Source organism: Dehalobacter sp. DCM (assembly GCF_024972775.1).
GTDB lineage: Bacteria > Bacillota > Desulfitobacteriia > Desulfitobacteriales > Syntrophobotulaceae > Dehalobacter.
Window position 1 is genome coordinate 391,808 of record NZ_CP092282.1, and the last position, 57,671, is coordinate 449,478.

Below are 57,671 nucleotides of genomic sequence, written 5' to 3' on the forward strand. Positions count from 1 at the left end.
CAAGCGGTACTGTAATTGTTGACGGCAAAGAAATCTTTTTGCTGAAGGACGAGGAACTGACAATTTTCCGACGGCGGAAAATTGGCTTTGTATTCCAGAACTACAATCTCGTTCCGGTATTAAATGTTTACGAAAATATTGTCCTGCCTGTTCAGCTGGACGGAAATGAACCGGATCAGGAGTATGTTAGTCAGATTATCGAAACCTTAGGTCTGAACAGCAAACTGAACAATCTACCTAACAACCTCTCCGGAGGCCAGCAGCAGCGCGTTGCCATAGCCAGGGCGATGGCTTCAAAACCGGCTATTATCCTGGCCGACGAGCCCACCGGCAATTTAGACAGCAAAACAAGCCAGGATGTGCTCGGGCTCCTCAAAGTGACAAGCGAGAAGTTCAGACAGACCGTTGTAATGATCACGCATAATATTGAGATCGCGCAGCTTGCCGACCGCATCGTCCGCATTGAGGACGGAAAAATCATGGGCGGTGGACGCGTATGATCAGAGTGAAGAATAAAAAAGCGATCCGCAATCTATCGGATAAAAGCTTGAGAGCCAGCCGTCTGAGGAACAGTGTGGCGGTTATTGCCATCATTTTAACTACGGTTCTGTTCACAGCCCTGTTCACGATCGGCGGCAGCATAATGGACACGCTTCAGGAGAATACCATGCGGCAGGTAGGCACCCGCGCCCATGCAGGATTCAAATTTCTGACGCAGCAGCAATACGATAGTGTTTGCAAGGATCCGAAAATCAAGGATATCTCTTATAACATATTGATCGGCTTCGGAGAAAATCCGGAATTGAATAAAATACATACGGAGATCCGCTGGACGGAGGCCAAGGCTGCGGAGTGGTCATATTCTATACCTACCACAGGCAGTTTACCCGAGGAAAGACATGAAGTTGCTGCCAGCACGGATGTGCTGGACGCCCTAGGAGTTCTTCATCAGCTCGGAGCACAGGTACCGTTGGAATTTACGGCAAACGGTGTGTACTACAGCCAAACATTTACCCTTAGCGGTTTCTGGGAGCAGGACAAGGCATTGGCAGCCAATCAGGTATATCTGTCGCGAGAATACTGCGATGCGGTTGCACCGGTCATTACGATACCTGTCTATGAGAATCCCAATGCGGATATGTCCTATTTGGCAGGGTCCATCAACCCCTCGTTTTGGTTCGCCACTTCCTGGGATATTGACGGGCAGGTATCGGCATTGATGGCACGCTGTGGCTTTGATCCGCAGTATGTCAACTCGGGCGTTAACTGGGCGTATGCTTCGGCTACGGTGGATGCCCAAATGATCCTTGCAATTGCAGGTTTTCTCCTGTTAGTATTGCTTTCAGGGTATCTCATTATCTACAATATTTTTACCATTTCCGTTTCTCGTGATATCCGGTTTTATGGGCTATTAAAGACCATAGGGACTACCGGACGACAAATCAAACACATTGTCAGACGGCAGGCATTTTTACTCTGCCTATTGGGTATTCCTTTCGGTCTGATTTTGGGATGGCTTTGCGGCAAAGTGATTATGCCGGCTGTTATGAGAAGCACTAATTTTGGTGATGCCTATGTGATTTCCGTTAACCCGTTAATTTTTGTTGGCGCGGCTCTTTTCTCCCTGTTTACGGTATGGGTGAGCTGCATCAGACCAAGCCGATTGGCAGCAAGGGTTTCACCTGTCGAAGCAATCCGATATACCGGCGTATCGGCAACGTGCAAGAAAAAAACCCGTAAATACCGCAAATCTACAAAGGTCACACCTGTTTCCATGGCTATTGCCGGGCTGCAGCGCGACCGGAAAAAGACGGTGGTTGTGCTGCTTTCCCTTTCCTTGTCCCTGGTGCTTTTGAATGCGGCCTATACCATTGTTAAAGGTTTTGATATGGAGAAATATGTTTCTGAACGCGTCGTCAGCGACTTCATAATCTCCGATGCCTCGATCCGCAACAGTTTCACGCAGACAGAGGTTCTCGACGGAGTGACGCCGCAGGCAACGGATAAGATCAAACACCTTCCCGGGTTGGAGGACATAGGCAGTGTATATATGAAAGAAAGCAGACATGTTCTGGATAAGAATGGTTATAGGAATACGATGAAGGTACTTGATAAATACAGCGATGAACTGCCGATGCCCTATGCAGAGGAAACAGTCCGTATGGCGCGTGAGGAACACACGCTGCCCTCCCATATTTACGGCATGGATACATTCACAGCGGAGAAGCTGACTATCCGTTCTGGAAAGCCGGATATGGAGAAGTTCCGCAGCGGAAATTACGTTATTGTCAGCAGCTTTTACAATACCGGAGAAGGGATCTACTACCAGGTGGGCGACCGGGTAACAATTGATTTCGGCAACGGTGTTAAGAAGGAATACGAGGTGCTGGCCGTCGGGATGCCGCCTTACGCTCTCGGCCCGCAGCACAGTCACTATCTTGATATTTATTTTACGCTCCCGACTGGTGAATATACGAAAATGTTGGGCAAAACCCAACCGCTCTGCACGGCATTCGATGTTAATGATGCGCACATTATGGAGGCTGAAGCGTGGATCGCAGACTACTGTACCAATGTCGAAACGAGTCTCGATTACGAATCCCGTTATAGTTACATCAAACAGTTTGAGGATACACAGACCATGTTTGCCGTTGTAGGAGGAGCGCTAAGCATTATTCTGGGATTGATCGGCGTGTTAAACTTCATGAATGCCGTAGTGACCTCCATTATGAGCCGCAAGCGTGAACTGGCGATGCTGCAAAGTGTGGGAATGACCGGAAAGCAGTTGCAAAAAATGGTGATCTATGAAGGGTTTTCTTACGCCGGAATGACACTCCTGTTTGCGTTGACCGTCGGCAGCGCAGTCTGTTACGGATTGGTCTGGGCCATCACCAATCAGATGTGGTTTTTCACCTATCACTTCACATTGCTTCCGGTGCTTTTATGCGCACCCCTGCTGCTTACCATCGCAGCGCTAATTCCGGTTCTTGCCTACAAGATGATGGCCCGGGAAAGTATTGTTGAGCGCTTACGCGAAACGGAATAAACAGAATAATATTTTTCTTTATTTTGGTTATCCTATCTTCAGGCTATCTTATATCTGAAGGAAGGTAACCTCATGCCGTTGTTTTTACTTCATCCGCTTTATGCCGTTACTTTTGTCCTGTTATTATTCCTGATGGTACCGCGAAAGGAAATTCAGCGGTTATCCTTATTTGGAATTGTTCTGGGCGGGGGTGGCGATAGTATCGTCCATACTTTTGGGTATATTACAGGATTATTTTCTTGGATAAATTACGGCCCATTTGGATTTATTGGCGTTCACATCTTTGCGAATATCTCCTGGACTGCATTTTTTATTATTTATTTTTATTATCTGCCAAGGCAAAAGCCTTTGACCTATCTATTTGTTTTGGCTGGGATTTTTGCATCGTTTCTTTATTACAACGTAATGCTTGACATCCATATTTTCCAGTCTGTAAACAGGCTCATCCTGCCGCTGATCGGATTTACTGTATGGTTTACGATCGCTACCTGGGCTTTTTTGAAATGGAATCACTATATTGAAGGTAAATGCCGGGAAAAGATGTATCCCTATTAGGAGTGTTAGTCTTGGAAAATACGCATAACTTTTACCTGCCCAAAACAAACCTGATTGGTATCGGCGCCATCAAAGACCTACCTACCCAGCTGTTGTCCTGGAAATTAAGCAAAGCCTTGATCGTTACCGATAAAAACATGATCAAGCTGGGTTATGTGGAAAATATTGAAAAAATACTGAAGAGCCTGTTTATTGCCTATGACATATTTGACGGGGTGTTGCACCCTAATCCGACTGTTTCTTTCGTCGAAGACGGCCTGAGTTATTTTCACCATGGTTTAAATGTCCTTAAAAGAGATTATAAGATAATCATTTCCATTGGCGGCGGGACCAATCATGACTGTGCCAAAGCGATTGCTGCCGTTGCCGCGAATGGCGGTTCAATCATTGACTATGAAGGATATAACAAGGTTATGAAACCTGCCCTCCCTTTGATTGCGATCAATACCACAGCAGGTTCTGCTGCGGAACTCACCCACACCGCCATCATTACGGATGAGTCACGCAAAGTAAAAATGGTCATGACCTCTTCCCTGATGCTTCCGTTTATTTCGGTGAATGATCCCATTTTTATGACGACGATGCCCAAAGAAGTTACGGCCAGTTCAGGATTTGATGTTATCTCCCATGGCGTCGAAGCCTTCGTCTCGACCGAAGCATTTCCAGCCACCGATGCTTTAGCCTTGGAAGCGATCAGACTGGCATTTGAATACCTGCCACGGGCTTATGAGAACGGCAACGATCTGGAAGCACGAGAAAAAATGATGCATGCCAATATCATGGCGGGTATGGCTTTTAATAATGCGGGGCTAGGCTATGTCCATGCCCTGGCGCATCAGGTAGGCGGTTTTTACAGTAATACGCATGGTTTTAATAATGCTGCATTATTGCCGCATGTTTTTAAGTTTAATGCCCCGGCTATTCCTGAGCATCGTATTCTCAAACTGTGTGAAGCCATGGGAACGATGACGCATAACAAGGAGCAAGCCGTGAGTATTATCATTGAATCAATCCAAAACTTATGTTCTAAAATCGGTATCAATCCGAAGTTATCCTTAATGGGATTTAAAATGCCGGATATTAAAACACTTTCCCTGAATGCATTAAAGGACATTTGTGTCATGACGAACCCACGCCAAGGAACAGTGGAAGATGTGATAACTATCTATCAGAATGCTTATTAAAAACCGAAAAGAAATTCAGGTTGACCTATTTATAATCAATGTCCTTACTTTCAGGCATTGATTTTTTGCATGCATTTCGTTTTTCTACGGAAGCAGAAAACTCAGAAATAGATGTGAAGGATTGAATTGCAGATACCTATTGACAATAAAATTATACTCAAGTAGAATTTTAGAGTAAGATGTTTATAAAAACTTATAACTTGTACAACGATTATTGACTACGAACAAGAATCATCGACGAAATAAGGTCTGCACTTTTTTACTATCCATGAGAGGTGAGGATACGCTATGAATGTTTTAATCATCGGCGGCTTTCTGGGATCCGGCAAAACGAGTTTTATCCAACAGTTTTCACGCTATGTTGTAAAGAAATACTGCCAAACAAACCCTGATTTAAAAGTCGTTATCATTGAAAACGAAGTTGGTACAGTGGGTATTGACGATAGCTTGCTCCGAACCAGTGGCCTTGAAGTCAAAGAATTGTTTTCGGGATGTGCCTGTTGTACCTTGGCTGGTGATTTAGCCAATACGATGATTGAATTACAAAAGAAGGCCAATCCTGAATGGGTTATCATGGAGGCGACCGGTATCGCCTATCCTAAACAGATCAGACAAGTACTGCAGGACATAGGAATTGATTCACGTATTTGTGTCCTGGTAGACGCTTCGCGCTGGAAAAGAATATTAACCCCTTTGTATCAGTTACTCACAGCGCAGCTGAAGGATGCTGATGTGATCCTGCTCAATAAGACAGACTTAGTGAATGAAGAGCAAAAACGCGATATTATGAGGTCAATCGATGACTTCAATACGACGGCAGAGCGTATAGAAACGGTCGCTATCGAGAATATGGACACCCGTATTTTTGATGTGGTTATGGGAGGGTAAGATATGCACGATCATAAGGATGACCACGTTCACACTCTCTATACTCTTGAAGGCAAGTATGAGCCCAATCCGCAGGAATCTTCGATTCATATCCATAATACGGATGGGGCTATCGCCGCATCTTTTGCGGTGGATATTGTTGCCGGAAACGAGGTGGAGAAAGTCATCAGCGAAGAAATGCAAAAACTGGCACAATGGGTAAATGATCAAGGCGGCATTATCGGACACATAAAAGCCAAAATGACCGTATCTAAGCCAACGGTATTTCTATCTATTACCTCTGACGTCCTGCAGCGAAAGATAGCTGCAGAAAATCATGCTTCTATCGGTTTGGCCGCTATCGTTTTCAATGTCGATCAGAAGGAGCTGCGAAAAAAGATATCCTCTATTTTCCAGCGCTTGACTGAATTCCAGGCGGCTGACAACTAATTGATGAAGAATAAACTATATATAATGGAGGTTACAGCATGTTAAGCCCCAGAGAGAATTATTTGATTGCCGCCAGAGGTGGTAAGCCGGAGTATGTTCCTTCGTTTATTGAAGACAGCGTGGTATTTCATCCCCCATTTTGGCTAGATTCCAATCCGGACTTTTTTAATATTAAATGGGTTGAAAATGAATACGGCCGCATGCCGAGCGAGGACTGGAGGGCCATGACCGATATCTCCCAATGGAGAGAAACCGCGAAATTCCCTGATCTGTCCAAAATGGACTGGGAAGCCATGATCAAGGATAAGGTTCCTAACATTCCCGAGGACAAAGTAAAAATCAGCATGGTCAATACGGAAGGAATTTTCCTGATCCCGGCAAATATGCTGGGCTGGGTCGATGCCTTATGCACGATTCATGAGGAGCCTGAACAGCTCATTGAGTTCATTGAGGCCATCACAGACTTCCTTGTTGAGGAGATCAAATACGAACAAAAATATTTCAAACCGGATATCATGTTCTTCGGTGACGATGTCGCCTCCACCACGGGGCCATTTATCTCCAAGAAAACGTGGGATGAAATGTACAAACCTTATTTTAAGCGCATGTGCGATGCCATTCATGAAAGCGGTGCCCTTGCTGAGTTTCACTGCTGTGGAAACACAGGTTATCTGATTGAGGAATTTCTAAATATTGGCGTGGATATCTGCCAGCTTCCGGAGCCTAACGACGAGTTAATGGCCATGAAAAAACGTTACGGAAACCGCCTGGTAATCACCGGCGGTTGGGATCGACATGGAGCTGGTTCAAAACCAGGAGCATCTGAGGATGTCGTTCGGCAATCCGTACGGACCGCGATTGATGATTACGGCAAAGATGGAGCCCTTATCTTCTGGGATGGCGGCATTATTGGAAACAGCGAAGACGCCAAACAAAAAATGAAGTGGGTCATGGATGAACTACACAACTATGGCAGACAGATCTATCGTTAATGATATCTCCGATTCGATAGGTTCTGTTTGGATCAATTAACGAAGAAGCGTGAAATAAGAAAGGCTAACTCATTTGGTGAAGACCATTTGGTTAGTCTTTCTATCGTATTGCCATAAATAATAGGCTAATAAAGGAATTATTGTATTTATATAGAATCAATTATCATAACAAGACGAATGCGAGTGTTTTCGGAGGGAAAGATATGAAACCAAGAATATCACGAAATATTGCCATTGCCATATGCGCCATCATTTTCTGTCTTGGAATTGTCACTTACTCGTATGCGCAGAATTCCACGTGGGAAGGCTTCAAAATAGGAAAGCAAGAGGCTTATCTCAGCGCATCGGTAAGTGGAGAGGTTTCCAACGGGGCAGTTGTTTTAACATGGGATCCCATCAATCATTCAAAATTTCTGGGTTATAAAGTCGTTGTTTCCAAAGAAAGTCCCAATCCAAAATATCCGGACAACGGCTACTTGTATTATATTACCGACGCCAATATGACCCATGCTGTGGTTGATAACCAAGAGAATTATAAGAATGGTGATTTTGGTGATAAGCTGGTCCCTGGAGAAAAATACTATTTTAGTATAACAACGCTTTATTCCGATAAAACAGTCGCCGGTGATTCCCTGCAGATGACGTATCCGCTCAGTGCAGTCACCTCGGTGCCACAAGCTACGACCGATGCTACGCCGGTGGTAAAAGAGGAACAGATCGAAAATATATCGCGTTCACCGGCCCCGTCGTCTGAAAAATCTCAGTCGGTTGTACAGGTAAAGCCGGTTGTTAAAGCGTTTAACGACGGCGGAAAAATTATTGTTCAATGGGAGCCAATTAGCAGCGAGTTGCTTCAAGGTTACAAAGTCGTCATTTCCAAAAAAGATTCCTCCCCGGCTTATCCGGAAAACGGCTATTTAACCTATATCACGAATAAAAACACGACGCAGTGGATTATTGACAATAGTTCTGAATATCATGGCGGTGATTTCGGTGGTTATCTGACTCCCGGTCAAGCTTATTATATCAGTATAACCGCCCTTTATAAGGATTGTAAAATTGCCGGAAATGCTGTTCGGGTAACCTATCCTGACAATGGCTATACCCCACAGGATGATACGGTCGATACCCAAAGTAATGAACCGGTCGCAATCACTGTGACACCGCGAGGGAACGATCTGGTATTAAGTTGGCCGGCTTCTTCAGCCTCCAATTTTGAAGGATACAAAGTCGTTATCTCAAAGGATAATCCCAATCCCAAATATCCGGATGATGGCTATTTATATTGGATAACTGATCGCAACAAGACATCCGTCACAGTGAATGCCGACACCTATTATCAAGGTGATATTCAAGGCAATCTGGTTCCGGGGGAATCTTATTATTTCAGTATCAGCATTATTTACCAGGGGTGGGTCATCGTTGGCGGTCCAGCCCAATATGTCACGCTGCCGGAATGATAATTTTTAGCATAGGTACTTTTATTTCCCGGCAAAATAATATATATTTATAAAGTACTTTTTTTAACAATTAAATTTGTAGAATGGAAGGATGGTAGAGAGTGCTTTCACTGCTTCTTGCAATACTGCCGATTGCAGTTATCGTTGTTATGCTCATTGTCTTTAAAAAGCCAGCCCACACCAGCGGGATAGTGGGGTGGCTTGCTGTGTCTCTGGTTGCATTTTTCTTTTTTCAAACATCGGGAGAAGTTATTCTGCGCTCGACGGCAGCCGGCTTCATTAAATCTTTTTCTGTGTCGCTGATTGTGGCAACATCTCTGCTGCAGATGGCTTACATGGAGAAAACGGGCGCTCTGAAACGGATTATTATTTTTATTAAGACACTTGCTTGCGACAATAAAGCCGTGCAGATCATGATGATCAATATTGGCTTCGGAACACTGATGGTCGCTGTCGGAGCTACCCCGGTATCACTGCTTCCGCCTATTTTGATTGCCATGGGTTATTCCACGTATGTAGCGATCGCCCTGCCGGCTATTGGCTATGATGCTTTGTGCACATACGCACTGCTGGGGGCGCCCATTGTCGTCTTTGTCGATATCGCCAACAGCTTCTTAGGCCAAGGCAATGAAATTACATTGTCACAGGCAGGCAGTATTTTTTATATGTTTTTACCTGTAGTATCGACATTAATTGGTTTTTGCATGCTATGGATTGTGGGTAAATGGCAAGGCATTAAAGACGGATTTATACCCGTTGTGGTTACGGGTCTTACCATTTCAGTCGTCGCGTATTTTACGAATCATTATGATAATCTGGTTGTACTCACCGGTGTATTGTCTGGTCTGGCTGTCATTGTCGTGATGATTTTATATTTAAAACTGACTGGTAAAAAAATAATCGATAAAAGCAGATTGACACCTGAAGAACGTGCCTACGAAAAGGAATACCCGTTATGGAAGGCGATTATGCCCTGGATGCTTTTAATCGTGCTTATTTTGGCCCTGAATCTTCCCAAGGAATCATTTGATTATTTATATCGGACACTGACGCTCAGCATTCCTGGTTTATCTGCGGATGGGAAGCCGATTGCGACCAGAGCACTGTGGAATGCTTATACGTGGATTGTCGTGAGTGTTCTAATTTCGATCCCGTTTATGCGGCCAACGGCGAAGCAACTCAAAGAGACGGTTGCCGTATGGTGGCGAAGAGCACCTAAACCCTTTTTCTCGGCTGCGATTTTCTTCGCGATTGGCGAAGTAATGAACATGTCTGGATATAATATGGCATCGAACCTTAATGCAGCACTGCCCAAGACACTCGCCCCGAGTATGGTCAAGGTCTTAGCAGATTACTCTTCTCAAGTATTTCACGATGCCTATGGCGCTATTGTTAGTTTCATTGGCTTATTTGGGGGTTTTATTACCGGCAGTGAGGCATCCACCATTGCTATGTTTGCTAAATATACGATGACAACGGCTAAAAATCTGGATTGGGGCATAACCGGGCTTATTATCGTTACCGCAGGCGTTGCGTTTGGCGGTGGCTTAGCCAGCGTTATATCCCCAGCTAAATTGCAGAATGCGGCTGCTTCGATTGATAAACTAGGAGAAGAAAATAAAGTTATCCGGGTAGCCTTTATATTCTCGCTCATCTTATGTGCGGCAACTGCCTTAGTTGTATTAGCTTTACTCAAATGGTTTGTCTAATCGGTTTATTGACCTCTTCATAATCCACAGAAATCGAGGATTCTTCTTATAAAAGAAAGAAGAATTCTCTTTTTTTTGCGTATCGCAAATAATTACCAGCAAATAAATGTACGATTATTTCCTTTGGATTCTTGTGCCTTTAAAAGCCTTGTTGCTATAATACAGTAGAATCGGTTCATTAATTCGTCAATTTACTTGGTGTTTTAAGAAATAAGGAAAAATAGGTTATATAAATGAAAAAAAACACATTATTTCAAACACTATTTTATCTTACACTGGGTATCATCTGTATAGCGATACTCATCGTTGAGACGAGGGTCTATGCAACAAACACCGGAACTGCCGGTGTCGTTACCAAGGGGACGCCCGCCAAGGGTGCGCCTGTTTTATTAAGACTTGAGGATATCAGTCCAGGCGGTGTATATAAGAAGAAAGAAAATATGCAGAAACTCGGTGTGGTTGCAGCCTATCTGCATCAAGAAGGGGTACCTTTTCAAGTATCGCTTACGCCAAGGGATATAGAGCCGGCTAGCGGGTATGATGTTTCAATCACTGACGACACGGAATATGTAAATGAATTTATGGCTGCCATTAATGCCATTGAGGACGCGGGGGGGATCATCGGTATTCATGGCTATACCCACCAGAGCGGCAGCAGCAACAGTGTGGAAGGGTTTGAATTTTACAATATCGTCAAAAACCACGAGACAACAAAAACATATGATTATGGTGCTGAACGAGTTAAAGAGGCGATTGACTTATTTATGCAAAAGGGTATTTATCCTGCTTATTGGGAAACGCCGCACTATGCGGCCTCTGCACAGCAGCATATCGCTTTTGAAGAACAAATCGGATTGTGTTATGAGATGAATTTTCAGCGATTGCATACACTCCTTAATTATAAAGTCATTAATTATAATGAACAGAACTATAGCGGTCTGGCGATTGTACCGACGCCGCTGGGGTATTTCAGAGTTAACAAAAGTGCCGACACCATGCTTAAATGGCTGGATATTGAACACAAAGCGGGTATTCTCGCGTCCTGCTTCTACCATCCGTCCATTGAATTCAAGTATATCTCTATAACGTATGATGCCAAGGGAAACCCTACGGTTATTTATGACCAGAATTCTCCGCTGCACCAGTTGATCAAAGGGATTAAAGCGCGGGGTTATCAGTTTGTTTCCATCTACTCACTTGTTGGATTTGTTCCGGCACAACGGTTTGTGAATATTCCCATTAATAAAGGAGATGCCATCTTTACCGGCAGGTTTGACCCTGATTTTAACGGTGAAGGCATCCTGATATGGAACAAAAAAACCAATGTATGGCATATGGTTAAGAATACGGCGGCGTGGTATGCACCACGGATGAGTAATACCTTTGAAGATCAGGGTATCTGGTTAGAGGGTATATCTTTGGAACAAGATGTTATTCCGCTTATTGGTTATTTTACGCACAGAAATAAGGAAGATGTGCTGCTGATCAGCCAAAAATCCGGCAGAATGACGATAGCTGAAAACAACGGCCAGCGGTTTGTTCCAACCATTCAAAAGTTGGAGTTATTAAAAAATTTGGAATCAGTGCAATTTATGGCAGGCGATTGTGACGGGGATGGACTGAGTGACCTGTGGCTCTTTGATCAGAACAAGTCGATAATCGGAAAAGTGATGAATCAGGGCGGCTGTTTTACGCAAATTGAATGGCAGCCCTGGAAATTGCCAAAAGCAAAGAACGCCAAAGCGCTTGCCGGAGATTTTAATGGTGACGGTAAAAGTGACATTGTTGTTATCGATTCCAGTAAAATGAAATATACCCTACTGATCAACGGGACAGCAAGAGAAGGAATTCTTACCAAGGAGCCGGACGGAAAACGCATTGATCAGGGTAGTGGTGTTCAGCCAAATATTGCGGATCTGAACGGAGATGGTAAGGATGACTTGCTTCTCTACTCTCCGAAAGGCCTTTGGGAACGATTTGAATATGATGGCAATGGATTGCAGTACGATGGTACATTCGGACCATGGGGATCAAAAGATGGGATCCCTACCTCTGGGGATTTAAATGGCGATGCACGGGCGGATCTTATCATTATCGATGAATTTACAAACGGAACTTATAACCTTAATACAGCAATGTCCGTCTTGGGCAGATAATTGAGACCGTGTACATCATGCCGGTGTATTAACTTCCGCTACCCGCTGTTTACTCAACAGGCTCTTCATTTCGATGAATATGAACGAAATGGTCAGCAGGATGGACAAAGCATCCGCGATCGGGGCTGTTCGCCAAACCCCCTCGATACCCCAGAAATTTGGGAGGATCAAAAGCAAAGGAATAAAGATTAGAACTTGACGGGAAAGCGTAAGGATTGTTGATTGCAGGGGTTTCCCTACGGCTTGAAAGTAATTAGCCGCCACGATCTGAAAACCGAGGACTGGCAGTAATGCCAAAAAAGTTAACATAGCGTGAACAGCGATTTCCGTAAGTGCTGCGTCACCATTGCTGAATAACCCGATAATTTGCTCAGGCCATAAACGGATGACAAAAAAACCCGCAGTGGCAAGACAAATACCGATCAGGGCAGCCTTCTTCAGTGTTTCCGTAACCCGGGAAAACTGTTTGGCGCCATAGTTGTACCCGATGATTGGTTGCGCTCCCTGGCTGATACCGACAATAGGCATGAAAAATATTGTCGATAGGCTCATCACAACACCAACTGCTGAAAGCGCCAGATCACCGCCGAAGGTCATAACACTTTTATTCAGCAGCATTTGCTGTACACTACCGGCAATCTGCATAGCAAAAGGTGCAAAGCCTATTGCCAGTATACGCCTGGTGATGAGCGGATCTGGTTTAAAGTTTTTCAAACGCAGTTTTAAGGTACTTCGGGCGAAGAGAAAATATCCTAATACCCAGCACGCGGACACACATTGGCCGATAATCGTACCCAGAGCAGAGCCCTTCATACCCATTCCCAGCTCGAATATAAATACATAATTCAAGATCACGTTAACAAAAGCCCCCAGGAGCTGAGTCATCATGGATATTTTTGGTTTGCCTTCAGCGCGGATAAAGTTATTTAATCCAAAACTGATAGCACCAAAAACAGAGCCCAAAACAATGACGTTGGTATATTCGAGAGCATAAGGCAAGACATCGTCATTGGCACCAAACATAATAAGTATTTGCTCAGGAAAGAATAAATAAATAAGACTGAGTAATAATGGTATAAACACCAAAAGGACCAAAGCATTTCCCGATATCTGCTCGGCTTCCGCCTTTTTTTGTTCCCCCAGGCGGATCGATATCAAGGCGGTTGCGCCGACCCCAATCAACATAGAGACGGCAAAAAAGACCAGCATGATTGGAAAAGCTACAGTTGTTGCTGCGATGGCAAGTGAACCCAAAGCACGACCGACAAAGATCCGGTCGACAATATTATACAACGCATTTACCAGCATACCGATAATGGTTGGCCAGGAGAATTGCCATAATAGCTTCCCGACACTTAAACTCCCCATATCCTTGTTCATAACTATCACCTTCTATAATTTGTTCATAAATATAACGACGTTCCGTAAATCGGTGATAAACTGTTCGACCTCTTTGGCGTCATAGTTATGGAGGATACTGTTTATATTATTTGCATAAAATTGCATCAATGTTCTCATTTCCTCTTTCCCTTTAGCACTAAGGGATATCAACGATTTTCGTCGGTCATTTATATCTTCGGAGCGGGCGACCAAATCCCATGCTTCAAGCTGGTCGATCAATGATGTCAGACTGCCTTTCTCTATATCTAACTTTTTTCCAATACGTGTCGGTGTTAGTTCTTTCGTGTGGCATAATATGTTAAGAATCTTAATATGATTTTTCTTCAGATGCGGCATTCCCGTATACTGTGTCCGCAACCGACTGAGCAATTTCTCGTGAAAGCTACCCAGGAATGAAAAAAGTAGATCATGTACTTCATTGGCTTCTTGGATATTCATTGCGACACCTACATTAAAAATGATTAGAAAATAAATAATTAGAATACCGACTATAAGAAAAGCGACATTCATTATACTAACATGTTGAGTAGGATAGTGCAATGGTTAATTTGTCATATTGTGGAATCGTTTTTGCATTAATTGAAATGTTATGGTAAAATCCTGATTTGTGTGAAAAAAAAATTAAGCATTCTGCCATAAAAATGAAATTGATCGTTAGTCCAGGCAGAGTCCTTAAGGAGGAAAATTAGTGTTGAGTGAAAAAAGGTTTAGCCGAGTCCTGGCGGTACTCCTGTTTGCGGTTTTTATAACTGCCCAGGCTATGACCACAGGAACAGCAGCCTTTGCCGAAGAAAAGGAAATCGTCCGAATCGAAGAATGCAATCCCCTAAGCAGTAAAGAAATAGCAGAAAGTAATCAAGAAAATCAAAAATATAAAAAGGAAACACTTCAACGAATCGCTCAAGAATATCATGTTGATTATGACTATCTCGAGTATATCTCCCATGTTGAAGAAACGTTCCAGCTTGAACCATATGAACTGTTTGCGCTTATTGCTATCGAGTCTAAATTTGTCTCTAGTACCAAAATGGATGGCGGATCATTATCGTTTAATACGACCCAAATGAAATTAGCGACTGCAAAAACAGCCTATATGGCCATTACCGATTATTATCATCAGGACATAACTTTTCCTGATCAAGCCCGTCTAACGGCAGACAGAAACTATGCCGCTTATTTAGCTGGCGGATATCTGCGCTATCTGCATGATGTCTATAAAAATCAAGGTGAATCCTATACCGCTTATCGCATGGGGATAAACGGAAGATTAACCTATTACCAGGCCTATGGTAATTATGAATCGCCATACGCGGTACAAATCAAGACGCTATCCCAGTCATTTAAACAATATTGATCCTATCGATTGCATTCTATTTTTAAAAATCTTCGGCAAAGCAAAAGACTTTCGTCTCATGACGAAAGTCTTTTTTTAAATTTCAATGTATGACGAGGCATGGCGAAAAAGCTTTGTTCATCTCCCCCAGGAGCGGTGATTAACATGAAGACACGAACCACGTTTAAATAATAAAATGACAGGCAACACTATATTTGTATATTTTTGGAAATATCCCACAATGTGAAATTGTGAATTAAAGGACATTGTTTAGGAGGAATCTTTATGATTGCGGTAAAAGAAAACAGGCGGACCGACAGCAGTTCGTCTATGGCTTACATCATCATACTAATGGCAATTGTTATTGTCTGGTTCAGTTCGATTGCATCTGAACCTGTTATCACGGACATTCCCGGCAAAAATGCCGACATTTCGGCGACACTATCAAATGAAAAGATGAACGAGGTAATAGTGGCAGAATCCCCTTCTTCTTCGGCAGATATGAAAGAGCAAACGACCATTTCCGCAAATGACCAGGATGAGGTATTATCCGATATCGCAGTGAAATATGGCGCAGACCCTGATTATCTTGCTTATATTATCGGCGTAGAAAAAACATTTAATTTGCAGCCAGGTGATCTTCTGGCACTCATTGCGCAGGAGACAGGTTTTCATCCTCAAACACATATGGATGGCGGGTCACTTTCATATAATACGACCCAAATGAAATTAGCCAGTGCCAAAACTGCTTATATGGCAATAACCGAGTACTATAAGATGGAAATCGACTACCCCACAGATGAGCTGTTAACACGTGATAAGTATTATGCTGCCTTTTTGGCCGGTGGCTATTTAAAGTATCTGAATGACATTTATGATGATCGGTATGAAGCCTATACAGCCTATAACCTGGGAATAAACGGACGAATGACATACTATGACGCACACGGAAACTTCAATTCACCCTACGCAGTTAAGGTGACTGGTCTCGGAGAATCCTTCCGTGAATATTTAAGCTAATTTTATAAATCCCAAACGGAGCTTGAGGCCATTCCTTCAATTTCCGGGTAAGCGCTTTCCCCATGCTGGGTGATATCTAACCCGGACTCTTGCTCTTCAGAGGTAGCTGCAAGCGGGGTAATAAGACGAATCACTTTCAAAATAAGAAGTGTCATTACGCCACAATAGGCATATGTCACCAGAACAGCCAATGACTGGATCCCGATCTGGCTAAATGATCCGGAGTAAAACAGACCATCGGCACCATGGGGATTCAGTACAGCCGTGCCAAAGATCCCCACGGCTATGGTACCCCAGGTTCCGCCGATACCGTGTATGCCAAAAGCATCCAGTGCGTCGTCATAGCCCAGTTTTTCTTTGAGAAAAGCAACTGCAAGGTAGCATAAACCCGATGAAATAAGCCCGATCAGAATAGCTGCCAGTGGCGTTACATAAGCGCACGCAGGCGTAATTGCACCGAGCCCGGCCACCATGCCCGATACAGCCCCCAGAACCGTCGGTTTACCGCGGTGCAGTTTTTCTACAAGCATCCAACCAAGAAGTCCGGCGCAGGCCGAAATATGTGTCGTCGTTGAGGCAAGTACAGCAATACCATTAGCGGCCAAGGCACTGCCGCCGTTAAATCCAAACCATCCAAACCACAAAAGGCCTCCGCCGAGGATAACATACGGTATATTATGAGGTATTGTTCTTTCTGTGTCTTTGTTATAGCGTTTGCCAATATATAAGGCGGCGATCAGGCCTGAAAAACCTGAGCTGATATGGACAACAATTCCGCCAGCGAAATCCAGGACACCTAAATCAGCGAGCCAGCCGCCGCCCCACACCCAATGGGCAAGAGGTGCATATACCAGAAGACTCCATAGGCTTATTAAGAGCATATATGCTGGAAAACGCAGTCGTTCCGCCGTTGCACCGGTCATGATAGCCGGTGTAATTATTGCAAACATCATTTGGTAAAGCATAAACAGCATCGGCGGTATCGTCGTGCTGTCCGAACCGGCGGATATAGCTACCCCTTTAAGTCCAATATGATCAAGACCTCCAATTAAGCCTCCGACATCAGGGCCAAAAGAAAGCGTATAACCGATAACGATCCAGAGAATGGCTATAATACCAATCGAAGCAATACTTTGCATCATAATGGAAAGGACGTGCCGTCGTTTGACCAGTCCCCCGTAAAAGAAGGCTAGCCCGGGAATCATTAAAAAAACCAATGCTGTGCTGACCAGCATAAATGCGGTATCTGCGTTACTCATCTTCATCTCTCCTCTATATTAATCATAATTAAAAGGATTAGTTGTGCGAATAGCGAAAAAAAAGAAAGCCTTACAGCCAGTTGGAAAACTGGCGATAAGGCTTCTTTGCCCATGTAAAATATAGCGGATATCTCAACCGGCGTAAATAGAGAAGATAAAGAAATATTGAATACAATGCATAATACTGTATACACTTTGCTTATTAATAACATCTGCTTAAATAGAGGCAAGAAACGATGGCAGACCGGTCAATTTGGATTATTTTACAGTATAACGTATGCGGTCATTCGCAGGAATAATTTTTTTGATGTTGATCGCATGGGAAAGCATTTCCTGATAGTCGGCTTCACTAAGCAACGGGTCCTTACCGGAACAGTATGCTTCAAGTGCTTTTTCCACATTCAGTACACGGTAACTACGAAGGCCGGCCCCCGCCGTTTCATCGATCCAAGTAGGGAAATATTCCACGTAGGCGATTGTTGGCTTATCATCGGGATGATTTTCCACAATAATATTAACCGCAATACCCATATTGGCACTATCGGTTTTCTGATCTGAAATAAAATTACCCTGGGCATAGATTACAAGGCCTTCCTTGTCCTTTTGCGTTGAATGGTGAACGACATTAATGAATTCAATGGGTTCCACAGCATGCGCATGATTTCCAGAGATGATATCCACTTCCGTATTTTCAAATACCCATCGTGATAACGCTGTTTGTTCAGCCGAAGGCTTTTCGGCATATTCCGTTCCCCAATGTAAAGAAGCAATGATGATCGCGGCACCCGCATCTCTCGCGTTTTGGGCATCTTGCTTAATTTTATCCCTATCCAAATAATTTACTGCAAAATCTTTGTCATGACTTAGGGTGATACCGTTTGTCCCATAGGTATAACTTAAAAAGGCAATTTTAACACCGGAAACATTTTCAATCAGAATCTTGGTGCTCTCTTCCTGTGTTTTATAAGTCCCTGTATGTTTAAGTCCACAGGCATCAAGAAAATCGATAGTATGACACAATCCGGAGTACATCCGATCCAGAGCATGATTATTGGCAGTGGAGACAACATCAACGCCTAATGTCTTCTTAAGAGCATAGGCCAGTTGCTCAGGCGTATTAAAGGAAGGATAACCACTATAGGTCATTTCTTTACCGGCAAGTGTTGTTTCAAGGTTGGCCAGAGTCAAATCCGCATCAGCAATATCACTTTGGATATCTTCGAAACAGGGAGAAAAATCATAAGCATTATTTATTTTAGCCGCTTCGTATTGCGTGGGGTGACACATGATATCTCCTAATAACGATAGCTTAATTGTCGTTCCATCCGCATATTCAGCACCTGACTCGGAACCGGTAATATTTGATTGGACGTTACTGTTGGTCGGAACACTTACTGCCGAAGGTGTATCATGGGATGGGTCTGAAAGCCAGGGTATTTCATTTTCCCAGGCTGTCAGCCCGATTAAAACCAAAACAGCCAATAGGAGCGGCAACCAACTTTTTCTAAACAGTGCTATCACCTTTTTCTTCACAAATTTGTTACGCTCTGTTCACAGTAATGACACAGAAGATGGATAACATAACATCGGGAGGTATACAAATGAGCAAATACCGGCAGGAAATAAAAATGGCTATCAATATTTTTGATAAAGAAGTTTTAATCCGTCGATTAAATATGGTTTTACCCAAAGACAGTCATACCGGGCCAAAGGGGTATTATACCGTTAGAAGCCTTTACTTTGATGATATTCATGATACGGCATTATTGGAGAAGCTAACAGGGGTAAAATACAGAGAAAAGTATCGGTTAAGAGTTTATGATGAGTCAACAGCGATGATCCGGCTTGAGAAAAAGGTTAAGAATAGTGGCTCGGGGTTCAAAGAAAGCGCGATTTTATCGGTGGCTGAATGCCAAGCATTAATTGATAGAAAATATGATTTTCTCAAAAATCGCCGGGAGCCTGTTTGTAAACAGCTCTATACTAAAATGCGCTCTGGCTTGTATCGGCCAAAAACAATTGTTGAGTACAAGCGGCAGGCATTTTTATGGGAACCGGGCAGGATTCGGATCACAGTCGACAGTGATGTTCGAACCGGATTGTCGTCCATTGACTTCCTCAATTTCAATACACCGTTGACAGGTGTTTTAAATAATGGGACTGCTATCCTGGAAATCAAATATGATTGCTATCTGCCAAGTCACATCGCTGAACTGATCCAGTTGAATAGCCGACATAAAGCAGCAATTTCTAAGTATGTCCTGTGCAGAAAATATGGATAAAGTATAACCCTGTTTCTTTCATATTATAATATTTTATTGGGGGTAATATAATGAATTCTGCGAGTACAGCGAATGATGTGATTACGCAAACGTTTACATTTTCTGATATCTTCAAAAATAGCTTTATGGAGAACGCGACGACTAACTTTTCCATTGTCGATGTTTTTATAACCTTGGTTATTTCCTTCTTCCTCGGTTTATTTATATATACCGTATATAAGAAAACGTTTAACGGTGTCATGTATTCCAGGAATTTTAATGTATCATTAATTGGTATGTCCATGATTACGACATTGATTATCATGGGCGTTACCTCAAATATCGTTTTATCGCTGGGTATGGTCGGCGCTTTAAGCATTGTGCGTTTTAGATCGGCTATTAAAGACCCCATGGACATTGTCTTTATATTTTGGGCTATCGCTGCCGGCATCGTCAGCGGCGCCGGTCAATATTTTTTAGCAGTGATCGGCTCAATCATAATTGGTGTCATGCTGATTTCCTTTACGCGTAAAGCTTCGGGGGAAATCCCCTATATGATTGTCGTTAATTGTAGTGACAGCCAAGCTGAAATGGTGTTGACGAAATCCCTGAGCGGTTATGTTAAACGGATGAAAGTCAAGTCAAAAGCGGTTCGCGGCGGACAAGGAATCGAACTGACCTTTGAAATCCGTTTGCATAAGGATAATACCGATTTTGTGAATGACTTGGCAGAGATTGATGGTGTTAACGATGTTGTACTCGTCAGTTATAATGGGGAACTGGCTGTTTAATAAACGAATAAAAAATTCGAAATCGCTGTCCTTACGGATTCGACCGCACCGAATACGTGTTTAACTGTGAAACAATATCATCGAATCCCGGCATGACATAGCGTGTTTTGATGAGCCCGACACCTTTTTTGTAGTAGAAGTAGCTCGTATTGCCGCTGTCATTATAATCAATTTTGACAACCAAGCAGTTTTCAAAGGTGCCTGCGGGGACAGTTATCGTGGCCATTGTATCAGCGATTTCATAGGTCGCTCCTTCGCTCTCCCAGGAATTGCCGAGGGTTAGAGGGGATTGGAGCAAAACGGCATGATAGTTTTCCGGACTGTTTAAGATATTCTTATCATCATATAACTCTGATTGTCTATACGTGTTGATGAGTGTGCTGTCTGTAACTTCATAGCGGTTGGCAGTCACGGAACCGCCGTTATCGATCATGACCTGATATTTATTGTCCTGCTGATATGTGACCTTCGCCGTGTAGGACGCATATTCATTGCCTATTCCCTCATAAGCCCAATAGTTACCTTCGCTTAACGGCATATAATCCGCTATGCTCTGTTCATTCTGAGTATCTGGCGATGCAGGCTGACGATCAGTGACGGAACACCCGAATAGAACAACAAAAAGAACAGAAAAGATAAGAAAGAATGTTTTTTTACCCATCTTCATGGCAATACCTCCATTTCCAGGCAAAAAAAGTTAGTATTGGTAGCGTGAGTCGGTATCATACAATTAAATTTTTTTGTAGGCCTATTTTTTGTATGTTGTTTTGAATGACTGTTTTTAGTATGACATTAATAATTGAGAATATCCAGAATAACGATAACATCATGACGTTCATATGCATGATCGTGCTGCTTGATTCATTACATCAATAATGACAGAAATAAGAGAAAAAACGATTCATGGATGAAGGACTACCGCAATAGTTTAATTACTTATTTTGACAGCCAATAAATCTCTAATTTAGGTTGACGTCTGGGCATTCAGCGATTATAACCTGAATTCCGAAGCAAATTAGATAAAATAACAGCGCAAACCCTTGGTATATAAAGGATAGCGCTGTTTTTGTTTTATCAAATTCTCATGGTGTAATTTAGCTCTTTTTAGTATCAGCTAAAATATTTTTTATCTCTTTTAGCGTGAGGAACTCTTTTGAAAAATCAACGCCCAAGACATCTTTCAATGCTAAAGATATCTCATCAACATGATCAAAGATGTATAGGTTTTTGTCTACTCGCGTACATTCTATTTTTCGTAAGCTATCAAGAATGTGCGTTGCCGAATACTTTCCATCAAATTGGTGCTGAAGAATCCGAATGATGGCCAGAGCCATAAAACAAATAAGGAAGTGCGATTCTATGCGGTCTTGCTTGGAAAGGTAAATCGGTCTGGTTTTTAGGTCGCTCTTCGTGATTTTAAAAGATTCTTCAATCCGCCAAAGCCCACGGTAGATTTCGATGATTTCCGTATCAGACTTATCCAGTTCACTGGTAACGATGGCATAGTACCCATCAAATTTTTCTTCTTCCCGAAGTTTTGCCTCATCAAATACCGGTCGTTTGTTTGCGGTAATGATCTCGCCGGTTTCTTTATCGTATTCAAGATTTTTAACGTATTTGGCAGCACCGTAGGAAGTGGCCCTATTGTACTTACCAGGGTCTCTTACAAGCTCCATCGCTTTAAGTAAAGCCGGTTCTCTTTCAGCTTTGGCACGTCGATCATAGTCTCTTGAATAAAAAATGATCTGCTTTTCATCAATGCGTTTTTTCACCGGTTTATTGTCGTTTCCGACGACACTGATCTCTCTGGGATAGATTCGTGATTTAATCTTGTAGTCATCGCCGATCCAAGTATAGCCGTCCTCATCAAAGACATAGTCTTTCAGTTCCTTATGAGCCCCTCGAACGGTCTGGCTGTACACATACCCGTCGCCGCGCATGACGTGGTAGTTAATGTTCTTTGCTGTGTTGTTTCCCTTATCGGCGACAATAATAACACGACCTATGTCATACTCTCTTTTCAGCTCAGCCAGCATGGGACGCACCGTTTCGCAGTCATTGGTGTTTCCCGGGAAAAGCTTGTAGGAGATTGGGATACCCATCGTATCCATAAATAAACCCATCTGAATGATTGGATCAGGGCGATGTTCTTTAGAGACACCTTTCTTCTTCATGTCGTCTTGTTCGTCGATCTCGAAATAGTAATTGGTTACATCGTAGTATACCAACTCTGTCGTTCTGCCGCAGAGAGCTTTAACCTTGTTATGGAGATGGACCTGTAAGTCATCTCGGTACTTGGCAATGATACTTAATGCTCCGTACACATTATCCAGCGAGAAATCCATATTTTCAAAGTACCGGTCTTTGTTCTCGAAGGCTTTTTTCTTTGAAGCCGGATCTCTAAGGCGTTCAAAGATCAATAACTTAACAACATTGTTCAGGATATATTCAATATTCAGATTCCGCGCCCTGTTAACAAAAAAAGTATGGAGTTCAAGATCGTGATATATCTTACTTAATGCAGCATAGCCGAAATACTTTCTGTTCATATTACCAATAGTTAGAGTAGCAGCCCTGTTAATCTTAATCTGATCGATGGATTTAGATAGCTTCTCCTCAGCATCCATTTTTTCAACGACTGAAGTGAAGTGTTCAATTGGATCGGGATATATTTTTTCAAGGACATCCACGTAACCAAACGATTCAATGGTTCGCGTTCGCGATTGTTTTCTTACAGGATCATAAAAGTTTGTGGCAGCTGACAAATAGGTTCTGCCTGTCTTAGAGTGAAATGCTTTTTTTAAATACATGAAAACACCTCGCGTTCACTTAGACTATATACTTAATTATATCACAATACGTTACATTACGCCATATAAATATGATTTAATTTGACTAAAAATATATTAAAAAAACCTTGCATTTGCAAGGCTATTGCTCACTTATTATTAAATTATTGCTTCTGAATTAGGGGATGAAGGACTACCGCAATAGTTTAATTACTTATTTTGACAGCCAATAAATCTCTAATTTAGGTTGACGTCTGGGCATTCAGCGATTATAATAACATTTGCGACTTTAATCTAGCGTTCTATTTTTTGATCGATAGGACAACGTGGAGAGATGGCTGAGTTGGTCGAAGGCGCTCGCCTGGAAAGCGGGTACATGGTGATGAACTGTGTCGTGGGTTCGAATCCCACTCTCTCCGCCATAATTACTGAAAATAAGAGTGGATTCGAACGCGAGGAAAAAGAAAACGCGCCCTATGGAAGCGTTTTCCCGAGCTGGCGTGATAGCGAGCCGAATGGCGAGCGGAGCGAATCCCACTCTCCCGCCATAATTACTGAAAATATGAGTGGGATTCAGGCCTCTTTCGAAGGCTTTTTATTTTTCTTTGGAAGGTTTTTCGTTTTCTTTATTTATGGTTTTATGTTATAATTAAGTTTGACCGTGCTAGATGGGGAGGCAGCGGTTCCTTGTAACCCGCAGTCCGCTATAGCGGGGTTTAAGTCCTTTGATGAGGATCACGTTTTCGGAGCAGTCCATGTCTGGGTGTGATGAGTTTCTGGTCTTGCGCAACAGAACGCTTTGAACCGTGTCAGGTCCTGACGGAAGCAGCACTAAGGAGTCAGTTTTGTGTGCCGCGAGGTGACCGGAGATGAGCAGCCATTCAGGGGTAACGTTTGGGGACTTTGATTCGAATCAAGGTGCACGGTCTTTATAAAATAAGGTGGTTTATACGGACCATCTTTTTTAGTATTTTACATAGGTCTATTTGGGAGAAATTCTTCTTCAGGTAATTTTCAATATCATGGTTTATAAAATCTCAGTCTATAAACTATTTCTTTAATATATAGGTGAGAATATGGCATACCGAGCACTTTACCGAGAGTGGCGTCCAAAAAAATTCGATGACATGGTGGGGCAGGAACATGTTCGTGTCATTTTAACGAATGCCATTAAACAAAACAAAATAGCGCATGCTTATATGTTTAGCGGTCCACGGGGTACCGGTAAGACGTCAGCTGCCAAACTCTTGGCCAAAACTCTGAACTGCCGGGACAGAGATGGGGTGGAACCGTGTAATGCATGTTCTTCATGTCTCGAGATCGACCAGGGAACAGCCATCGATGTTTTGGAAATTGATGCCGCATCCAACAGAGGTATCGATGAAATCAGAGATCTGAGAGACAAAGTAAAATTGGCCGCCTCCGGTGGCAGATATAAAGTATATATTATTGACGAAGTTCATATGCTGACTTCCGAGGCATTTAATGCCTTGTTAAAAACCCTTGAAGAACCGCCAGCCAATGTTGTATTCATTCTAGCGACGACAGAGGCGAATAAAGTCCCCCTCACCATATTATCACGGGTGCAGCGTTTTGAATTTCATCGCATATCCGTGGAGGAAATCGTCACGCGGCTGCGTGACGTATGTCAGACCATGGGCCGGGAAATCGAGGACAAAGCGCTTCAGGTGATCGCCGTGAAAGCGGAAGGCGGTCTGAGGGATGCTTTGAGCATTCTTGACCAATGTCTGCTCCATAATGATCCGATTCAATTGGAACATGTCTATCAAATCATCGGTATGGTAGGCGAAACCTACAGCGCTGATTTGACGGATGCGCTTCTGATTGGAGATTACGGTCTTGCTCTAGCCAAGCTTGGCGAAGGGATTTCTTTGGGAAGAGATCCTCGTCAGGTAATCAAGGAACTATTAGAATACTTGCGCCAGCTTTTACTCTATACGGCCGGGGGGCAAGAGCCTTTGCTCGCACCGGATATGGTTCAGAGACTCATTGCCCAAAGCGAACGTATTGGGATGGAAAGACTCTTGACTTGGATCAACGTGCTCCTGAAAGGGGACAGTGACTTGCGGTTTGCTCCCAATGCGCGTTTAGCTGCAGAGATGATTTTGGTCCAGACGATCTTTGAACCCACCCCCAAACACGAGCAAAAGAGCGTTCAGCGTCCGGCGTCGCTGAAAACAGAAGTTAACCCGCGCATTCACACCGCTTTGAAAACGGATTCTTCGCATAATCCGGCACAGGCTGCATCTTCCGTATCTGCTTCCACACACAATCCATCCGGATCAGCCACCGGAGATACTGCAGTTGATTTTGTTTTTGTACAGAATAAGTGGCCTGACGTCTTGGAAGGGGTCAAAAAGAAAAAGAAATCAACCCATGCCTTTTTACTTGAAGGAAGAGCTGCGGAATTACGCGGTGATCAGCTGCTTTTAATCTTTAAAGACGGGTATTCTTTTCACCGGGATAAATTTAATCAAATAGAAAATAAACAGGTTGTTGAGGAAGTCCTGGAGCAAGTCCTTGGGGCGAAGCTCTTACTCAATAATTTGATTGAAAGTGAATACCGGGCGATGCCCGCAGTGACATCCGGGAATACGGCGGATAATAAATCTGTTAACAATATAAACGCGGATGCCGATGCCGATGGTCTTATCCAAAAGGCGCGGGAATTATTTGGTGAACAATGGGTCCAAGTAAAAAAAGATTAGAATAATCAGGCATTGACTTGCCTTACCATATTCTTTCATATATATTTATAGTCATTGGAATGAAAGATTTATTTAATTATCTGGATAATGATAAACGGGTAGTGTGTTATTAAGGAGAGTGTTACACATGGGATTTAAACAAGGCGGCGGCGGAATGGGCAATATGAACCAGATGCTTAAACAAGCGCAAAAGATGCAAGAAAATATGATGAAAGCCAAAGAAGAACTAGAAAGCCAAACAGTTCAGGCTTCTTCTGGCGGGGGTATGGTTGAGGTTGTTGTTAGTGGAAAAATAGAACTATTGGAATTAAAAATTAACCCGGAAGCTGTCGACCCGGATGATGCCGAAATGCTTGAGGATATGATCAAAGCTGCAGTCAACCAGGGTATTAAGAATGCACAGGCCATGGTAGAACAAGGCATGGCCAAAGCAACCGGCGGATTTAACATCCCGGGATTGTTTTAGTATTCAGAAGAAGTTTATGTTATTCATTTTGCATAATCTGATCAGGAAGGGGTAGTCTCGATGGATTACCTGTATTATCCCCAACCACTGACAGATTTGATTGTTGCTTTTTCCCGCTTGCCCGGTGTAGGGCCGAAGACAGCAGGCCGCTTAGCCTTTTATCTGCTCAGGAATCCGGATCAAGCCGGAGAGCTGGCTGAAGCTGTTGTCTGTGCGTTGAAGGATATTAAGCAATGTTCGGTTTGTGGTAATTATACAGATATCGACCCCTGTAAAATTTGTGCGGGAGAACGCCGGGACGAGACAATGCTGTGTCTCGTCGAACAACCTCGGGATGTTGTTGCTTTAGAAAAGACCGGCGAGTATAAGGGACGTTACCACGTTTTACATGGTGTACTGTCGCCCATGGAGGGTATTGGACCGGATCAGCTGAACCTGACCACTCTTTTTCAACGGCTGGAGGGTATCCAGGAGGTTGTTCTTGCCTTAAATCCGACGGTGGAAGGAGAAGCAACCGCACTCTACATCTCGAAGCTGCTTAAACCCTTGGGTATTCGTGTCACTCGCTTGGCACATGGATTACCGGTGGGCGGCGATTTGGAGTATGCTGACGAGGTGACTATTGTTCGGGCCCTTGAAGGCAGACGCCAGCTATAATAAAAATAGATGCACTTCGAACCCGGTTTTTACCGGGTTTGTAACGTTACTGAGTTTATATCGTTTGACTCCGCTTATTTCGGTTCTATCTTGTCCACTCTTTAGCATAGACTAACTGCAGAAGAGTGACTGGAGGGATCAGTATGACCGTCATATTTCTTGGATTATTCATCTTACTTTTAGGGCTTATCGCGTTTGCTTCTTTAAAAAAACCGAATAAGCTCATCAAGCTTTTTATTCATATTCTTGGCGGCGTCGTCGGATTATGGATTGTTGATTTACTTTTGAGTATTTTTGCTATGGAGATACCGATTAACATATTTACAGTCGTTCTTGTCGCCATTCTTGGTTTTCCGGGTGTTATCGTTTTATGTATTCTTCAATTGATAGGAATATAAGTAGGATAGCAATATTATATGATAGAAATATGAACAAATAGCAGCTAAACGAATACTGTATACATGGTCAAAAACCGTCATGATGAGAAAATTAGTACTTGACGAGGGTAAGAATTAAAGGCTATACTAAATTAGCAGGGGACTATCATGAAAATAGTTCCCTGTTTTGTAACCTTGCCCAAGTAGTTTGTCCATGTACTGAATACTACTTGTCAGGAAAAACATTTCAATCAGTAAATGTTATTTTTTTACCTTTTAGTCGGTATAGGGGTATCTACAAAGAACGAATGAAAACTGAACAAAATGATATTGGAGGAGGAAAAACGAATGGCTAAAATGAAAACAATGTCGGGGAATGAAGCTGCAGCGCACGCTTCTTATGCGTTTTCAGAAGTTGCAACCATTTTCCCAATCACCCCTTCATCCGACATGGCAGAATTTGTTGATGAATGGGCAGCCCATGGCCGCAAGAATATATTCGGCCAACCGATGAAAGTCGTGGAAATGCAGTCCGAAGGCGGCGCCGCCGGTGCATTTCATGGCTCACTGCAAGCCGGTGCGTTAACCACGACCTATACCGCATCCCAGGGACTTCTGCTTATGATCCCAAATATGTACAAGGTATCCGGGGAATTGCTCCCGGGAGTCTTTCACGTCAGTGCCCGTGCCATCGCGGCGCATGCGCTTTCTATCTTCGGGGATCATCAGGATGTCATGTCCGTTCGGATGACCGGATATGCCATGCTCAGCTCCGGCAGCGTCCAAGAAGCCATGGACATGGCGTATCTCGCGCATCTTTGCGCCATCAAAGCACGTGTACCTTTCCTTCATTTCTTCGACGGATTCCGGACATCTCACGAGATTTCCAAGATCAGTGTGCCCGACTACGAGGAAGTAGCCACACTCTTGGATCACGACGCCCTGAAGCGATTCAGAGACAATGCCTTGAATCCGGAGCGGCCCTGCCTGAGAGGAACGGCGCAGAACCCGGATATCTACTTCCAGGGCAGAGAAGCGTCCAACCTGTTCTATCAGGCTGTTCCCGCTATCGTCGAAGATTACATGAATCAATATAAAGAACTGACCGGCCGGGAATATAAACTGTTTGAGTATTACGGCGCACCGGATGCCGAGCGGGTCATTATCGTCATGGGCTCCGTCGGTGATACCATCAGTGAAACCATCGATTATCTGGCAGCCAAAGGCGAAAAGGTCGGGGTTTTACGGGTTCGTTTATTCCGTCCGTTCTCCGTGGATCATTTCCTTAAAGCCTTACCGGCCACCGTCAAGAAAATAGCCGTTTTAGAGCGGACCAAAGAACCCGGTTCCATTGGCGAACCCTTGTACCTGGATGTCGTCGATGCCTTCTACGATAAGGCCAATCAACCGGTCATCGTGGGCGGACGGTATGGACTGGGATCCAAAGATACCACACCGTCGCAGATCCTGGCGGTGTATGAAAACTTAAAAGCCGACCAGCCGAAGAACGGATTCACCATCGGCATCGTCGATGACGTCACCTTCACCTCGCTGGAAGAAAAAGAATTCATCGATACCACACCGGAAGGGACGATCAGCTGTCAGTTCTGGGGACTGGGAGCGGACGGGACCGTCGGAGCCAACAAACAGGCGATCAAAATCATCGGCGACCATACCACCATGTACGCCCAAGCCTATTTCTCCTATGACAGCAAAAAATCCGGCGGCACCACCGTATCGCACTTGCGTTTCGGGAAGAACCCGATCAAGGCGTCCTATCTGGTCAATACCGCAGATTATGTGGCCTGCCATAACCAATCCTATGTGGATAAATATAACCTCTTAAAAGGCCTGAAAAAAGGCGGAACCTTTGTCTTAAACTGTCAGTGGAGTGCCGAAGAACTGGATGAGAAACTGCCGGAAGCGCTGAAGCGGGTCATAGCCGACAAAGAAGCCCAATTCTATATCATCGATGCCGTCAAGATCGCCAAAGAGCTGGGACTGGGCAACCGGATCAATATGATCATGCAGTCCGCCTTCTTCAAACTGGCGAAAGTCATCCCCTTAGACGACGCACTGCAATACCTGAAAGATTCCATCGTCAAAACCTACGGCAAAAAAGGCCAGGATATCGTGGATATGAATAATAAAGCCGTGGATGCCGGCTGCGATGCTCTCGTAAAAGTGACGATCCCAGCCGCCTGGGCTCAGGCAGATCCGAAGAAGGGGCTGTTCCTGGGTGACGAGAACGAACCGGCCTTCATTAAAGACATCGCTCGGGTGATGGCAGCCCAGGAAGGCGACAAACTGCCGGTAAGCGCCTTTACCGGCCGTGAAGACGGCACATTCCCCGCCGGGACCTCCGCCTATGAAAAACGCGGAATCGGTACGGCAGTGCCTGAATGGATCAGCACCAACTGTATCCAGTGTAATCAATGTTCGTATGTATGCCCGCATGCCGCCATCCGTCCGTTCCTTCTGAGTGAACAGGAAGCAGCCAATGCACCGGAAGGCTTTGTAACAATTAAAGCCGTGGGCAAAGATCTGGCCGGACTGCAATTCCGGGCCCAGGTCAGCCCGCTGGACTGCACCGGGTGCGGCAACTGCGCCGACGTTTGCCCGGGGAAAGAAAAAGCCCTGGTCATGAAAGACGTGGAAGAAATGACACGGATCCAGGCCCCGCTGTGGGACTATGCCATGACCATACCCGATAAAGAAGACAAAATCACGAACAGGAATTCAGTGAAGAACACGCAGTTCTTAAAACCCCTGCTGGAGTTCAGCGGCGCCTGTCCGGGGTGCGGAGAAACGGCGTATGTCAAGCTGATCACCCAGCTGTTTGGGGACCGGATGATGATCGCCAACGCCACGGGCTGTACCTCGATCTGGGGCGGCAGTGCACCATCCATACCGTATACCGTGAACAAGGAAGGCAAAGGGCCGACCTGGGCCAATTCCCTCTTCGAAGACAATGCGGAATACGGGTACGGCATGTATCTGGGTGTAGAGCAGCAGCGCAGTCAGCTGGCGGAAGAAATGAAGCAAGCGCTGGCACTGGATATCCCGGCGGCCATGAAAGATGCTTTCCAGGAATGGCTGGCCAATAGGAATGACGGTGAAGGTTCCAAGGCGGCGGCTCAAAAAGTATTGGCAGCATTTGCCGGTATGGATCCCAAAGGCGATGCGCTGTTAACCGGCATCTGGAATAAGAAAGAGCACTTAGTCAAGAAATCCCAGTGGATCATCGGCGGCGACGGCTGGGCCTACGATATCGGGTACGGCGGATTGGATCATGTACTGGCATCCGGGGACGATGTCAATGTGTTGGTACTGGATACGGAAGTATACTCCAATACCGGCGGCCAGGCATCCAAAGCCACACCCCGGGCAGCCATCGCGAAATTTGCCGCCTCCGGCAAGAAAATCCGGAAGAAAGACCTGGGCATGATGGCGATGAGTTACGGTTATGTCTACGTGGCCCAGATTGCCTTAGGATCCAATATGAGCCAGACCCTGAAAGCCATTCAGGAAGCCGAAGCGTACAAAGGCCCCTCGCTCATCATTGCCTATGCGCCGTGCATCAACCACGGTATCCGTTCCGGTATGGCCACCAGTGTGACCCAGGCGAAGAAAGCGGTGGAAGCCGGCTATTGGCACCTCTACCGTTACAATCCGGATTTGCTGGAAGAAGGCAAGAATCCATTCAGTTTGGATTCCAAAGAGCCCACGGCATCGTTCCGGGATTTCATTATGTCGGAAGTGCGTTACAGCTCGTTGTTAAGAACCTTCCCGGAAACAGCGGAGGAGTTGTTCACCGGTGCTGAGAAGTTTGCTAAAGAGCGGTATAAGTCCTATAAACGCCTGGCAGATCAGAATTGGAACTAATCTATCATAAATAAATATTCAGCAAATGAGAGAAGCAGTCGATAAATTCGGCTGCTTTTTTTCTTAATTTCATTCAAATAATGAAATATTGCTAAAAATTGGTACTGCATGATATTATTTTCTATATGAAGTTCTGTGTGACGGAGGTCAACGATTGGCTGGTATTATTGATGTCATAAATATGAACAAAATCTATCAGATGGGCAATGAGCAGGTCATTGCGTTGAGCAATATCACCCTTTCCGTGGAGAAAGGTGATTTTTGTTGTCTCTTGGGGCCATCCGGCTCCGGCAAATCGACTCTTCTGAATTTAATCGCCGGATTAGAAAAACCAACGGCCGGTGAAATCATTGTGAATGGTAAACATCTGGAAAAAATGAACGAAAAACAATTAGCCGCCTTTCGTCAAAAAAATATCGGCTTTGTATTTCAATCCTATAACCTTTTTCCAACGCTGACCGCTGTTGAAAATGTTGAAATGCCATTAGTGTTTCGAGGTACTCCAAAAAGCATCCGGCGAAAAGAAGCTGTCAGCATGTTAAAAGCCGTCGGCTTAGGCGACCGTCTGTATCATAAACCGTCTCAAATGAGCGGCGGTCAACAGCAGAGAGTAGGTATTGCCAGGGCTTTTATCGGTGTACCGCCTATCGTCTATGCCGATGAACCGACAGGCAATCTGGATACGAAAACCAGCGTCGAGATTATGGATTTGATCACAACCATCGCCAAAAAAAATGAACAAACCCTGATCTTAGTCACCCATGAAAAGTCGATATCGGACTATGTGAATAAAATCATTAATATTCGGGACGGTCAGATCGAAGCCATTGAAACGCGAGAAAAAATCATTATTAACTAATGGAAAGCTGGAGGAAAGATGTTTATCAAAAAAAAGGGTTTATCCATCGTACTGTCTTTAACATTAGGTATCTTATTATTTTTCGCACCGCCAGCAAAGCTACAGGCGGCCGGTGAGGCAATAACAGTCACCAATTATTCCATCAATCATTCCGGGGCGATCGAACCACAGGAATCCTTTATATTGACGGTAACCTTGGTTAATCAAAGCGGGTCCGACTTAGACGGTGCGAAGGTTGTTGTGGACAGCACGTCAAGTTTCTTCGCAGCAGACGGCACCGGGCTAACCAAGACTATCGCCGACTGGAATAATGGCGTCACCGTAACTGCCAGCTTTAGTCTGAGATATGACGGCGGATCGCGAAATACCCTTTCGATCAGTGTTATCGATAACTTAAGCAATGCACAGACCGTCGCCAATAATACATATACCATTGCAGTGAGTCAAGCAGAAAGCACTAATCCAACCCAGGAGGTGGATACCTCTACCTATGTTCCATCCATCGATATTATCAGTGATCCTTATGTTTACGCGGCAGCCGGGGAAAACCTGACGTTGGCGTTAAAAATTAAAAATACAAGTTCTTATACCGCCCAGAATATTCGGGTCATTCCCGATCTTAGCGGTGAAAGTCCCTTTGCTTTGACCGGTAACAGCTCCCAGTTCTCTGTGGCGAGCTTAAATCCGGGAGAAACGCAGACAATCACCTGTTATTTCGCAGTCGCCCCTTCAGCCTTAGAAAAAGTGTATACTCTGAAATTAAATTTAATCTATTCCAATGCTTTCGGAAATCGTTTTGGCAGCGGCGCTACACCATTAAGCGAGGCAATCTATGTCAGTGTTAAAAATACCAATACCTTTCCGCGTATCACTATCGGAAATATACGTGTGACCAATCCGGATCAAGCTCATCCCACCGTGATGAAAACGGTCATAAGAGTGAGTAATGCGGGTTCACTGACAGCCAAGAATGTCAGCATTACCTTACAGGGATTAAAAGATGACGGGCTCGGCCTTTATCGGGATAGCAATATGACCTGTATCGACAGTCTGGCCGGAAAAGGCTGGAAGGATATTACCTTTTACCTGATACCGTCCGGTAAGGTTGGCCAAGGCAATTACGCTCTCTCCGCGAAAATTGAATACATGGACGAGAGCGGAAAAGCCTATACGAGTGAATGTCAGTTCTTTGTCCCTGTACAATCGGGCGGAGGCGGGGCGACAGTTCCTAAAATCATTTTGAATAGTTATAGCTGTAATCCCGGTATCGTTAAGGCCGGAGAAAAGTTTACTTTAAACCTTAGCTTTCTTAATACCAATCCGGACAAGACGGTAAAAAATATAAAAATTTACCTTACGGTTCCTGACGGCGGTGCGGATAGCAGCGGCAGTGTCTTTACCCCGGTAAACAGCAGCAACACACTATTTGTCGATGAGATTAAGCCGAAATGTTTAGCCGTAAAAACCCTGGAGTTCTATACTATTCCTGACGCCAAACCAAAAACCTATTCATTAACGGCAAATTTTGAATACCAAGATGATCAGGGAACGGAATATAAAGCAACTGAAATTATTGGCGTTCCGGTCAATCAGCAAGTTAACTTAGAGACAAGTGAGCTTCAAATTCCGGCAGAAGGTTTTATGGGTCAGCCTGTACCCATTTCTTTGGAGTTCTATAATACCGGCAAAGCGAGCATCAGTAATCTCATGTTTAAAGTAGAAGGAAATTTTGCTGCGGAAAACAGCTCGTATTACGTTGGAACATTTGATGTTGGCGCCAGTGATTATTTTGAAGCGACTATAACACCGACATCCCCCGGTGCGCAGTCCGGTGCGGTTGTTATAACCTTTGATGATCCTACGGGGGAGCATCTGGTTATAAAAAAGGAAATAGTCTTTAATGCGCAGGAAATGATTCAACCGCAGATGCCTGAGGGGATGCCTCCAGTAGAAATGGCTCCTCCAATCAACTGGAAAAAGCGGCTGCTTATTATCGCGGCGACATTAATTGTGCTTATCATCGCAGGCATAGTTGCTCACAAGAAAGGATTATTAAAAAAGCTCTGGGGGTTAAGAAAATCATTACGGGTTCCAAAATTCAGATCAAAGAAGGGACAAAATTTTGATGAATAGGTTTGATCTGATTCATATGGGTTTGAGAAACCTGTGGCGGAGAAAGACCCGCACGATTTTAACCATTATGGGCGTCGTAATCGGGACGGCGGCTATTGTGATCATGATGTCGTTGGGGTACGGTATGAAGTATTCTTTCCAAGAACAGGTGTCTCAAATAGGCAGTGTAACGATCATTGACGTCCAGCAAGCCTATGAGGGCATGGTTGATATGAATACCGGTCAACCAATGACCAATGCGGCGGAAGCCGGTTCACTCAATGACAAGGCGATTGCCCAATTTAAACAGCTTGAAGGGGTTCAGGCTGTAACGCCCACACTGGACAGCTATGTTCGGATTGTATCCGGCAGATACGTCATGGATGTGCCTATTCGCGGCATTGATCCGGATTTCATGTCAGCGCTGGGACTTAAGCTGCAAGCCGGCAGGCTGCTGCAGCAAGGCGACGAAGCCAATGTGGTTTTTGGTGCCATGACACTGCAGGGCTTTTATAACCCTAAGAGCAATAACCGGCAACAAATGGGAATGATGATGCCCCAGCAAGGAAATGCCGCGGATTTGAAGGTCGATGTACTGAACGATAAGTTATCGTTTACGTATGACTTTGCTTACGGTAATCGAAAAGTACCCGGAGATGTTCAAGCAAGCAGCGTTAAACCAAAACTCTACAAGATAAAAGGGGTAGGTATTCTTCAGGAAGGGCAAATGGACAGCGATTATACCGTGTTTATGGATATTGGCCAGTTAAAGATGTTTATTGAGGATAATGGCAAATATCTGAAGACCAGTGATCCTAATTATAAGCAAACATTGGCTCAACAGCTGAGGTATCAGGGTGCCCGAGTCAAAGTAAGTGATCTGAAATACGTTACGGCAGTTCAGAATAAAATCAAGGAGATGGGCTTTCAAACCTATAGCCTGAATGATGTGCTGGAATCCATGAAAAAAACCTCCAGCACACTGCAATTGATCCTGGGCGGTATCGGGGCTATATCGCTATTGGTAGCAGCATTAGGAATTACCAATACCATGATAATGTCCATTTATGAGCGTACCCGGGAAATTGGAATCATGAAAGTAATCGGCGCTTCCATCAAGGACATTGAAAAGTTATTTTTGTTTGAATCCGGTATGATTGGATTTCTGGGGGGACTTCTGGGAATGGGGGTCAGTTTTGTCCTTTCGCTCATATTAAATATGATCAGTCATAATACGCAAGTCCTGATGAGCATGGGTATTGGCGGCAGCGGCAGCAAAATATCCGTTATTCCTTTTTGGCTTGTTATTGCGGTTATGGGATTAAGTATTATCGTCGGATTGATTGCCGGTTACTACCCTGCGCGCCGGGCAATGAAGTTAAGTGCGTTGGAAGCGATTAGAAATGAGTAGATAAACAGGGCAATTGAAGTTATAAAAAACCTGTTAGACAGAACGAATCAATGTGATTGTTCCTGTTTAACAGGCTTTTTTTGTACATGAACAGGCAACTGCCGCAGAGTCAGGAGGCTAGTACGAAATTTTGGAAATATCTAGACAATTCTTTTATGAAGGTCTGTATGTCACAATACCTGCCGAAAGCGGTATGTGACATACAGACCTACCCCAAATAATCGAATGTCTATATACTTAAAGTTCGTTGTACTAGTACAACGTTCTCTAAATAACTGGACATTCAGCTTCATAGCACGGTCTGCGTACCACAATTCCAGCGCCAAGCGGAGCATGGAGGCGAAGCGCGGCTCTTTGCGCCACGGATGGCGCAAGAGCCGAAAGCGGAATGTGGTGCGTGGACCGGACCCTAACAAATATATTTGTCTAATTATTTAAAAATCATAATACTAGGAGTAGCGCTGAGAATGATGAATATGTTAAAATATTAAAATTTTTGTCCTTCATTTTTAAATCTATGACAGTGTTTGTTCTTTTTATTTATGCTAAATTACACTTGTCGGGAGATCCAACGTTTATTAGAATGAAATATTTAAATGGGGGATTGAAAAATGAGCAAACCGTTTAACAGAACACTGCTGAAATTTGCCATTCTCTGTGTTGCTGTCCAGGACATCGGAGCTGGAGCTGCCACACCTGCGCTGGCCAATATGATTGCCGCTTTCCCGAATGTCAGTCCGGAAACCGTTATGATGACGTCATCGATTCCGTCCTTATGTTTAGTTATTTTTTCGTTTGTCTACTCTAAATTAACGGAATACTTAAACAAAAAACAAATCTGGTATATCGGTGCAGCGTTATTCTTGATCGGCGGTATTGCGCCCGCATTCCTGGATAATATTTATGCGATTTTAGCCATGCGTTTCTTGCTGGGGATTGCAGTTGGCTTCTTCATCCCGATGGTTACAGACCTCGTGGTCGATTTCTTCGAAGAAGGACCGGAAAGACAGAATATGATTGGCTGGGGTGTTGCCGTTGCCAGCGCAGGCGGAATCATGTTTACCTTATTAGGTGGTTTTCTCGCTGTAGGGGATTGGCATAACTGCTTTTATGCCTATATTGTTTCTGTCATTTTCTTTTTAGTCACCGCAATCTTTCTCCCAACCCCTGAAAAGAAAAAGAAGGTTGCCAATTCCAAAGTAAAAGTGAAAATGCCGGCAATCGTCTATATCCATTCTATCGTCTTTGCGCTCTATAATCTTTTTCTGTTTGCCATCGTCACTAACCTGGCTATAGTCATCGTCGGCGAACAACTGGGCAACGCAGGTTCTGTTGGTGTTGTTCTGACATTCTATACCGTTGGTTCCTTTATTTCTTCTTTGATCTATGGAAAACTAACCCAGGTTTTAAAAGGCTATCTCTATCCCATGGCGATTCTGGTCACAGCGATCGGGTTCTTTATCAATCTCGTTCCGGGGACACTGACGACGTTAATCGCTGGAACCGTCGTTATTGGTATCGGCATGGGCTGTTCCAATCCTTCAGCCTATAATTTCAATGCGTCACGCGCACCGTTAGGTGCTTCGACACTGGGGATATCTTTAGCGGTTGTCTTTATGGGCATTGGTCAATTCATTCAGCCCTGGGTCTTTGCTTTCATTATGAAAACACTTGGGCTCGCTGATGGAAGGCCTGCCTTTTTGGTGGCGGGTGCAGCTATCGTCATTTGTTCAGTCATCATGCTGATTTTGAACAAAAACAAATTAATTACAGAATAACTTGGAGGCACAGTGATGGACAAACATTCTCAAATTTTTCGGCCGATTACAATTGGCAAATGCACAGCAAAAAACCGGATTCAGGTTGCACCGGCAGGATGCTTTTTAGCTGGACACGATGGTGGGAACAGCCCGGAGTTTATGGCGTATACCAAAGGATTAGCGCGATCGGGAGCCGGTATTGTTACACTGGGTGTTTCATCCGTAGATGAAGGGGTATCCGGCGTTCAAATTCTCTCTGTCGGCAACGCGATTACAATCCCAGACTTGGCAGATATCACGGAAATGATCCATCAATATGGTGCCCTCGCCAGCATAGAGCTGATTAATGCGCAATATATGATGACACCACCCCAGCGTGTGGCAACCCAAACCACAAAAGAGGAAATTCAACATATCATTACCTTATTCGCCAACGCGGCAGAACGCTGTATGCTGGCAGGATTTGATATGATCATGATCCACGGCGGCCATGGGAATGTTCCGGCTATGTTTTTTTCAGAAGAATACAACAAGCGAACCGACGAATATGGCGGCAGTTTAATTAACCGCAGTCGTTTTACAGTGGAGCTGCTGGAAGCTATCCGGGCTAAGGTAGGCAATAACCTTGCCATAGAATACAGAATCAGTGCGGAAGAGTTGCTGCCGGGCAGTACCGGTATTGAAGAAACACTTGCCTTTGCTAAGATCATTCAGGATAAGATCGATCTTATCCATGTATCGCGCGGCTTGCTCGAACAGGATAGTTTACTGCCATATATTTTCCAACCGACCTATTTCCCCAGGGCGATGAACCTGGAAGCAGCCAAACGATTCAAAAAAGAACTGGATATTCCCGTATCGGTTGTCGGCAGTTTTGATCTGGAAACGGCAGAAAATGCCGTTGCCAACAATGATGTCGATATTGTGGCTATGATCCGTAACGTGCTGGCAGATACAGATTGCGTGACCAAAGCCTATCGGGGAAAGAGTGATAATATTCGCCCGTGTGTTCGGTGCAATACCTGTATCCATCGTACGCACTCCCAATTTATTCACATCCGCTGTGCAGTTAATCCACTTATTGGACGGGAGACATGGTTTCCGGAAGTACAACCCAAACTGAACCCCAAAAAGGTAGTCGTCATCGGCGGCGGACCGGCGGGACTTGAAGCAGCGCGGACTGCCTCAGCTCGTGGCCATCACGTTATCCTATTTGAAAAGAGTGACGAATTAGGTGGGGCTCTCCGAATGGCTTCTGTTGCCTCATTCAAAAAGGATATGAAAAAATATTTGGACTGGTCGATCCGTACCGTCATGAGCGATCCCAAGATCACGGTAAAAATGGGAACCGCAGCAACCAAAGAAAATATATTGCTTGAAAACCCCGACGCTTTATTGATTGCCGTTGGTGCCAATCCGATCATACCTGTGTTTAAAGCAAGTGAAACGGGGAAAATTGTTTGGGTCGGGGATGTGGAACTGGGAAAAGTCCAGACCGGGCAACATGTTCTGATTGCCGGTGCAGGATTTACCGGACTGGAACTTGCTTTGACACTGGCAGCAGAGGGGAAAAAAATCACAATAATCGATATGCTGCCTGAAGAAAGGATCGGCGCTGATGGTATTCATATCAGTATGATCGCCTTAAGAAAACTATTGGATGAGGCCGGTGTTAAATTTCAATGTGAGGTAAAGCTCATTGATGTTACAACTGAGGGCGCTGTCATTAAAGATAAGGATAATCAATCCTCGTTTATCGATTGCGATAATGTCATCCTATCGTTAGGTGTAAAAGCAGATCGTGCTCAGGTTGAGGCGTTCAGCGATCTTGTCGAAGAAACATATATCATCGGTGATTGCGCTGCGAAAGGCAGCACGTTGTGGAATGCCACACGGACCGGTTTTGATGCCGCAATGAGGCTGTAGATAAATAAAGAACTGGTTTTAATAGAGAAAAATAAGCGAGGTGATGGCATGAGGTAAACACGGGCTGTTTTCGATAATTTCGAGTATTAAGAAAGATTTAATAATGTATATTGAAGGGATGGAAGACGTAATGTCAACAAAACGGTATTCTGCAATAACTAAATGCGCCATTTTATCGATTATTATTGTGCAATATGCGGCAGCGGCAACGACACCTGCTCTTGGTGCGATTGCTATGGGGCTAACCGGTGTCAGTGAAGGATTAATTAAACAAATTGTTTCTTTGCCAAACTTGCTTATGATTCCTGCAGCCTTACTTTGCGGACAATTAGTCCGTATCATGAAAAAGAGGACACTCTTAAATATCAGTATGCTCTTAATGCTTATCGGCGGGGTTTTACCGGGATTTTTCGGGGATATCTATTTTATTTTAGCTATGAGGGCCGTGTTTGGGATTGGTTACGGTTTCGTCTTTACACTTTCGATTTCTTGGATTTCCGATGTTTTTGAAGGAAAAGAACGTGCAGATATGTATGGATTTCAAGCTGCAATCGGTGCACTTGCCGGCGTGGTTTATCAATTGGCAGGCGGCAGCTTAGCAGCAATTAACTGGCGATACGCCTTCTTCAGCCTCTTTATCATGGTTCCGTTTATCTTCTTGATCTTCTTCAAACTGCCTGAGCCGGAAAAAAGACCGCTAGAAGCAAGCGAATCCGGTGTCTCTAAAGGAAAATTATCGCCAATGACCTGGATTTTATCCATATTGAATTTAGCTTGCATGATTTTCTTGTTCTCCTATATGACGGATTTGGGTATAGTCATTGCGGTAGAACAAATAGCTAATCCAGCCGTAGTGGGTACTTTGATGTCAACCTTTGTTGGCGGGGCCTTTGTTTGCGGCTTGATTTACGGAAAACTTGATGCGATCTTAAAGAAATACACGATAGCCTTTCAAGTTCTGCTCATTGGTGTCGGTATGTGCATTATGTTATTCTCACATTCCTTAACACCCTTCTTTGTTGCTTCCTTCATTTTTGGTATGGGTTTTGGCGGATATAACCCGTGTATTTTTGGTATGGTCGCCAACAGTGCGGATAAAAACGCGGCTACCCTTGCTTTCTCCGTATACTTGGCAATCAATGCGCTTGGCCAGTTTTTATCACCGATTGTTCTTGGTTTCCTCAAAGGGCTGTTTGGTATAAACGTTCCCAGAGGCGGATGGATGATTGCCGGCCCACTGCTGGTTATCTCTGCTCTTGTTATTGTGATTGTCCAAGCCGTAAAAAAACCAAAAGCTGTTCCAAAGGCAATCAATGAATAATTATTTATGAGAAGATAAAAAGTATGAGATGATAAAAAAGTATTGTTTATGCTGATTCCAGTTCTTTATAAAGCCTGTTGACGTTTTGTTGTCGACAGGCTTTTCCGAGTCTGATCTCAAGCTTGCAAGCAGAATAGGATAAGGCTTAAAGGACATTTTTCATTTCCTGTCGAATTAAATTCAAATCGTGCGTATTCGGGTAAATAAATTAACGTACAATACAAAGATACATCGATGAATCTAAGGGAGCTGATTGGTTATGGTCAGTTTGGAGACAGTCTATGAAGCCCTGAGACATTGGAGTCCGAAAATCTATCTCAACGTAAAGTCGGATTCGTATATTAATGATGTCGTTATACTTTCTAAAGATAAATCAATGTTAAAAACGACCCTTTTGTATGTCTGTACTTCCGATCAGCTACCTGAATTATCAATGATGACGTCAAGTCTCAATATATTATGTATCGCTAAAGAAAATATAGCGGAAGACAACCTGGGAAATCATCATAACTTCATCCTTGTGAATAGCACGGAATTGATGAAAGTGTATGAAGAAACCAATGCCATCATCTCTGATCGAATACGAATCTTTCGAGGTGAAAAAAGGATCTGTGAAGCCCTTCTTTCAGGAAAAGGACTTCAGCATATCGTTGATGTGGGTTTAGATGTTCTGGGAAATCCTTTTTTCGTCAGTGATCTTAGCTTTAAAATTCTCGCGCGTACGCACACGGAAGTCGATGATCGCAGCTGGAATGAAGCAACAAATACGGAAATTAAATATAATGAAATTGCCAGGCAGCTTAGGAAAAGCAGCGAAATCGAAAAGCTTTATAACAGTGACGCTCCGGTATTAAGTGAGTTCAGTTATTCCAAATATAAATGGCTTGCCTGCAGAATTATGGTAGCCGGGAAAGTTATCGGGCATGCGGCGATGATTGAATATTTGAAACCTCTTCGCAAAAGTGATACGGAGCTATTAAAGATTTTTTGCAAAGCATTAGCCAGTGAGATACAGAAGGAAAATTTCCCGAATTATGTTCATGGCGTAAAGTATGAATTTCTTCTTGCGGATATTTTAGATGACAAGCTTTCTAATCGAAAAATTGCTGAAGAAAGGATGAAAATTTTAAATATAAAATTCAAAGAACGCCTCTATGTATTGGTTTCGCGCTTAAGTCCTAAAGCCCCCGGCAATACATCTATTCCGTATATACGTAATCTGATGGAAAGAATGGTAGGTGACAGCAAAACGATCATTTATCATAACCACATCGTGATGATTGTCGGCCGCCATGCGAATAATCCTTTGACCCCCTCTGATTTAGGTAATATATCCGCATTGCTTGCAGATAATCAGATCGACTGCGGCTTGAGCCGGTGTTTTGGTAATATCGGCGACTTAAAGGAACACTATGTGCAGGCATTGAAAGCGATAGATATTGGAACACGTATTGATAAGGATAAAGATCTTTACTTTTATGAGGACTATTCATTTTTCCACCTGCTGGAGTTGGCTGCCGGACAGAAGGAGCTGGATAGCTTTTGCAGTCCTTTATTGACGCAGCTCAGGGAATATGACCGGAAGAACGCGACGGACTATACGAAAAGCTTGTATGTTTACCTTTCCTGTGGGTGTGATCTTCATAAAGCGGCTGAACAATTTAAAATACATCGGAATTCAATGAATTATCGTATCAATAAAATTACGGAGATTCTTGATACGGATATCGATGATCCGGAAGTAAATTTTTCACTGTATCTATCCTTTAAAATACTCATATTTAACGAAGGGATTAATGCGTTTAGGGGGAAAGGTGACAGTTGATTTCTATTGGGGTCATTTACTGATATAGAGGTCATTTACCGCTAGCCAGTTGCCGGATATATTCATCCGAAAGCGTGATCAACGATGTGATACGGCGTTCCTCTGTCGTTGATTGGTTTACTTCAAGCTGTTGATGCGTCTTGATACTTATACCGGTATCCCGACCGGCTTCATGATAGATCGTATCAGAAATATAGGTGCCGTCGGGATGGTAGTATCTGAATCCCAAAAGATTATGGTTGCTGTTGATAATATCCTGACCAAAGCAAATAAAATTATCAAGGGAAATATCCAGTAAATTTGCCAAGGTGGGCAGTATATCCACCTGTCCGCCGGGGTTGTTGATTACTTCCGGTTCAACGCCCGGTATTTTTATGATTAAGGGAACATTGAGACGGTCTACGACATCATGTTTTCGATTTAACATTTGGGTGATGTAATTCGGAGACTCTTCCTCAAAGCTTTTGGAAATACCTGAGTGGTCGCCATAGACAATCAGAACCGTATCCTCCCATAAGCCGCTATCTTTCAGACCTTGAATAAACTGTCCGACGGCATAATCGGTATAATGGATAGCTTCCAGATAATTTCCCAAAGACGTAGTGTTTGAATCAGATCGAAGCTGGATACGTTGCTTACTTTCCGGAAGGATAAACGGATGATGGCTGGTTAGAGTTATAAAGCTGGCATAAAACAATTGGTTTTTATCCTTATAGGTTGTCAGAACGGGTAAAGCCTTCCGGAAAAGCACTTCATCCGAAGCCCCCCAGCGGCCAGTGAGGTCTTCTTCGCCATAAAAAACTTTATCGTAGTATTTATCAAAGCCAAGGGAGGGGTAAAGGGAATCCCGATTCCAATAAAATGCGGCATTGGTATGGAAGGTTATGGCACGATAGCCTTCTTCTTTTAGTAAACGCGGCAAGGAGGGGTAGGCAATGTCCTCATAGATTTTGCTTATTGCTTGGTCAGGTAACGGGTATAACGATGTATTGACAATAAATTCTGCATCCGATGTATTCCCCTGAGAAATTTGACTATAGAAATAAGGAAAGTAAAGGCTTTCTTTTATTAGACGGTTGAGATTAGGCGTTATTTCTTGCCCATTGACACGATGATTGATCACAAAATTCTCCATTGATTCCATTTGAATAAGAATAATATTTTTGCCTTTTGCCCGGCCAAAATACTCTGGCCAAAGGGAGGGTTCGGCTTGTTTAAGGAAGGCGATATATTCTTTGCTCAGCTGTGCTGCGGGTGCCATTGTGTTTCTATGGTTTATACTTTCCGTAATGGTATGAACAACATCATACAGTTGCGTGGTCAGTACCCCGGTATCACGCGCCAACAAGTAATTATTATCGGGATGTGGGGAATGTTTCACCGCATTGAAGGCAATGATACCGGATAGAAGGATGACACATATTAATGGGACAGTTACGGATCTCACTGGTCTGACATCTTTTCGTCTATTTCGTTTTGGCGCTTGTTTAACGGCATATTTTTGGCAGAGGAACACCACCAACAGATCAGAAAAGAAGAGTACATATTTAATAGAAAATAATTCTCGGATGCTGCCGCCTTGGTCCCGGAGCAATGGCACTTGCAGCATCGCCTGAAAATCAAGGATACGCTCAAAATGGCTGTAGTACATAATGAAACTGAAGCAGTAAAATGACAGGACAGCATCAATAATCACATAGGGTTTGAGGCTCTTGCCCAGGAACACGAGCTCAACAATCGCAAATAGACATAACAGTATAGTCGCTTCCAGAAACCAGGATGAAGGGTTATTCTCATCGGGAAAGATCCACTGCCGGATCACGAGTAGTTTTATCCAAACACTGATCGTAAAGAGTTTAAAGTAAGATGACAATAAAGGTTGTTTTTTTTTATATCGAATTCTTTCCATACCTTAAGCCCTAACCTAATTATTTCTGTTTGGATTACTCGTCCTGTTTGTTTAAAATACATACGAATAGCTCTATTATCCTATGAACAGCAGACTGGGATTATGCGATTTCGATACTAATAACCGTTTTTTTCGGAAAGAATATACTAAACACATATAAAAATATCGGGGGGATTCCTGTGAATAATATGTATCCAAAATGTGCCGTATGCGGTCAAGTGCCGGCAAAGGGTTTATTTGATGGGCTGTGGCTTGCAGGGAAGCTAATTTGCACCGACTGCGAGCAAAAAATCATCGTCACTGACGTTCAAGAACATAGATATCATGATCATATTCGGGATATTCGCCATATTTTATTCGGCTCAGTTCGAATTATTTAAAAATGATACTGGGGCATCAATAATACTAATAATTTGCCTGTTCCGAAGATGATGAAATAATTAAAAAAATATGTTAAAATAATGTATTACCTATAGTTCGAAGGAAGCGAATGGATTTGCTGCAAAATCGTCTTCAGGGTTACTTAGGCAAAGGGATGTGTTCTTTTCATACACCCGGTCATAAAGGGAGAAAAGACCTGTTTTCACCTGATTTTTTTCCGGATTATGATTTGACTGAACTTCCGGGATTGGACATGCTGCATAATCCCCAGGGCGTGATTGCGGAAGCCCAACGCAGGGCAGCTGCCGTCTATGGCTCTGATGAAGCTTACTTTTTAGTCAATGGCGGAACAGTGGGTAATCAGGCTATGTTCGCGGCATTGATGCAGGATATCCGGATGCGTGGGAAAAAGATCCGTATCGACCGCAAATCACATCGCTCCGTATACAGTGCACTTATCCTGTCCGGTTTACAGCCGGAATATATTGAGCCTGTCATTCATCCGGAATTTCAACTTGCCCTTGGCTTTGATGCGAAAAAATTTACAACGGATTCGGCAGATATTGGTGCCTATCATATTACAAGTCCGAGCTATTACGGGACGACGGCTGACCTTGAATCGATCATTGAAGAAAGGGACAGTCAATTTCCCGGTATACCGCTTTTAGTTGATCAGGCACATGGGGCACATTTTTGGGGAAGACATTTTCCTGCCCATGCGATTCGACTTGGTGCGGATATGGTTGTATTCAGCGCGCATAAGACACTGGCGGCGCTAACGCAATCCGGGATGCTCCATGTTCAGGGACAACGGATTGCCCGAACGGCTCTCAAAAGTGCCTTAGAGCTTCTGCAAACGTCCAGTCCTAGCTACCTCCTGATGACGTCGCTGGAAGCCGCTGTTAATGGCTTAACCCAAGCAGCCTGGGATGATCTTCATGAGGAAGTCTGTAACCTTCACCGAAAACTCAACGGACGCTTACGGCTCTTAGCCGAGAGCGATCATGGGCAATTTGGAATACACGAAGTCGACTGGACTAAAATTCTTTTAAACATCTCTCATCTCGACGTTTCTATTAAGGAGGCAATCACGATTTTGCGCCATAAGTATCATGTTGAACCGGAACTTTGGGATGAAAGAAATATTTTATTCATGCTGGGTGTCGGTAACACACCAGAGGATGTCAAACTTTTAACACAGGCCTTGACCTATCTTGCAGATAACTACAGCGGAAATCCAAACGCATTGAGTGGGAAAGAACAAGCGGAGAAACAACTGCCTATCCCGCCGATGCACTTGACGCCCAGGGAGGCTTGGCAATCACCAAAAAGGAAGATAAAACTGAAACAGGCGCTTGGCAAAATTTCGGCAGAGACCGTATCCATCTATCCTCCCGGTATACCGCTCGTTGCCGCAGGGGAAGAAATCACGCCCCCGATATTGGCGTATTTGCTCAACGCGGATAACTATCGTTGGCAGGGCTGGGATGGGTTCGAAGCAGGCGAAATTCAAGTGATTGATATATAGGAAGGGTTCTATGGGAATAACATTTGACTTATTAGCCAAAGCGGCACGTGAAGAAAAATTAGCACATTTTCTTCTGTTTCATGGCAGCGGGACAATTGAACGTGAGAAGGCTGTTCTGGAGCTCGCTCTCATGTTAAACTGTTTAGAAGAGAGTGATCACAAAAGTAAGCCATGCCGCGAGTGCATGGCTTGTAAGAAGATTCTTTCAGGCAATCACCCGGATATCTATCTGGTTAGACCGCCAAAAACATCAATAGGGATCGAACAGATCACCCAATTGCAGGAGAAACTATATCGCAAGACGTACGATGGAAAATACAGAGTCTGCCTGCTTGATCAGGCAGAGAAGCTTACGCTGCCGGCGGCAAATGCCCTTCTTAAAATAACGGAGGAGCCACCGGCAAACACGGTCATCGTTCTCAGTACGGCAAACGCGGAAGGAATAATAACGACATTAAGAAGCAGAGCCCAGGAAGTCTTTTTTTCACCACCGGACGAAGGGACGTGGGCAGAGGAAATAGAGGCTTTTCGTCTAAGCGGTGGTGACCCTGATCTTGCCAGAAAGATTCAGGAAGCTGGAATCACACCGGTTAAAAACCGCATCAGCCTTTATCTTGAGATGATTACACAAAGGGATTTCCTTAAAATGTTTAATCTATTCCCAATGGAACGCGATGAAAGCGTGCTATTTCTTCAGGTCTTGGCCGTTGCGATAAAAGAGAAAATACTTCGTGGGGAACAATCACCTGAAGTCTTAAAAGAAATAATACAGACGACAGAAATGATTCGCAGACAGGTTAACCACCGGCTAGTTTTGGAAGTGCTGGCCTTAAAGCATTTAAGATTGGGAGGAACAGATCTTGGCTAAAGTTGTAGGAATTCGTTTTAAAAAAGCCGGAAAAATTTATTATTTCCTTCCCGGCGGCCTGGATATCAAACCAAATGACGGTGTCATCGTCGAGACGGCCCGTGGAATGGAATACGGCAAAGTCGTCATACCCTTAAGAGAGATCACGGCTTCAGAAATCGTCTCTCCTCTAAAAGAAGTACTTCGGAAGGCAACACCGGAAGACGAAGAGATCTATCGTAATAATGAAAAGAAAGAAAAGGAAGCTTTTCAAGTTTGTCTGAAAAAAATACAAGCGCATCAACTCCCTATGAAGTTAATTGATGTGGAATATACCTTTGATGGGAATAAGATCATTTTCTCATTTACTGCGGAAGGACGGGTCGACTTTCGAGAACTGGTCAAGGATTTGGCATCGGTATTTCGTACCCGGATCGAACTCAGACAGATTGGCGTGCGGGATGAGGCGAAGATGCTTGGAGGCCTTGGCTCCTGTGGCCGGGAACTATGCTGTGCCTCTTTTCTTGGGGATTTTGAGCCCGTATCGATTCGCATGGCCAAGGATCAGAATCTCTCCCTGAATCCGACCAAGATATCTGGCATCTGCGGCAGGCTGATGTGCTGTCTGAAATATGAAAACGGCTGTTACGAGTGTCATAATCACAATGTCAAAAAAGATATGAATCTTTATTCAGAAATATATGATCCTGAAAGTAAGGAAGAATTACGAAAACTTGTCGCCGAGGAAGCGGAGGAATAACGGTGGGTCAGCTTTATCAGGCTATAACAGAAATTGAAGAGAATTTATCCAGTCTTTTAGGTGAAGTGAAAAGTCTAAGGCAGTACATCGAATATTTAGAAGAAGAGAATGTTAAGCTAAAAAGGCAGCTTTGTGCCGTATCGGAGGCGGATACCGCCAGAGTGCAGAAAAATGGGGCTAAAATTCAGAAGGAAGCACAGGAAAACCTCGAGAAGCTCTATCAAGAAGGCTTTCATGTCTGTCATATTTATTTTGGCGAGCCTGTTGAGGGAAGCTGCATTTTCTGTAACGCCTTCCTTAGGAAAGACTGATTAATGGAGGGAATATGCCGGATACCGGGACATTGTATGTATGTGCAACACCTATAGGCAATCTGGGAGATATCACACTGCGTGCGCTGGAGACCTTGAAAATGGTCGATTTTATTGCGGCTGAGGATACAAGACACTCTAAAAAGCTGCTTGACCATTATGAAATTAAGGCCACTCTCATCAGCTATCATGATCATAATGAAAGGACACGTTCCGAGGAATTGATCGCGCGACTAAAAGAGGGAAAGAACGGCGCGCTGATCTCCGATGCGGGAATGCCTGGAATATCCGATCCTGGCTATGTCTTGATCAACCGATGTCGCCAAGAAGGGATTACAATCGATGTTCTCCCGGGGGCCAATGCAGCGCTGACTGCTCTTGTGTTATCCGGTATGCCGGCAGATAATTTTCTTTTCTTAGGCTTTTTGCCGGCTGCAAAAGGAGACCGGCGAAAGATACTGAAAGAGCTGACAGATATCCCTTATACAATCATCTTCTATGAGGCACCCCATCGTTTGGTACACACACTGGAAGATATCCTGGAAATCCTAGGGGACCGTATGACAGCGGTAGCCCGAGAATTGACGAAAATTCACCAGGCTGTTCATCGGGGAACCGCCAGCGAGCTGGTTCAGGAATTCAGCTCGTGTCATGTCAAAGGAGAATGTTGTTTGCTCATCGCGCCTGCAGAGAAACTTACCAATCCGGGAGAACCTGCTTTATGGCTCAAGGATCTCGAGGAATTAGAAAGCCAGGGGATGGACAGTAAGCAGGCAATGAAAACCGTAGCCAAAAAATACGGAATAAGCAAAAGCGTGATCTATAGAGCACGCTTGAACAACCATGATACGACATAATTGACTATAATTCACATGAAGAATTTTAAGTTTACCTTAAATTTCAGATATTTAGGAAATGAGTATGTAACAGGATATGCGACAGATAGAAAAAGACAATAAAAAAGGAAGTAATCCACATTACTTCCCATTTTTAGGATCGATTCACCCGGCTTTGTTCTCGGCAGCAGCCTCCCCCATGGCGGAAGCACACTCCAGACAAACATTCTTTCCACGAAATACTTGGACGTTGGAAGCGTTGCCGCAGAACACACAAGCAGGCTCATACTTTTTCAGTATGATCTTTTCTTCGTCAACATATATTTCCAGAGCGTCTCTTTCGTCAATGCCCAAGGTTCTACGGAGCTCGATTGGTAATACAACACGGCCCAATTCGTCAACCTTTCTCACTATTCCTGTAGATTTCATATACATATCCCCTTTCAACAAGTTTCGACATTTATTAACCTAATGTTACCAATCGTACCTTAAAAAGTCAATAGGAAATATGTCCCTAATGCCAATTTCATTTAGTGTTTCTATTTAGAGGAATATATGTCGAAAAAAATTCGCATATTGAAATATAAAGGAGGACTTTCTTAATGAAATATTACATAACCACACCGATTTATTATCCCAATTCCAGTCCCCACATTGGAACAGCGTACACGACCATTGCTGCCGACGCCATGGCCCGACTGCGGCGAATGAAGGGCGATGAGGTATACTTTCTTACCGGAACAGATGAGAATGCGCAGAAGATCGTAAGAACTGCTGAAAACGCTGGAATGGACCCACATGCCTATGTCGATGGGATAGTGGATAAATTCAAGGCTTTTTGGCGCGCTCTTAATATATCCAATGATGATTTTATCCGGACGACGGAAGAGCGGCACGCAAAAGTTGTTCAGATGATTTTTACACGACTCTATGAACAAGGAGATATCTATAAATCGGAATATCAGGGATGGTACTGTACCCCGTGTGAAACCTTCTGGACCGAAAACAAGTTGGTTGATGGTAAATGCCCTAACCCCGATTGCGGCCGCGAAGTCGAATTACTTAAAGAAGAAAGTTATTTCTTCCGGATGTCGAAGTATGCCGACAGATTGCTGAATTACATTAAAGATCATCCAGAATTTATCCAACCGGCATCTCGCCGAAATGAGATGATAAAATTCATTGAAGGCGGACTGGAGGATCTCTGTGTCTCCCGGACAACGTTCAAATGGGGTATCAAGGTGCCTTTTGACCCGAAACATGTTGTTTATGTCTGGCTTGATGCCCTGATTAACTATATTTCTGCGTTGGGTTATCCGGATAATGATAAATACAAAAAATTCTGGCCGGCCAGTGTTCACCTTGTCGGTAAAGATATTGTCCGCTTCCACACGATTATTTGGCCTATCATTCTCATGGCACTGGACGTGCCGTTACCGGAAAAAGTATTTGGCCACGGCTGGTTTCTGGGTAAAGAAGGCGGAAAAATTTCTAAGTCAAAGGGCAATGTTCAGGACTCTTTTGAACTGATAAATCGTTACGGGGCCGATGCGATTCGCTATTTTCTCCTAAAGGAACTGCAATACGGAATGGATGGAACATTCTCAGAAGATGATCTTGTCGAACGGCTCAATAGCGATTTAGCCAATGATTTGGGTAACTTTGTTTCGCGCACGCTGGCGATGGTTGTCAAATATCGTGACGGGATCGTGCCTGAACCCGGTGAAGACTCCGACCTGGAAAGGGAAATTAAACAGTTGAGTCGCGATGTTAAAAAGGGCACGGAGGATAAAATGCTGGCCTGTGACACGGCAGGTGCGCTGGAATGCGTTTGGCAATTTGTCAGTAAATGCAATAAGTATGTTGACGAAACGGCTCCTTGGAACCTGGCCAAGGATCCAATGAATGAAAAACGTCTGAATACGGTACTCTATGCATTCGTTGAATGTATCCGAATTTTAGGTATCTTGTGCGCGCCGTTTATGCCGGGAGTACCGGATAAGATCAAGCCGTTACTGGGAAATACCGACTATTTCAGTGACTGGGAACAGGCGGACAAATGGCATATCCTTAAACCGGGAACGATGATCCAAAAGGGTGAGCCTATCTTCCCGCGTATCGATGTCAAGGCATACCTTGATGAATTAAATGCTCAAGCGGAAAGGTCTGAAAATATAGTGCAAACAGCGGACGTGATGGTTCCATTGAAAGAAGAAATAAGTATTGAAGAATTTGCCAAACTTGATTTGCGTGTGGTTAAGGTACTTCAAGCCGAAAAGGTAGAAAAAGCAGATAAGCTGCTCAAACTCGAAGTCGAGATGGGCAGCGAAATCCGAACCATCGTCTCAGGCATTGCCCTGCATTACAGTCCGGAAGAACTCATCGGCAAAAAAGTGATCCTGGTCGCTAATCTGAAACCCGCCAAGCTTCGTGGTATCGTGTCACAAGGAATGATACTTGCGGCATCGGATAATGGCGTTTTAGAAGTTTTGTCCGTATTAAAGGACATCCCATCAGGAGCGCAAGTAAAATGATGTGGGACACGCATGCCCATCTCGATGATGAGCAATTTGACCAGGATAGAGATGCCGTCATTCAACGGGCTCTCGGAGCCGGTATAACGACACTTATTAATGTCGGCTGCAGTGCAGAATCCAGCGAGGAATCGGTGAAATTGGCGGGAAGATACCCCTTCGTCTATGCGGCAGTCGGTATACATCCTCATGAAGCGAAGACCTGCACCCAGGAAACATGGGATAGGCTGGCGACACTGGCCCGAGATCCGAAGGTTGTTGCCTGGGGTGAGATCGGGCTGGATTATTACCGAGACATTTCCCCCAGAGAGGACCAAAAAAGAATATTTATTCAACAGCTTAAGCTGGCCAATGATGCCGATTTGCCGGTGATTATCCACAACAGGGATGCGCATGGTGATATCTTGCAGATCATTAAAGAATTTACGCCCAAAGCCGGCTGCGTGTTTCATACCTATTCAGGTTCATGGGAAATGGCGAAAGTGCTCTTAGACATGGATTTCTACTTATCTTTTTCCGGACCGATTACGTTTAAAAACGCGCGTCATGGTCCGGAAGTCATAGCAAAGATGCCGGTTGACCGTCTTTTAGCGGAGACAGATTGTCCTTATTTAACACCGGAGCCATTTCGGGGCAAACGCAACGAACCCGCTCACGTCAGCCGGGTTATCGCCAAAATTGCTGACATTCGCGGATTAGACTATGAGGAAACCGTACGGATCTGTTCCGAGAATGCAAGCAGGTTCTTTAAGTTAAGGGACGTTAAGTTAAGGGACCTGTAGTACAATAAGGCCACTCATAGCATAAAATGCCATATTTAGTTGCATGTTTACACGCATTCGACATTACTTACTCTTTTTCTTGAAACAATTAAGAAGGATTGTGTACTTTTCCCATTTATCTCATGATACGAAGTGAATGCTTTACGAAATAATGAGAGATATAAGTTCTTATAATGATGCAGCGGACTGGAAAATTCTCGTTCGCTGCATCACTTTTTTTGTAAAAATAAGAAGAAAAGGCAAAAATAATGATATAATAGATGTAAAAAAATGGGGGATAAGTAAAATGAAATTATCGATTCCTGACCTGCTCAATAAAAAACTGAAATATGTTGTAGGAATTGTTGTTGTAGTGGTTTTATTATTTTCCTCAATTACCGTAGTTGATGCCGGTCACACGGGAGTTAAAGTTACGCTAGGGTCGGTCAGTGCCAATCCGCTTAGTGAAGGAATGCATTTCAAAATTCCATTTATCCAATCGATTAAAGTAATGGATAACAGAGTTCAAAAATTGGAGGCCGAGAGCAATTCAGCATCAAAGGACTTACAAATTATCCATAGCAAAATTGCCGTAAATATCCGGTTAAATACGGCGGCGAGTGCCAGCATCTATAAGAATGTTGGTATGGACTATGGCGAAAAGATTATCAGTCCCTCGATACAGGAAGTTGTGAAAGCCATTACAGCAAGACATACGGCAGAAGAGCTAATTACCAAGCGACAGGAAGCAAGTACAGAAATGAAGGAACTTTTACAGGCCAAAGTAACAGATTACGGAATTTCTATAGAAAACTTCAATATTGTAAACTTTGATTTTAGTGAAGAATTTAATAAGGCTATTGAAGCAAAACAGACAGCGCAGCAGATGGCTTTGAAAGCCCAGCAGGATTTGGCAAGGATCAAAGTAGAAGCAGAACAAAAGGTTGCTCAAGCTGAAGCTGAAGCGAAAGCGTTACGGCTGCAAAAGCAGGAAATCACTCCGGAGCTCTTACAATTAAGACAGATCGAAGTACTGAAAGAAAAATGGAACGGACAGATGCCCACAACAGTATATATTGGTGATGGAAGCTCAAATACAACACTTCTAGGGATTCCGCTTAAGTAAAAGCATATTTGCTATATAAATTGCGCAGCGCGGCAGTTTGCGCCATGGAGGGCGCAACTGCCGAAAGCGGTTGTACATTGCATAGCCCTACCTTCTTTGGTTTTTAATCTTCCATATAACTTATATTTTTTAGGTCCGATATCAAATAAAAAGGGCGATGTCGCTAACTACTTTAGTAGTTGTGCAACACCGCCTTTCTAGATTGAATTGATTATTTAGCGAATGCTTTCATAAAATTCAGTGAGACATCGCCGACGACAGCCAAATCCTCCGCGTCAAAATAATCACCGACATTCGCATCAAAAAGAATGTTTGCGGTAGCAGGAAACTCGTCATCACCACGCCAAAGGATAAACGTAACATAGATATTATTGACAAATCGAAAGCGAAAGCTAATGTCACCATGTTCTGTTCTCTTGGCATCCACATTTAAGCTGGTCATGACTTTCTCAAAAGAGGGAAAGTCTCTGCCATACATTCGTGCCAGGCGCATAATACAGCGCCCGGTAAAATTACGGTAATAGACCTGACCGCCGGAAATATCACGGTAGGTAATATCTCTGCCTGTGGGGGGCGTTCCCTGAGCGTTAATCAAATAGCGAAGAATTAATGCCTTGACCGGGTAATTATTAAATTCGGTATAATTGGAATCCATGATGTCACCGGCGGGGAACGAAACAATAAATAGTTTGCCCATTAAAAACACACGAAACTCCTGTTTTTCCTGATCATAATCGACACCTGCTTTTCGGGAGATATGTACAGGATCACAGTCCTTGAGTTTCGCTCGCATAAATTCATAAGGCGCTTCCGAATTAGCCACAATCTATCCCTTACGCCTTCTCGCTGATCAGAATTTTATGATCCAGAAATTTAATTTCTTGAATATTTCCGCTAATAGTTTTTTCATCTCCGAGCAAACCTGTCAGATGAATTTTTCCGGATTCAATTTTCATATGAGCGACATTTTCCATAATCATTTTTTCGCCGTCTTGCGAAACAGAATAGGCATTGGATTCACACATTGAAGATCACCGTCCATTCTCATTGTTTACTTCTATTTTACTCATAACGTGTTTAAAGGGCAAATCTTATACAGTATCATGTGGCGTCGTTAGCTCAGACTATTTTTCGTTGTTCTTTTACGGTAGGAAATCGCTCCATCTCCGTGTGGGGAAGGAAGCAGGCTGAAATAAATTCTCCCATATAGGAGCTGTCCGCACTCAATTCCAGGTAGGTCATTTGCGAAGCAATTTCCTCTGCCTTTAAGCGTGCATCTTGACTCCGTAAGGTTAGATAACTGCCAAGGAGTGAACTATTGCCAAGGTATTTGAACTTTTCCACCGGAAGGTCCGGGAAAAGACCGATGGTAATTGCATTGACCATATCGATATTCGTGCCGATACCGCCTGCGATATATATTTTGTCAATTCCGGAATAATCTATACCCATGCTGTTTAAGAGCACGGCAACTGCAGAATAGACAGCGCCTTTTGCCCGGATAAAATTCTCTAAATCAATTTCCGTAATGGTGATATCATTCGGGATTTGCCATTCTTCTTTAAAGGCTAAAACATATTCACCGATATCATATTCATCAAAGCGGATACGCGGGGTAGCCATGTTACGGTTAAGTTTGCCCCGGCTGTCAATAACGCCGGTTCTGTACATTTCGGCAATGGCATCAATAATCCCGGAGCCGCATATCCCCAACGGTTTTTGATTATCTATAATTTCTATGGCAGGATCTAAAGTTCTTCTGTCGATTCTTACATTTTCAATAGCACCCGACGATGCGCGCATGCCGGAGCTTATTTCTCCGCCTTCAAAGGCAGGCCCGGCTGAACAGGCGCAAGTCAAAAGAAAATCCTTATTACCAAATACAATTTCGCCATTTGTTCCAAGATCCATAAACAGGACATTCTGGTCTTCAGCCCAAAGGCCTGAGGCTAATACGCCGGCTGTGATATCACCGCCAACGTAACTGGATACGGAAGGAAGAATATATAATAGACTTTCAGCGTGTGCTTTAAGTCCCAGTTCGCTCGCTTTGATGAACTCCGAAGTCAGAAACGCAGGAATATAGGGTTCTCTGCGCAGATAATCCGGGTAAACACCGAGAAGCAGATGCATCATCGTGGTGTTGCCGGAAGCGACAATGACACTGATATCATTATTGGAAAGGTGGAGTTCTTTACGCATTTTATTCAATAACGGGTTTATGGTGTCGTTGATGACAGCATGTTGTAATTCCTGGAGACCGTTTTTCCGAGTCGAATGAATAATTCGGGTTATCACATCAGCGCCGTATTTAATCTGGGCATTACCGGACGAGGCTTTCGCCAGGATCTTTCCGGTGCAAAGATCGACCAAAAAGGCAGCTACGGATGTTGTCCCAATATCAATAGCAACGCCATAGAGACGATCTGTGGTGTCTCCTGATTCGACATTGATCACACGGATGCCGTGATCATTTTCTACTAAATAAGTCAAGGTCACTTTAAAGTCTTTATGTCTTATGATCTGAGGAAGTAATTTTAGTACCGATAAGCCACAGCTGACTTCGTTAAAGTCGCTGTTCTTAAGCAGATGCCGCTTTATTCTGTCCCAGTCGGAAATATTATCATCAAGGGTGGGAAGGTCCAGTTCCATATATGTCTTCTGAACCGGGGAGTCAAATTGAATACGATTGGTTTCGGCGAGCTCAATGATCCCTTTCAGAATATCGGGATCATTTGTTCCCTCAAAACCTTCAACCTTCATTGTCGTAAAGGCAGATTCTTGAGACCGGGGAACCTCAACGGTTATATCGCCGGTTATTTTAGAACAGCAAGCCAGAACATACCCTTGATCGATATCCGCCGTGGTAATGTGATGGCTCTTTCGGAAGTTGACATTTCCTTTGCCTTTTAAGACTTTCACTTTGCATTTGCCGCATGACCCAAGACCGTTACACGGGGAATCTACGTAAATTCCTGCTTTTCGGGCGGCATCAAACAGCGTTTCACCAAGTTTCGCTAGTACAACCGTATTTTCCGGCACAAACTTCACTTTAAACATGATGACTCACTCTCCTCCTCATATTGCCAGCCTTTAAACCCTGTAACGGCCCTTGGATTGCAGCTCTATTTTTATTATTTCGTCGATTTATGACGGATTACTTATTCGGGATACTTTTTCAAAATTAAGTTATCCTAAAGTACACGTCATTATGAGTGTCAATTTTTACATCAACGGATCCATGGTGAGAGCAGGGTGCCCTTTTTCACTTAGATATTCAAGAACAGCTTCGGATTCGCTGGCAATGGTTTCATCGCAAATCATGTCGACAAAGTTATCGATGCCATACATTTCTTTGGCAGTGGCATTTAATTTATCGGCAACGAATTCTTTGAGTTCTTTTGGCATCCAGACAATTCTACCCGGGCCGCCTTCAGCGGAGATAAATTTCTTAGAAGAGATGAACTGTCTGCCGTGACCCATAAATCCGGGTGTCTGGACACCGCCGCCTGTCATGGAAGCAAGTTCACCAAAGGTCATGCCCACCGGTGATACTCCGGAGAATTCACGGTTGACGATGACAATGCCGTTGGCCTCCGGCATGATTCCGGCGATACACTCAAAGCAGCCGCAGGATGTCATTGGATCTTCCAGTAAGCTGTATAAAGTAATCTGGGTTAAAGCACCTTGGGAATGTCTCTCAACTGTTTTATTTACTTCGTCCCAAATACCTTTCACAGGGTCAAGATCCGGGCCTTTGACAATCGGCTGACACGGGCCGGTAGGATCCAGCTCCTTGGTTGCTTTCGCGTCGAGCCAGCTTACCGCACCGCAAAGTCCAAGCCGTTCCGGTGTAACGATACACACATGGGAAGGCGCGAAGGACTGGCAGAGAATACAGGTATAGAAGGTATCGACACTTTCATCGGTCAGACTAGAGATACGGACATCACGGGCGCTGTACTTAGGTACAACTTGCGCTTCTTTGATTTCTTTGATTTTTTCGGGGTCGGTGATAATCGTAACCTGGCATTTATCAACGACGGCACCGAATTCATCCAGCATTTTGGCATAGAG

At 43.9% G+C, this 57,671-nt stretch carries 47 protein-coding genes, 1 tRNA gene, 1 other RNA gene and 1 pseudogene (2 of these 50 running past the window's edge); 38 read left to right on the top strand and 12 right to left on the bottom strand.

Annotation, left to right across the window (positions count from 1 at the left end; translation table 11 throughout):
• From LPY66_RS02045 to LPY66_RS02090, 10 genes are all read left to right on the top strand, one after another.
• Positions 1 to 500 carry the 3' portion of an ABC transporter ATP-binding protein gene (locus LPY66_RS02045; protein WP_337986469.1) on the top strand. Its footprint begins 178 nt before the window's first position, so 500 of the gene's 678 nt are visible here — the last part of the coding sequence; its start codon lies off the left edge, out of view; the stop codon is at positions 498 to 500.
• Positions 497 to 3,046: an ABC transporter permease gene (locus LPY66_RS02050; RefSeq protein ID WP_337986470.1), complete on the top strand. Its 2,550-nt coding sequence runs from the start codon at positions 497 to 499 to the stop codon at positions 3,044 to 3,046. The genes LPY66_RS02045 and LPY66_RS02050 overlap by 4 nt, the downstream gene beginning before the upstream one ends.
• Before the next feature lie 72 nt (positions 3,047 to 3,118).
• Positions 3,119 to 3,601, top strand: coding sequence for a hypothetical protein (locus tag LPY66_RS02055; RefSeq protein ID WP_337986471.1), 483 nt, complete (start codon positions 3,119 to 3,121; stop codon positions 3,599 to 3,601).
• Positions 3,602 to 3,612: 11 nt separating this feature from the next.
• A complete protein-coding gene (locus LPY66_RS02060; RefSeq protein WP_337986472.1) occupies positions 3,613 to 4,785 on the top strand; it encodes an iron-containing alcohol dehydrogenase in 1,173 nt (390 codons plus the stop codon).
• A gap of 288 nt (positions 4,786 to 5,073) precedes the next feature.
• Positions 5,074 to 5,673, top strand: a complete 600-nt coding sequence (locus LPY66_RS02065; RefSeq protein ID WP_337986473.1) for a GTP-binding protein — start codon at positions 5,074 to 5,076, stop codon at positions 5,671 to 5,673.
• A 3-nt stretch (positions 5,674 to 5,676) separates the two neighbouring features.
• Complete coding sequence (locus LPY66_RS02070) at positions 5,677 to 6,102, top strand: hypothetical protein (RefSeq protein ID WP_337986474.1); 426 nt, start codon at positions 5,677 to 5,679, stop codon at positions 6,100 to 6,102.
• Positions 6,103 to 6,140: 38 nt separating this feature from the next.
• Positions 6,141 to 7,094 (top strand): uroporphyrinogen decarboxylase family protein, encoded by a 954-nt coding sequence (locus LPY66_RS02075; RefSeq protein WP_337986475.1) that lies wholly within the window; start codon positions 6,141 to 6,143, stop codon positions 7,092 to 7,094.
• 203 nt (positions 7,095 to 7,297) lie between these two features.
• Entirely contained in the window at positions 7,298 to 8,554 is a 1,257-nt protein-coding gene (locus LPY66_RS02080) for an S-layer protein (protein ID WP_337986476.1), read from the top strand.
• 101 nt (positions 8,555 to 8,655) lie between these two features.
• Positions 8,656 to 10,263, top strand: coding sequence for an L-lactate permease (locus tag LPY66_RS02085; RefSeq protein ID WP_337986477.1), 1,608 nt, complete (start codon positions 8,656 to 8,658; stop codon positions 10,261 to 10,263).
• 233 nt (positions 10,264 to 10,496) lie between these two features.
• Positions 10,497 to 12,419: a DUF2334 domain-containing protein gene (locus LPY66_RS02090; protein ID WP_337986478.1), complete on the top strand. Its 1,923-nt coding sequence runs from the start codon at positions 10,497 to 10,499 to the stop codon at positions 12,417 to 12,419.
• A gap of 15 nt (positions 12,420 to 12,434) precedes the next feature.
• Here the strand turns inward: LPY66_RS02090 and LPY66_RS02095 are convergent, their stop codons facing one another.
• A complete protein-coding gene (locus tag LPY66_RS02095; RefSeq protein WP_337986479.1) occupies positions 12,435 to 13,799 on the bottom strand; it encodes an MATE family efflux transporter in 1,365 nt (454 codons plus the stop codon).
• 12 nt (positions 13,800 to 13,811) lie between these two features.
• Entirely contained in the window at positions 13,812 to 14,177 is a 366-nt protein-coding gene (locus tag LPY66_RS02100) for a MarR family winged helix-turn-helix transcriptional regulator (RefSeq protein ID WP_337986480.1), read from the bottom strand.
• 331 nt (positions 14,178 to 14,508) lie between these two features.
• Here LPY66_RS02100 and LPY66_RS02105 point away from each other — a divergent pair, with 331 nt between their 5' ends.
• Positions 14,509 to 15,174 (top strand): hypothetical protein, encoded by a 666-nt coding sequence (locus LPY66_RS02105; protein WP_337986481.1) that lies wholly within the window; start codon positions 14,509 to 14,511, stop codon positions 15,172 to 15,174.
• 264 nt (positions 15,175 to 15,438) lie between these two features.
• Complete coding sequence (locus LPY66_RS02110; RefSeq protein WP_337986482.1) at positions 15,439 to 16,173, top strand: hypothetical protein; 735 nt, start codon at positions 15,439 to 15,441, stop codon at positions 16,171 to 16,173.
• 2 nt (positions 16,174 to 16,175) lie between these two features.
• On the opposite strand, the gene LPY66_RS02115 is transcribed toward LPY66_RS02110, so the two are convergent.
• Together LPY66_RS02115 and LPY66_RS02120 are read right to left on the bottom strand one after the other, a co-directional pair.
• A complete protein-coding gene (locus tag LPY66_RS02115) occupies positions 16,176 to 17,432 on the bottom strand; it encodes an ammonium transporter (protein WP_337986483.1) in 1,257 nt (418 codons plus the stop codon).
• 258 nt (positions 17,433 to 17,690) lie between these two features.
• A complete protein-coding gene (locus tag LPY66_RS02120) occupies positions 17,691 to 18,965 on the bottom strand; it encodes a CapA family protein (RefSeq protein WP_337986484.1) in 1,275 nt (424 codons plus the stop codon).
• A 68-nt stretch (positions 18,966 to 19,033) separates the two neighbouring features.
• Between LPY66_RS02120 and LPY66_RS02125 the strand changes: the two genes are divergently transcribed.
• On the top strand, positions 19,034 to 19,714 hold the full coding sequence (locus LPY66_RS02125; protein ID WP_337986485.1) for a polyphosphate polymerase domain-containing protein: 681 nt from the start codon (positions 19,034 to 19,036) through the stop codon (positions 19,712 to 19,714).
• 50 nt (positions 19,715 to 19,764) lie between these two features.
• Positions 19,765 to 20,484 carry a DUF4956 domain-containing protein gene (locus LPY66_RS02130; RefSeq protein ID WP_337986486.1) on the top strand — a complete coding sequence of 240 codons (720 nt, stop codon included), beginning with the start codon at positions 19,765 to 19,767 and terminating at the stop codon, positions 20,482 to 20,484.
• A gap of 31 nt (positions 20,485 to 20,515) precedes the next feature.
• On the opposite strand, the gene LPY66_RS02135 is transcribed toward LPY66_RS02130, so the two are convergent.
• On the bottom strand, positions 20,516 to 21,151 hold the full coding sequence (locus LPY66_RS02135; protein ID WP_337986487.1) for a hypothetical protein: 636 nt from the start codon (positions 21,149 to 21,151) through the stop codon (positions 20,516 to 20,518).
• Between the two features lie 427 nt (positions 21,152 to 21,578).
• Positions 21,579 to 23,294: an IS1634 family transposase gene (locus LPY66_RS02140; protein WP_337986488.1), complete on the bottom strand. Its 1,716-nt coding sequence runs from the start codon at positions 23,292 to 23,294 to the stop codon at positions 21,579 to 21,581.
• A gap of 307 nt (positions 23,295 to 23,601) precedes the next feature.
• Here LPY66_RS02140 and LPY66_RS02145 point away from each other — a divergent pair.
• From LPY66_RS02145 to LPY66_RS02215, 15 genes and pseudogenes are all read left to right on the top strand, one after another.
• Positions 23,602 to 23,695: transfer RNA gene (locus LPY66_RS02145), tRNA-Ser, on the top strand.
• Positions 23,650 to 23,922, top strand: a complete 273-nt coding sequence (locus LPY66_RS02150) for a hypothetical protein (RefSeq protein ID WP_337986489.1) — start codon at positions 23,650 to 23,652, stop codon at positions 23,920 to 23,922. The genes LPY66_RS02145 and LPY66_RS02150 overlap by 46 nt, the downstream gene beginning before the upstream one ends.
• Positions 23,923 to 23,932: 10 nt before the next feature.
• Positions 23,933 to 24,199: signal recognition particle sRNA large type (gene ffs, locus LPY66_RS02155), an RNA gene on the top strand.
• 150 nt (positions 24,200 to 24,349) lie between these two features.
• A complete protein-coding gene (gene dnaX, locus LPY66_RS02160; RefSeq protein WP_337986490.1) occupies positions 24,350 to 26,002 on the top strand; it encodes a DNA polymerase III subunit gamma/tau in 1,653 nt (550 codons plus the stop codon).
• A gap of 127 nt (positions 26,003 to 26,129) precedes the next feature.
• The gene (locus tag LPY66_RS02165) at positions 26,130 to 26,468 is read left to right on the top strand and encodes a YbaB/EbfC family nucleoid-associated protein (RefSeq protein ID WP_337986491.1); all 339 of its coding nucleotides are present in this window, start codon (positions 26,130 to 26,132) and stop codon (positions 26,466 to 26,468) included.
• A 60-nt stretch (positions 26,469 to 26,528) separates the two neighbouring features.
• Positions 26,529 to 27,125, top strand: a complete 597-nt coding sequence (gene recR, locus LPY66_RS02170) for a recombination mediator RecR (protein ID WP_337986492.1) — start codon at positions 26,529 to 26,531, stop codon at positions 27,123 to 27,125.
• A gap of 143 nt (positions 27,126 to 27,268) precedes the next feature.
• Positions 27,269 to 27,523, top strand: coding sequence for a pro-sigmaK processing inhibitor BofA family protein (locus LPY66_RS02175; protein ID WP_337986493.1), 255 nt, complete (start codon positions 27,269 to 27,271; stop codon positions 27,521 to 27,523).
• A gap of 327 nt (positions 27,524 to 27,850) precedes the next feature.
• Positions 27,851 to 31,387: a pyruvate:ferredoxin (flavodoxin) oxidoreductase gene (gene nifJ, locus LPY66_RS02180; RefSeq protein WP_337986494.1), complete on the top strand. Its 3,537-nt coding sequence runs from the start codon at positions 27,851 to 27,853 to the stop codon at positions 31,385 to 31,387.
• A 268-nt stretch (positions 31,388 to 31,655) separates the two neighbouring features.
• Positions 31,656 to 32,246 (top strand): annotated as a pseudogene (locus LPY66_RS02185) (ABC transporter ATP-binding protein); the annotation flags it as partial.
• Positions 32,247 to 32,264: 18 nt separating this feature from the next.
• Positions 32,265 to 34,379 carry a COG1361 S-layer family protein gene (locus LPY66_RS02190; protein ID WP_337986496.1) on the top strand — a complete coding sequence of 705 codons (2,115 nt, stop codon included), beginning with the start codon at positions 32,265 to 32,267 and terminating at the stop codon, positions 34,377 to 34,379.
• Complete coding sequence (locus LPY66_RS02195; protein WP_337988002.1) at positions 34,372 to 35,769, top strand: ABC transporter permease; 1,398 nt, start codon at positions 34,372 to 34,374, stop codon at positions 35,767 to 35,769. Before LPY66_RS02190 ends, LPY66_RS02195 begins: the two co-directional genes overlap by 8 nt.
• 611 nt (positions 35,770 to 36,380) lie before the next feature.
• Entirely contained in the window at positions 36,381 to 37,547 is a 1,167-nt protein-coding gene (locus LPY66_RS02200) for an MFS transporter (RefSeq protein ID WP_337986497.1), read from the top strand.
• A 15-nt stretch (positions 37,548 to 37,562) separates the two neighbouring features.
• Positions 37,563 to 39,455, top strand: a complete 1,893-nt coding sequence (locus tag LPY66_RS02205) for an oxidoreductase (RefSeq protein WP_337986498.1) — start codon at positions 37,563 to 37,565, stop codon at positions 39,453 to 39,455.
• Positions 39,456 to 39,585: 130 nt separating this feature from the next.
• Positions 39,586 to 40,776: an MFS transporter gene (locus LPY66_RS02210; protein ID WP_337986499.1), complete on the top strand. Its 1,191-nt coding sequence runs from the start codon at positions 39,586 to 39,588 to the stop codon at positions 40,774 to 40,776.
• A gap of 259 nt (positions 40,777 to 41,035) precedes the next feature.
• The gene (locus tag LPY66_RS02215) at positions 41,036 to 42,601 is read left to right on the top strand and encodes a PucR family transcriptional regulator (RefSeq protein ID WP_337986500.1); all 1,566 of its coding nucleotides are present in this window, start codon (positions 41,036 to 41,038) and stop codon (positions 42,599 to 42,601) included.
• A 31-nt stretch (positions 42,602 to 42,632) separates the two neighbouring features.
• On the opposite strand, the gene LPY66_RS02220 is transcribed toward LPY66_RS02215, so the two are convergent.
• Positions 42,633 to 44,510, bottom strand: coding sequence for an LTA synthase family protein (locus tag LPY66_RS02220; RefSeq protein ID WP_337986501.1), 1,878 nt, complete (start codon positions 44,508 to 44,510; stop codon positions 42,633 to 42,635).
• Between the two features lie 188 nt (positions 44,511 to 44,698).
• Here LPY66_RS02220 and LPY66_RS02225 point away from each other — a divergent pair, with 188 nt between their 5' ends.
• The 6 genes from LPY66_RS02225 to rsmI all read left to right on the top strand — a co-directional run bounded on the left by LPY66_RS02225 (position 44,699) and on the right by rsmI (position 49,194).
• Complete coding sequence (locus LPY66_RS02225; RefSeq protein WP_337988003.1) at positions 44,699 to 44,890, top strand: sigma factor G inhibitor Gin; 192 nt, start codon at positions 44,699 to 44,701, stop codon at positions 44,888 to 44,890.
• Between the two features lie 110 nt (positions 44,891 to 45,000).
• A complete protein-coding gene (locus tag LPY66_RS02230) occupies positions 45,001 to 46,419 on the top strand; it encodes an aminotransferase class I/II-fold pyridoxal phosphate-dependent enzyme (RefSeq protein WP_337986502.1) in 1,419 nt (472 codons plus the stop codon).
• A 10-nt stretch (positions 46,420 to 46,429) separates the two neighbouring features.
• Positions 46,430 to 47,287 (top strand): DNA polymerase III subunit delta', encoded by an 858-nt coding sequence (locus tag LPY66_RS02235; RefSeq protein WP_337986503.1) that lies wholly within the window; start codon positions 46,430 to 46,432, stop codon positions 47,285 to 47,287.
• Positions 47,280 to 48,026 (top strand): PSP1 domain-containing protein, encoded by a 747-nt coding sequence (locus LPY66_RS02240; protein WP_337986504.1) that lies wholly within the window; start codon positions 47,280 to 47,282, stop codon positions 48,024 to 48,026. Before LPY66_RS02235 ends, LPY66_RS02240 begins: the two co-directional genes overlap by 8 nt.
• A 2-nt stretch (positions 48,027 to 48,028) precedes the next feature.
• Entirely contained in the window at positions 48,029 to 48,337 is a 309-nt protein-coding gene (locus LPY66_RS02245) for an initiation-control protein YabA (RefSeq protein ID WP_337986505.1), read from the top strand.
• Positions 48,338 to 48,351: 14 nt separating this feature from the next.
• Positions 48,352 to 49,194, top strand: a complete 843-nt coding sequence (gene rsmI / locus LPY66_RS02250) for a 16S rRNA (cytidine(1402)-2'-O)-methyltransferase (protein ID WP_337986506.1) — start codon at positions 48,352 to 48,354, stop codon at positions 49,192 to 49,194.
• Positions 49,195 to 49,338: 144 nt separating this feature from the next.
• Here the strand turns inward: rsmI and LPY66_RS02255 are convergent, their stop codons facing one another.
• A complete protein-coding gene (locus tag LPY66_RS02255) occupies positions 49,339 to 49,602 on the bottom strand; it encodes an AbrB/MazE/SpoVT family DNA-binding domain-containing protein (RefSeq protein ID WP_443112454.1) in 264 nt (87 codons plus the stop codon).
• Between the two features lie 173 nt (positions 49,603 to 49,775).
• Between LPY66_RS02255 and metG the strand changes: the two genes are divergently transcribed.
• From metG to LPY66_RS02270, 3 genes are all read left to right on the top strand, one after another.
• A complete protein-coding gene (gene metG / locus LPY66_RS02260; protein ID WP_337986508.1) occupies positions 49,776 to 51,707 on the top strand; it encodes a methionine--tRNA ligase in 1,932 nt (643 codons plus the stop codon).
• Positions 51,704 to 52,489, top strand: a complete 786-nt coding sequence (locus LPY66_RS02265; protein WP_337986509.1) for a TatD family hydrolase — start codon at positions 51,704 to 51,706, stop codon at positions 52,487 to 52,489. The genes metG and LPY66_RS02265 overlap by 4 nt, the downstream gene beginning before the upstream one ends.
• Before the next feature lie 136 nt (positions 52,490 to 52,625).
• On the top strand, positions 52,626 to 53,594 hold the full coding sequence (locus LPY66_RS02270) for a prohibitin family protein (RefSeq protein ID WP_337986510.1): 969 nt from the start codon (positions 52,626 to 52,628) through the stop codon (positions 53,592 to 53,594).
• 211 nt (positions 53,595 to 53,805) lie between these two features.
• Here LPY66_RS02270 and LPY66_RS02275 read toward each other — a convergent pair whose 3' ends face one another.
• The 4 genes from LPY66_RS02275 to acsB form a co-directional block, all read right to left on the bottom strand.
• Complete coding sequence (locus tag LPY66_RS02275) at positions 53,806 to 54,417, bottom strand: DUF3786 domain-containing protein (protein ID WP_337986511.1); 612 nt, start codon at positions 54,415 to 54,417, stop codon at positions 53,806 to 53,808.
• A gap of 10 nt (positions 54,418 to 54,427) precedes the next feature.
• Positions 54,428 to 54,619 carry a CooT family nickel-binding protein gene (locus LPY66_RS02280; RefSeq protein ID WP_337986512.1) on the bottom strand — a complete coding sequence of 64 codons (192 nt, stop codon included), beginning with the start codon at positions 54,617 to 54,619 and terminating at the stop codon, positions 54,428 to 54,430.
• 94 nt (positions 54,620 to 54,713) lie between these two features.
• The gene (gene acsV / locus LPY66_RS02285) at positions 54,714 to 56,654 is read right to left on the bottom strand and encodes a corrinoid activation/regeneration protein AcsV (RefSeq protein WP_337986513.1); all 1,941 of its coding nucleotides are present in this window, start codon (positions 56,652 to 56,654) and stop codon (positions 54,714 to 54,716) included.
• A 165-nt stretch (positions 56,655 to 56,819) separates the two neighbouring features.
• Positions 56,820 to 57,671, bottom strand: the 3' end of a protein-coding gene (gene acsB / locus LPY66_RS02290) for an acetyl-CoA decarbonylase/synthase complex subunit alpha/beta (RefSeq protein WP_337986514.1). 1,275 nt of this gene lie beyond the right edge of the window; the window shows 852 of its 2,127 coding nt (coding positions 1,276-2,127); its start codon lies off the right edge, out of view; the stop codon is at positions 56,820 to 56,822.

What these genes read in the sequence shown, in the direction of transcription:
- LPY66_RS02195 (WP_337988002.1), top strand. Translation starts at nt 34,372, where the DNA reads ATGAATAGGTTTGATCTGATTCATATGGGTTTGAGAAACCTGTGGCGG.
- LPY66_RS02140 (WP_337986488.1), bottom strand. Translation starts at nt 23,294, where the DNA reads ATGTATTTAAAAAAAGCATTTCACTCTAAGACAGGCAGAACCTATTTG.
- LPY66_RS02165 (WP_337986491.1), top strand. Translation starts at nt 26,130, where the DNA reads ATGGGATTTAAACAAGGCGGCGGCGGAATGGGCAATATGAACCAGATG.
- LPY66_RS02265 (WP_337986509.1), top strand. Translation starts at nt 51,704, where the DNA reads ATGATGTGGGACACGCATGCCCATCTCGATGATGAGCAATTTGACCAG.
- LPY66_RS02065 (WP_337986473.1), top strand. Translation starts at nt 5,074, where the DNA reads ATGAATGTTTTAATCATCGGCGGCTTTCTGGGATCCGGCAAAACGAGT.
- rsmI (WP_337986506.1), top strand. Translation starts at nt 48,352, where the DNA reads ATGCCGGATACCGGGACATTGTATGTATGTGCAACACCTATAGGCAAT.
- LPY66_RS02130 (WP_337986486.1), top strand. Translation starts at nt 19,765, where the DNA reads ATGAATTCTGCGAGTACAGCGAATGATGTGATTACGCAAACGTTTACA.
- LPY66_RS02050 (WP_337986470.1), top strand. Translation starts at nt 497, where the DNA reads ATGATCAGAGTGAAGAATAAAAAAGCGATCCGCAATCTATCGGATAAA.
- LPY66_RS02150 (WP_337986489.1), top strand. Translation starts at nt 23,650, where the DNA reads ATGGTGATGAACTGTGTCGTGGGTTCGAATCCCACTCTCTCCGCCATA.
- LPY66_RS02175 (WP_337986493.1), top strand. Translation starts at nt 27,269, where the DNA reads ATGACCGTCATATTTCTTGGATTATTCATCTTACTTTTAGGGCTTATC.
- LPY66_RS02235 (WP_337986503.1), top strand. Translation starts at nt 46,430, where the DNA reads ATGGGAATAACATTTGACTTATTAGCCAAAGCGGCACGTGAAGAAAAA.
- LPY66_RS02255 (WP_443112454.1), bottom strand. Translation starts at nt 49,602, where the DNA reads ATGAAATCTACAGGAATAGTGAGAAAGGTTGACGAATTGGGCCGTGTT.
- LPY66_RS02270 (WP_337986510.1), top strand. Translation starts at nt 52,626, where the DNA reads ATGCTTTACGAAATAATGAGAGATATAAGTTCTTATAATGATGCAGCG.
- LPY66_RS02090 (WP_337986478.1), top strand. Translation starts at nt 10,497, where the DNA reads ATGAAAAAAAACACATTATTTCAAACACTATTTTATCTTACACTGGGT.
- LPY66_RS02210 (WP_337986499.1), top strand. Translation starts at nt 39,586, where the DNA reads ATGTCAACAAAACGGTATTCTGCAATAACTAAATGCGCCATTTTATCG.
- LPY66_RS02215 (WP_337986500.1), top strand. Translation starts at nt 41,036, where the DNA reads ATGGTCAGTTTGGAGACAGTCTATGAAGCCCTGAGACATTGGAGTCCG.
- metG (WP_337986508.1), top strand. Translation starts at nt 49,776, where the DNA reads ATGAAATATTACATAACCACACCGATTTATTATCCCAATTCCAGTCCC.
- LPY66_RS02070 (WP_337986474.1), top strand. Translation starts at nt 5,677, where the DNA reads ATGCACGATCATAAGGATGACCACGTTCACACTCTCTATACTCTTGAA.
- LPY66_RS02135 (WP_337986487.1), bottom strand. Translation starts at nt 21,151, where the DNA reads ATGAAGATGGGTAAAAAAACATTCTTTCTTATCTTTTCTGTTCTTTTT.
- dnaX (WP_337986490.1), top strand. Translation starts at nt 24,350, where the DNA reads ATGGCATACCGAGCACTTTACCGAGAGTGGCGTCCAAAAAAATTCGAT.
- LPY66_RS02125 (WP_337986485.1), top strand. Translation starts at nt 19,034, where the DNA reads ATGAGCAAATACCGGCAGGAAATAAAAATGGCTATCAATATTTTTGAT.
- LPY66_RS02220 (WP_337986501.1), bottom strand. Translation starts at nt 44,510, where the DNA reads ATGGAAAGAATTCGATATAAAAAAAAACAACCTTTATTGTCATCTTAC.
- LPY66_RS02225 (WP_337988003.1), top strand. Translation starts at nt 44,699, where the DNA reads ATGTATCCAAAATGTGCCGTATGCGGTCAAGTGCCGGCAAAGGGTTTA.
- LPY66_RS02280 (WP_337986512.1), bottom strand. Translation starts at nt 54,619, where the DNA reads ATGTGTGAATCCAATGCCTATTCTGTTTCGCAAGACGGCGAAAAAATG.
- nifJ (WP_337986494.1), top strand. Translation starts at nt 27,851, where the DNA reads ATGGCTAAAATGAAAACAATGTCGGGGAATGAAGCTGCAGCGCACGCT.
- LPY66_RS02055 (WP_337986471.1), top strand. Translation starts at nt 3,119, where the DNA reads ATGCCGTTGTTTTTACTTCATCCGCTTTATGCCGTTACTTTTGTCCTG.
- LPY66_RS02110 (WP_337986482.1), top strand. Translation starts at nt 15,439, where the DNA reads ATGATTGCGGTAAAAGAAAACAGGCGGACCGACAGCAGTTCGTCTATG.
- LPY66_RS02075 (WP_337986475.1), top strand. Translation starts at nt 6,141, where the DNA reads ATGTTAAGCCCCAGAGAGAATTATTTGATTGCCGCCAGAGGTGGTAAG.
- LPY66_RS02200 (WP_337986497.1), top strand. Translation starts at nt 36,381, where the DNA reads ATGAGCAAACCGTTTAACAGAACACTGCTGAAATTTGCCATTCTCTGT.
- acsV (WP_337986513.1), bottom strand. Translation starts at nt 56,654, where the DNA reads ATGTTTAAAGTGAAGTTTGTGCCGGAAAATACGGTTGTACTAGCGAAA.
- LPY66_RS02205 (WP_337986498.1), top strand. Translation starts at nt 37,563, where the DNA reads ATGGACAAACATTCTCAAATTTTTCGGCCGATTACAATTGGCAAATGC.
- LPY66_RS02095 (WP_337986479.1), bottom strand. Translation starts at nt 13,799, where the DNA reads ATGAACAAGGATATGGGGAGTTTAAGTGTCGGGAAGCTATTATGGCAA.
- recR (WP_337986492.1), top strand. Translation starts at nt 26,529, where the DNA reads ATGGATTACCTGTATTATCCCCAACCACTGACAGATTTGATTGTTGCT.
- LPY66_RS02115 (WP_337986483.1), bottom strand. Translation starts at nt 17,432, where the DNA reads ATGAGTAACGCAGATACCGCATTTATGCTGGTCAGCACAGCATTGGTT.
- LPY66_RS02190 (WP_337986496.1), top strand. Translation starts at nt 32,265, where the DNA reads ATGTTTATCAAAAAAAAGGGTTTATCCATCGTACTGTCTTTAACATTA.
- LPY66_RS02230 (WP_337986502.1), top strand. Translation starts at nt 45,001, where the DNA reads ATGGATTTGCTGCAAAATCGTCTTCAGGGTTACTTAGGCAAAGGGATG.
- LPY66_RS02080 (WP_337986476.1), top strand. Translation starts at nt 7,298, where the DNA reads ATGAAACCAAGAATATCACGAAATATTGCCATTGCCATATGCGCCATC.